Here is a 57671-nt window from a genome sequence, read left to right on the forward strand (position 1 = left end):
AGTTTTTCTAACCTGAAAGATGTAGCTATGAATAAAAGTTGCACCGCAAAATAAAGCGGGTAATATGCACATCCAACATGTTTTTAAGGAGCTACTATGCCGTTTATCGCCTTTCTTTTTGCTGTTTTTCTATTTATTTATGTGGAACTGAGCCTACTGGTTTGGGTAGGAAGTCACCTCGGCATTCTTATGCTCATTTTGTTACTGGTCGGCTCCTCATTACTGGGCATTACTCTCATTCGTGTTCGTGGTTGGTACAGCCTTACACGGATAAAACAGCAACTCACCCAAGGTCAACTGCCCACCGATGCGCTTTTTGGCTCACTACGCTGGCTTGTTGCCGGTATACTTTTTGTCATTCCCGGCTTTGTTACCGATATTTTCGCCTGCGTACTGTTAAGCCCACTCGGTCGTTACATAATCAACGCCTTCATTGGCAGTCGGTTTGTATTCTTTCGACAAAACATATTTAAAACCGACCGCACTTTTTACTCGTCCCAAGACAATAGCCAGAACGACAGCGAGATTTTTGAGGCGGAATTTGAAAAAGAAGCGGATGAAAATAAACGGTTAAAATAATTTTGCCTTTCCCTTGAAAGCGTAAAAATGATTCCCATATAGAAAAAGCTTTTTTATTAATTTAAGAAATAGAGGAAATTTCAGATGAATATTCGTCCATTACACGACAAAGTGATTTTAAAACGTGAAGAAGTGGAAACCAAATCTGCCGGCGGTATCGTATTGACCGGTTCTGCAGCCACCAAATCGACCCGCGCGAAAGTATTAGCGGTCGGCCCAGGCCGTTTATTAGAAAACGGTAGCATTCACCCAATGCACGTAAAAGTGGGCGACATCGTGATTTTCAGCGATAGCTATGGTGTGAAAACAGAAAAAATTGATGGTGAGGAAGTGCTCATCCTCTCCGAAGGCGATATTTTAGCGATCGTTGAATAAGCAAAAACGCGCTGAAAAACCACCGCACTTTAAACGAAATAGATCATGGTGGGAGCAATCTCACGCAACAAAATAAAAGGAAATTAAACATGGCAGCAAAAGACGTAAAATTCGGTAACGACGCACGCGTGAAAATGTTAAAAGGTGTAAACATTTTAGCTGACGCAGTAAAAGTCACTCTTGGTCCAAAAGGCCGTAACGTAGTATTAGACAAATCGTTCGGCGCACCAACCATTACCAAAGACGGTGTGTCTGTGGCACGCGAAATCGAATTAGAAGATAAATTTGAAAACATGGGCGCACAAATGGTGAAAGAAGTTGCTTCCAAAGCCAATGATGCCGCCGGTGACGGTACCACCACTGCAACGGTATTAGCGCAAGCCATCGTAAACGAAGGCTTAAAAGCCGTAGCAGCGGGCATGAACCCAATGGATTTAAAACGCGGTATCGACAAAGCTGTTACTGCCGTGGTTGCCGAACTTAAATCCCTTTCCAAACCTTGCGAAACCTCTAAAGAAATCGAACAGGTGGGCACCATTTCCGCAAACTCCGACAGCATTGTGGGTCAATTAATCGCACAAGCCATGGAAAAAGTAGGTAAAGAAGGCGTGATTACCGTAGAAGACGGCACCGGCTTAGAAGACGAATTGGATGTGGTTGAAGGGATGCAATTTGATCGCGGTTACCTTTCCCCGTACTTCATCAACAAACCGGAAACCGCGACCGTAGAATTAGATAACCCATTCATTTTATTAGTCGATAAAAAAATCTCTAATATTCGTGAATTATTACCAGTATTAGAAGGTGTGGCGAAAGCGGGTAAACCGTTATTAATCATTGCGGAAGACGTAGAAGGCGAAGCATTGGCAACATTGGTCGTAAACACCATGCGCGGCATCGTGAAAGTAGCTGCAGTGAAAGCACCGGGCTTCGGTGATCGTCGTAAAGCGATGTTACAAGACATTGCGATTTTAACTGCCGGCACGGTGATTTCTGAAGAAATCGGTATGGAGTTAGAAAAAGCCACTCTTGAAGATCTTGGTCAAGCGAAACGCGTTGTCATTAACAAAGACAACACCACTATCATCGACGGTATCGGCGATGAAGCGCAAATCCAAGGTCGTGTGGCGCAAATTCGTCAACAAATCGAAGAATCTACTTCCGACTACGACAAAGAAAAATTGCAAGAACGCGTGGCGAAACTCGCCGGTGGTGTTGCGGTAATTAAAGTCGGTGCCGCAACCGAAGTAGAAATGAAAGAGAAAAAAGCCCGCGTTGAAGATGCGCTACACGCAACCCGTGCAGCAGTGGAAGAAGGCGTGGTTGCCGGCGGTGGTGTGGCGTTAATTCGTGCGGCCAACAAAGTTGCTGATTTACGTGGCGACAACGAAGAACAAAACGTTGGTATTAAACTTGCCCTTCGCGCCATGGAAGCACCATTACGTCAAATCGTCGCAAACGCCGGTGAAGAAGCCTCTGTGGTCGCAAGTGCGGTGAAAAACGGCGAAGGAAACTTTGGTTATAACGCAGGTACTGAGCAATACGGCGATATGATTGCGATGGGTATTTTGGATCCGACTAAAGTGACCCGTTCGGCATTGCAATTCGCGGCCTCTGTCGCCGGTTTAATGATCACCACCGAGTGCATGGTGACCGAACTACCAAAAGATGACAAAGCTGACCTCGGTGCTGCCGGTATGGGTGGCATGGGAGGCATGGGCGGAATGATGTAATTCCTCCCTTGTCGAAAAAACAAAAGCCCTTGAGTTAATTCAAGGGCTTTTTTATCTCTGTCAAAACGCTATTTTTTATGACCGAACTTTTACACTAAATTTTCATGTTTTTCATAAGCAGAAAGCGTATTGTACATGAGCATTGCTACCGTCATTGGGCCAACGCCACCCGGCACCGGTGTAATATAAGCAGCACGCTCGGCAGCAACCTCAAACTCAACATCGCCAACCAACTTGCCATCAATACGGTTAATTCCGACATCAACGACAACTGCGCCTTCTTTAATCCATTCACCTTTAATAAATTTAGGTTTACCCACAGCAACCACTAAAATATCCGCTTGACGAATATGACTCGCTAAATCCTCGGTAAAACGGTGAGTTATTGTGACAGTACAGCCGGCAAGTAACAATTCTAATGCCATTGGACGACCAACAATATTGGATGCCCCAACAATGACAGCGTGTTTTCCATAAAAAGAAATACCGGTGGTTTCCAATAATTTCATCACACCATAAGGCGTACATGCACGCAACGTTGGAATGCGTTGACACAAGCGCCCGACATTATAAGGATGAAAGCCATCCACATCTTTTCCCGGTGAAATTTTTTCAATCACTTTGGTACTATCGATATGCTTTGGTAACGGTAACTGCACCAAAATACCATCGACCTCCGGATCTTGATTTAACTGCTCAATGAGATCTAATAATTCTGGTTCAGAGGTGGTTTCCGGTAAATCGTAAGATTTGGAAAAAATACCGATTTCAGCACAACTTTTACGCTTGCTTCCCACATAAACCTGAGAAGCCGGATCTGCACCAACAAGAATTACTGCCAGACCAGGAGCTCGTTTACCCAGCTCAATATACTGTGCAATTTTTTGTGTAATATTCAATTTAATTTGCTGGGATAACTGAGTACCTGAAATAATTTGAGCCGTCATTGAATTCTCCGCATAAGGTAAATATTTACGCACGCTATTTTGTCAGAAAAATCCGTTTTATGTAAACTGAATTGAAATAAATTTAGACGATTGGCAGTAAAACCATAAAAATTGATTGACTGAAAATGAAAGAAAACTATAATGCTACACATCTTTCGGCGAGTAGCGCAGCTTGGTAGCGCAACTGGTTTGGGACCAGTGGGTCGTAGGTTCAAATCCTATCTCGCCGACCACCTTTCTCTATTCTTTCATCATCCCATTTAAAATGCGCCCTTAGCTCAGCTGGATAGAGCAACGCCCTTCTAAGGCGTGGGTCAAAGGTTCGAATCCTTTAGGGCGTGCCATTTAATAAGCCAGACTAAATATTTTTTACTTCCAATCCAAGGAAAATAGAATGAAAAAATTAGCATTTGTATTGCTAACATCCTTAGCAACATCGAGCTTTGCTCATAACCTCCAATTCAATACAACTCTCCCTTATGTTTCCGTTCAAACTGACGGAGAAGTAATCATAAACAATGGAAGCATCAACTATAAAAACTGGGAATCGCCAGCACTTGCAGGAAAAGTACGAGTTCTTCAGCACATGGCAGGAAGAAGTAGCATTAAAGAAAAAAATGATGCCTTAATGGAAATGATCAAAGCTCAACACTTTGATGCTAGCAAATATCAAACAACAACGATTATTAATGCAGAAGATGCTATCTTCGGCACAGGTCCTTTCGTCAAAAGTAGTGCTGAAAAAGGCAAAAAAAATAATCCACACAGCCAAGTTATTTTGGATCAAACAGGTCTAGTTAAAAACGTCTGGGGATTACAGCCTAAAGAAAGCCTAATTGTAGTATTAGACAAATCTGGAAAAGTGAAATTTGCACATGAAGGGAAGTTATCTGAGCAACAGATGAATCAAGTCATCGAACTAATTAAAAACTTAGTTCAGTAGAAAGTAGTAAAAATAAAAAGTGAGAAGATAAGAAAATGAATGGCAGGGGCGGAGAGGCTCGAACTCCCAACACCCGGTTTTGGAGACCGGTGCTCTACCAATTGAACTACGCCCCTATTGGTACTTAACTTTGGAAAAGTTATAAAATTGGCGGAATGGACGGGACTCGAACCCGCGACCCCCTGCGTGACAGGCAGGTATTCTAACCAGCTGAACTACCACTCCGAGATTGGGATTAGCAGTGACCTACTCTTACATGGGGATGCCCCACACTACCATCGGCGTAACAGCATTTCACTTCTGAGTTCGGTATGGATTCAGGTGGATCTACTGCACTATGACTGCTAAAAAATTTTTATTACTTTAGTTAACTAATAATATTTAATTAACTAAAGTAATAAATTTGGCGGTGACCTACTCTCACATGGGGATGCCCCACACTACCATCGGCATTACGGCGTTTCACTTCTGAGTTCGGTATGGAGTCAGGTGGGCCCACCGCACTATCGCCGCCAATATTCTTTATGATTTCTATCTCTTCTTATTCGCGTCTTCTTAATCTAAAAACAAGCCTTCTCTCAACTCTCTCTTCTACGTCCATTCTCTTAACTGTTATCCTTCCAACTCGCTCATGTCCAGGGTAACCCCAAAAACACTTGAGCGTTGTATGGCTAAGCCTCTCGGGCAATTAGTATGCGTTAGCTCAATGTATCACTACACTTACACACCGCACCTATCTACGTCTTAGTCTTAAACAACCCTTACACACTTAATGTGTGGGAGAACTCATCTCTTGGCAAGTTTCGTGCTTAGATGCTTTCAGCACTTATCTCTTCCGCATGTAGCTACCCAGCAATGCCTCTGGCGAGACAACTGGAACACCAGTGATGCGTCCACTCCGGTCCTCTCGTACTAGGAGCAGCCCCAATCAATTCTCCAACGCCCACGGCAGATAGGGACCGAACTGTCTCACGACGTTCTAAACCCAGCTCGCGTACCACTTTAAATGGCGAACAGCCATACCCTTGGGACCTACTTCAGCCCCAGGATGTGATGAGCCGACATCGAGGTGCCAAACACCGCCGTCGATATGAACTCTTGGGCGGTATCAGCCTGTTATCCCCGGAGTACCTTTTATCCGTTGAGCGATGGCCCTTCCATGCAGAACCACCGGATCACTATGACCTACTTTCGTACCTGCTCGACTTGTCTGTCTCGCAGTTAAGCTTGCTTATACCATTGCACTAACCTCACGATGTCCGACCGTGATTAGCAAACCTTCGTGCTCCTCCGTTACTCTTTGGGAGGAGACCGCCCCAGTCAAACTACCCACCAGACACTGTCCGAGACCACGTTTCGTAATCTTCGTTAGAACATCAAACGTTAAAGGGTGGTATTTCAAGGACGACTCCATAATCACTGGCGTGACTACTTCAAAGTCTCCCACCTATCCTACACATCAAAATTCAATGTTCAGTGTCAAGCTATAGTAAAGGTTCACGGGGTCTTTCCGTCTAGCCGCGGGTACACCGCATCTTCACGGCGATTTCAATTTCACTGAGTCTCGGGTGGAGACAGCCTGGCCATCATTATGCCATTCGTGCAGGTCGGAACTTACCCGACAAGGAATTTCGCTACCTTAGGACCGTTATAGTTACGGCCGCCGTTTACTGGGGCTTCGATCAGGAGCTTCTCTTTCGATTACACCATCAATTAACCTTCCAGCACCGGGCAGGCATCACACCCTATACGTCCACTTTCGTGTTTGCAGAGTGCTGTGTTTTTAATAAACAGTTGCAGCCAGCTGGTATCTTCGACCGGTTCAACCTTCGCCCGCAAGGGACTACAATCTACGCCGGCGCACCTTCTCCCGAAGTTACGGTGCTATTTTGCCTAGTTCCTTCACCCGAGTTCTCTCAAGCGCCTGAGTATTCTCTACCTGACCACCTGTGTCGGTTTTCAGTACGGTTTAGATAAACCTGAAGCTTAGTGGCTTTTCCTGGAAGTGTGGTATCAGTTACTTCAGCTCCGTAGAGCCTCGTCATCATCTCTCAGTGTTAAGGAAGTCCGGATTTGCCTAAACTTCCCACCTACCAACTTAAACGTGCATATCCAACAGCACGCTAACCTAACCTACTCCGTCCCCACATCGCAGTTTATCCAAGTACGGGAATATTAACCCGTTTCCCATCGACTACGCTTTTCAGCCTCGCCTTAGGGGCCGACTCACCCTGCCCCGATTAACGTTGGACAGGAACCCTTGGTCTTCCGGCGAACGGGTTTTTCACCCGTTTTATCGTTACTTATGTCAGCATTCGCACTTGTGATACGTCCAACAGCCCTCTCGAACCATCTTCATCCGCTTACACAACGCTCCCCTACCCAACAGACTTACGTCTGATGCCGCAGCTTCGGTGCTATATTTGAGCCCCGTTACATCTTCCGCGCAGGCCGACTCGACTAGTGAGCTATTACGCTTTCTTTAAATGATGGCTGCTTCTAAGCCAACATCCTAGCTGTCTAAGCCTTCCCACTTCGTTTCCCACTTAATATAGACTTTGGGACCTTAGCTGGCGGTCTGGGTTGTTTCCCTCTCCACGACGGACGTTAGCACCCGCCGTGTGTCTCCTGAGTATCACTCTTTGGTATTCGTAGTTTGCATCGGGTTGGTAATCCGGGATGGACCCCTAGCCGAAACAGTGCTCTACCCCCAAAGGTGTCCGCTCAAGGCTCTACCTAAATAGATTTCGGGGAGAACCAGCTATCTCCCGGTTTGATTGGCCTTTCACCCCCAGCCACAAGTCATCCGCTAATTTTTCAACATTAGTCGGTTCGGTCCTCCAGTTAGTGTTACCCAACCTTCAACCTGCCCATGGCTAGATCACCGGGTTTCGGGTCTATACCTTGCAACTAGCCGCCCAGTTAAGACTCGGTTTCCCTTCGGCTCCCCTATTCGGTTAACCTCGCTACAAAATATAAGTCGCTGACCCATTATACAAAAGGTACGCAGTCACCCTTTCGGGCTCCCACTGCTTGTACGTACAAGGTTTCAGGTTCTATTTCACTCCCCTCACCGGGGTTCTTTTCGCCTTTCCTTCACAGTACTGGTTCACTATCGGTCAATCAGGAGTATTTAGCCTTGGAGGATGGTCCCCCCATCTTCAAACAGGATATCACGTGTCCCGCCCTACTTGTCGTTAGCTCAGTACCACAAAAGTATTTTCGAGTACGGGATTATCACCCTCTACGATTCGGCTTCCCAGCCAATTCCTCTAATACTTCCGCTATCACTAACAGGCTCCTTCGCTTTCGCTCGCCGCTACTCACAAAATCTCGGTTGATTTCTTTTCCTCGGGGTACTTAGATGTTTCAGTTCTCCCGGTTCGCCTCATTATCCTATGGATTCAGATAATGATAGTAGGTTCTTCACCCACTGGGTTTCCCCATTCGGACATCTTGGATTAAACGCCTCTTATCGACTCATCCAAGCTTTTCGCAGATTAGCACGTCCTTCTTCGCCTCTGATTGCCAAGGCATCCACCTTGTACGCTTTGTCACTTAACCATACAACCTCAAGTATTCTTACCTTATTATTTAAATAATATTAAACAACAACTTTCAAACACTTCAGCTACGATTAATAACAGTTAATTAAGAGCAATCGCCTTTTATCAATCACTCTCACTCAGACTTTCTTGAAAGTCTCGTTTTCAGCTTGTTTCCAGATTTTTAAAGAACAGATAAAACAATGTAAGTTAACTTACTTACCATCATCATAGTTAAATTCATTTTAACTAACACAACACAATATTTAATACCATCAAATAAAATGATAAAAAATATACTTCAATAAACTTAACTATGACGATATTGGTGGAGATAAGCGGGATCGAACCGCTGACCTCCTGCGTGCAAGGCAGGCGCTCTCCCAGCTGAGCTATATCCCCAATCACATCCCTTGGCTTTCACTCACACATAGTGGCTTGATATGTTTAAAATTAGTTAATGTAATAAAAACTAATCTACCAAACTCACCAGTCTAAGTGGTGGGTCTGAGTGGACTTGAACCACCGACCTCACCCTTATCAGGGGTGCGCTCTAACCACCTGAGCTACAGACCCAATAGGATTTTGTCTTCGATATTGTTGTTCTTTCCTTGTCTACAACCATCAAACAAACTGTGTGAACACTTAAAGTCGAGTCTATCTTTGGTAAGGAGGTGATCCAACCGCAGGTTCCCCTACGGTTACCTTGTTACGACTTCACCCCAGTCATGAATCATACCGTGGTAAACGCCCCCCCGAAGGTTAAGCTATCTACTTCTGGTACAACCCACTCCCATGGTGTGACGGGCGGTGTGTACAAGGCCCGGGAACGTATTCACCGCGACATTCTGATTCGCGATTACTAGCGATTCCGACTTCATGGAGTCGAGTTGCAGACTCCAATCCGGACTTAGACGTACTTTGTGAGATTCACTCCACCTCGCGGCTTCGTCGCCCTCTGTATACGCCATTGTAGCACGTGTGTAGCCCTACTCGTAAGGGCCATGATGACTTGACGTCATCCCCACCTTCCTCCGGTTTATCACCGGCAGTCTCCTTTGAGTTCCCGACCAAATCGCTGGCAACAAAGGATAAGGGTTGCGCTCGTTGCGGGACTTAACCCAACATTTCACAACACGAGCTGACGACAGCCATGCAGCACCTGTCTCATGGTTCCCGAAGGCACTCTCATATCTCTACAAGATTCCATGGATGTCAAGAGTAGGTAAGGTTCTTCGCGTTGCATCGAATTAAACCACATGCTCCACCGCTTGTGCGGGCCCCCGTCAATTCATTTGAGTTTTAACCTTGCGGCCGTACTCCCCAGGCGGTCGATTTATCACGTTAGCTTCGGGCACCAAGCTTAAAGCCCAATCCCCAAATCGACAGCGTTTACAGCGTGGACTACCAGGGTATCTAATCCTGTTTGCTCCCCACGCTTTCGCACATGAGCGTCAGTACATTCCCAAGGGGCTGCCTTCGCCTTCGGTATTCCTCCACATCTCTACGCATTTCACCGCTACACGTGGAATTCTACCCCTCCCTAAAGTACTCTAGACTCCCAGTCTGAAATGCAATTCCCAGGTTAAGCCCGGGGATTTCACACCTCACTTAAAAGTCCGCCTGCGTGCCCTTTACGCCCAGTTATTCCGATTAACGCTCGCACCCTCCGTATTACCGCGGCTGCTGGCACGGAGTTAGCCGGTGCTTCTTCTGTATTTAACGTCAATTTGTCGTGCTATTAACACAACAACCTTCCTCAATACCGAAAGAACTTTACAACCCGAAGGCCTTCTTCATTCACGCGGCATGGCTGCGTCAGGGTTGCCCCCATTGCGCAATATTCCCCACTGCTGCCTCCCGTAGGAGTCCGGGCCGTGTCTCAGTCCCGGTGTGGCTGGTCATCCTCTCAGACCAGCTAGAGATCGTCGGCTTGGTAGGCTATTACCCCACCAACTACCTAATCCCACTTGGGCTCATCCTATGGCATGCGGCCTTGCGGTCCCGCACTTTCGTCTCTCGACTCTACGCGGTATTAGCGACAGTTTCCCGTCGTTATCCCCCTCCATAAGCCAGATTCCCAAGCATTACTCACCCGTCCGCCACTCGTCAGCAAGAAAGCAAGCTTTCTCCTGTTACCGTTCGACTTGCATGTGTTAAGCCTGCCGCCAGCGTTCAATCTGAGCCATGATCAAACTCTTCAGTTCAAAAAGTTTAATCGCTCAATACTGCTAGCTAAGTAATCTATCTATAAATAAATAAACGTTTTTCGTAGCACTATTCAGTTCAATTTTAAAATCTTTAATGATAAAAACGAATCTTCAAGTGCCCACACAGTTTGTCTGATTGATTGTTAAAGAACAAAAAACGACGCGCGGTTTTATGCTTTACAACGGCGCGTCGTTGTGGGGGCGTATTATAGGCATTTATCACTCCCTTGCAACCCCTTTTTACGATTTTTTTACAAAATATTTTTTAACTGATTATTTTTTAGATCTTTTGAGTAGAAATTAATCTTGGCAGATCCGCAATGGAATCTAATACATAATCTGCTGCACTTTCCCCCTCAGGCGTAATCTCTTTGCCGGTTCGCACTAAAATATTCGTGTTAATCTTTGCCCCTTTCCCCGCAAGTAGATCATCAACTTTGTCACCAATCATAATCGATCTTGACGGATCAATTTTCAGTTCTTCAATCGCCTGCAATAACATCCCCGACTTCGGCTTACGGCAATCACAATCCTGTTTAAACTCCACAAGTTTTGCCTCTGGATGATGAGGACAGTAATAGATGCCATCCAAATCAACACCACGATCCGCCAACGACCAATCCATCCACTCCGTCAACTGCAAAAACTGTTCCTCGGTAAAAAGACCTCGTGCAATGCCAGACTGATTTGTCACCAGAACCAACAAGTACCCCATTTCTTTGAGTTTTTTTAACGCCTCAATGCTTCCTTCAATAAAATGAAAATGATCAATGTCATGCACGTAACCGTAATCAATATTCAACGTACCGTCTCGATCTAAAAAAACCGCTTTTTTCATCTTTGTTTATCCTGTCTATCTATGTATAGCTGTCGATTATCTTCTTTATTTCCATCTCGTGCAAACCTTCTGCCGTTTTATTCTATAGAGGAACAAATAATTATAAGAATGTCGCGGATAAATATTGACATAGCATTCTAGACGTCTAGAATACAAAAATTCTTTTCGATAAAAATTAAACAGCAAAAGGGCTTATATGATTAAGCTAGAGAATGTCAGCAAAATTTTTGACGTTTCAGGTAAAAAACTGACCGCACTTGATAACGTTTCTTTAGATATTCCGAAAGGGCATATCTGCGGCGTTATCGGCGCATCCGGTGCAGGTAAAAGCACCCTGATTCGTTGCGTCAACCTATTGGAAAAACCCACTGTGGGCTCTGTCATTATTGACGGTAAAGATCTCACTCAACTTAGCGATGCGGAACTTGTATTAGAACGCCGTAATATCGGCATGATTTTCCAACATTTCAATTTATTGAGCTCCCGTACCGTCTTCGGTAATGTCGCGCTACCTTTAGAGTTAGAAGCTACACCAAAAGAAAAAATCGAAGCAAAAGTCAACGAATTGCTTTCTTTGGTAGGCTTAAGCGATAAAAAAAATGTGTATCCATCTAATTTATCCGGTGGTCAAAAACAACGCGTCGCCATTGCACGTGCACTAGCAAGCAATCCTAAAGTGTTATTGTGCGACGAAGCCACCAGTGCGCTTGATCCGGCAACCACGCATTCCATCTTAAAATTATTAAAAGAAATCAACCGCACTTTAGGGATCACAATTCTCTTAATTACCCACGAAATGGATGTCGTGAAGCGGATTTGCGATTTGGTGGCCATTATTGACCATGGCAAACTGATAGAACAGGGCTCGGTAAGCGACATCTTCTCCAATCCGAAAACCGAACTGGCACAACAATTTATTCGTTCGACTTTTAGTGTCAATTTACCAGATGAATATTTAGATAACCTGTTGCAAACGCCGAAGCACGCCAAGTCTTACCCGATTATCAAATTCGAGTTTACCGGACGCTCCGTGGATGCCCCATTGTTATCCCAGGCCTCCAAAAAATTCGGCGTGGAATTAAGCATTTTAACCTCCCAAATTGAATATGCCGGCGGTGTAAAATTCGGCTTCACCGTGGCTGAAGTGGAAGGCGACGAAGACGCTATTACACAAACCAAAATTTATTTAATGGAAAATAACGTACGCGTTGAGGTATTAGGCTATGTGGAATGATTTTTTAACGCAACTTACGCCTCAAATGTGGCAAGCGGTGTGGGTTTCTACCTATGAAACCGTGTATATCAGCTTTGCATCGACCCTGTTAGCCGTGCTCATCGGTTTACCTTTTGGTGTGGTGACGTTCCTCACCGGCAAAGGCGAAATTCTTCAAAACGCACGGTTAAATCTCATTTTAAACATTGTGATTAACATCGGACGCTCCATTCCATTCATTATTTTGTTAATCATTTTGTTACCGTTTACCCGTTTCATTTTGAACACGACGCTTGGTACAACGGCGGCAATTATCCCATTAAGTATTTGCGCAATGCCGTTTGTGGCACGTTTGACTGCCAATGCCTTAGTAGAAGTGCCAAAAGGCTTAACGGAAGCCGCAAAAGCGATGGGCGCGACAAACTGGCAAATCATCCGCAAATTCTATTTGCCGGAAGCACTACCAACCTTAATTAACGGCATTACACTCACCTTAGTTACCTTAGTAGGCTATTCCGCCATGGCGGGCATTGTCGGCGGCGGCGGTTTAGGTAGCCTCGCCATTAACTACGGTGAATACCGCAATATGGTGTACGTTAAATGGGTCGCCACAATTATTATTGTCGTATTCGTCATGATTTCACAAAAACTTGGCGATGATTTAGCAAAACGCGTCGATCATCGTTAATTCACTTAGCATTAACATTAAAAGAGGATCTTTTATGAACTTAAAAAAATTACTCGGCGTAGCAACACTTGCCTCCGTATTTGCATTAACAGCGTGTAACGAAGAGAAAAAACCGGAAGCGACAGCAGAAGCTCCGGCAAAAATTAAAGTCGGCGTAATGGCTGGCCCTGAGCACGAAGTGGCTGAAATTGCCGCGAAAGTCGCGAAAGAAAAATATAACTTAGACGTAGAATACGTTTTATTTAACGACTATGCCTTACCAAATACGGCGGTTTCTAAAGGTGATTTAGATGCTAACGCTATGCAACACAAACCGTATTTAGACAAAGATTCCCAAGCGAAAGGCTTAAACAACCTCGTTATCGTGGGCAACACCTTTGTTTATCCGTTAGCGGGTTATTCCAAAAAAATCAAAAGCGTAAATGAGTTACAAGATGGCGCGGTGGTTGCTGTACCAAACGACCCAAGTAACTTGGCACGCGCGTTAATCTTGTTAGAAAAACAAGGCTTAATTAAATTAAAAGATGCCACAAACTTGTTCTCTACTTCCATGGATATCATTGAAAATCCAAAACATTTACAAGTGAAAGAAGTGGATACCTCCGTTGCAGCACGCGCATTAGACGATGTGGATTTAGCGGTTGTGAATAACAACTATGCCGGTCAAGTAGGCTTAAATGCACAAGATCACGGTGTGTTCGTAGAAGATAAAGATTCTCCATATGTGAACATTATCGTGGCACGTACTGACAACAAAGATAGCAAAGCAGTACAAGATTTCGTGAAAGCTTACCAAACACCGGAAGTGGAACAAGAAGCGAAAAAACACTTTAAAGACGGCGTAGTAAAAGGTTGGTAATTTGAAGCCCCTGTAAAAACACCGTAAAATGAGACCGCACTTTTAGGCCATAAAAAGCAAAGTGCGGTCTTTTTTTTTACACGTTTTTTACGATGAAATCAGGATAAAAAATCCTCACCATATTGACGAGGATTTTTTATGAGCGCTTTTAGACACCCTTTTTGCGCCTATAATAAGCTGTTTATTTTATTCAATCGAGAACACCATGTTAGATATTGTTTTATACGAACCGGAAATTCCGCAAAACACCGGAAATATCATTCGCTTATGCGCCAACACCGGCTTTCGGTTACATTTAATCGAGCCACTGGGTTTTACCTGGGATGACAAAAAATTACGTCGCTCTGGCTTGGATTACCACGAATTTGCCGACATCAAAAAGCACAAAACCTTTGAGGCATTTTTACAAAGCGAGCAACCCAAACGTTTGTTTGCCTTAACAACAAAAGGCACGCCTGCACATAGTGAAGTGAAATTTGAATTGGGCGACTATTTAATGTTCGGCCCGGAAACCCGCGGCATTCCAATGGACATTTTAAACAGCATGCCGGCGGAACAAAAAATCCGTATTCCCATGACAGCCAACAGCCGTAGCATGAACCTCTCCAACTCAGTGGCGGTCACCGTGTATGAAGCGTGGCGCCAGCTAGGGTATCAAGGTGCCGTCAATTTAAACCGATAACAAAAAGCCCATCGTCTGATGGGCTTCTTTTTTAAGTGCGGTCGTTTTTTCTCGCATTTTTACGGTAAATATCTAGCGCACGTTTAGTGCAGCTGCCATATTTTCCTGTAATTGTTCCAACATGGCATAACGTTTACGGTGCATAGACCGCTTATTGCTTGGAATATCATCCATATTTTTGGTTTCAAAATGCAGCGGTAATTCCCAATAGTCTTTTAACGTGCCGGCAGATTCCGCGAAAATCGCATCATAGTCCACCACATAACGTTTGCTTTGCACGAAACGGGACTTGTTTTGATATTTATGCGGAATTCCCCACAAGGCAGAATAACCTAACACATTGGTCAAGGCTTTCATGGCTTCTACCATCAAATAAGCCGGACGCAAACCATGGCATTTCTTGGTCAGCAATTTAACTATTTCTTTTGAACCTTCAAAATTCGGCCCTTGAATCACCGCAATTAAAAGCGCCTGTTGCACTTTGCCGAAGGTCAATAAATAAACCAATTCTTGGCTTGGAGAATGAACCAGTTCTAACGTCCAAAACCCTTCCATCGGCTGATAATCGGTGATAGTAAGCCTCATTTCAAAATCAGGAATCACTTCACCAAAAGAAATAACTTGTTGCCACAACGGCGGTAAACCAAGTGCGGTTAATTTTTCCGGTAAAAACGTCAGGTTGTCGCACATGGCGTCAAAACGTTGTTGCGTATTAAAGCGTTTATCCAAAAAACGATGCACCAACGGATAGCTAAAATTTGCCCGTTGATTAAGCAAGTCAACAAGCCAAGGTTTTTGGTTCACCACGCTTTCGAATTTTTTCACGGCCTGCCAGTGCAACCAAGAACGCAAGCGATAGCGGAAACGCTTCATACGGTAAGATTTCTGATTTCTATCCGGATATAACGCATGAGGATCCGGCCATTGATAAACATGTTGCTGTGTCATAATAAATTTATTTAGGTTCAAATAAGGAAAAATCGGGGCACATTTTCGCATAATCCCACCTTTTTTGCATTTTTTTATCGTTTTTTTACGGCCAATAAAGTATCCTAGCCGGCAATTTATCACCTTGGACACAAAGCACATCATGTCAGAAATTAAACTGAATTATCAAAAAACCCATTTTTTAACCAGTTCACCGAACCTAAAAAGTCTACCGGAAGACAGCGGTGTTGAAATCGCCTTTGCCGGTCGCTCTAATGCGGGGAAATCAACGGCATTGAATGCCTTAACGAATCAAAAAAACCTTGCTCGCACATCAAAAACCCCTGGCCGTACCCAACTCATCAATTTGTTTGAAGTGGAACCGCAATGCAAATTAGTGGATTTGCCGGGCTATGGCTATGCCGCCGTGCCGGAACAAATGAAATTGCAGTGGCAACAAGCCCTTGGCGAATATTTGCAAAAACGTGAGTGTCTTGCCGGAATTGTGATTTTGATGGACATTCGCCATCCGCTCAAAGATTTGGATCAGCAAATGATTGAATGGGCAGTGGCTTCCGAATTACCGGTGTTATTACTGCTCACGAAAGCGGATAAACTGAGCCAAAGCGAACGTAGTAAGCAAGTCAAAATGGTGCGTGAAGCGATTTTACCGTTCCAAGGCGATATTCAAGTAGAGGCTTTTTCTGCCTTGAAACGTACCGGGATTGATCGCTTAGCCGCCAAATTAGACGCCTGGTTTGCCCCGGTTTTCGCCTAAAAAAAGCCACTTCTGCGATCCTGATCGCAAAAAAGTGCGGTGTGAATTTCTTTCATTTCGCACTTTTTTTATGTTTGTCGCTCTGCCTTTTTCTTTTGCATGACGGAGCCCAACATGTCTTTAGCCATCGTTTACAGCCGCGCCTCCATGGGCGTTCAAGCACCACTGGTCACCATTGAAGTACATTTAAGCAACGGCAAACCGGGCTTTACCCTTGTCGGTTTGCCGGAAAAAACGGTGAAAGAAGCCCAAGACCGAGTCCGCAGCGCGTTGCTCAATGCCGAATTTCGCTACCCTGCTAAACGCATTACCGTCAACCTTGCCCCGGCAGACTTACCCAAAGAAGGCGGACGTTTTGATTTGCCTATTGCCATCGGCATGCTAGCCGCCTCCGGCTATATTGATGCAGAAAAATTAAAACAATTTGAATTTATCGGCGAACTTGCCCTGACCGGTCAACTGCGCGCCGTGCATGGTGTCATCCCTGCGATTCTGGCGGCGAAACAAGCTAAGCGGAAATGCATTATTGCACAAGGCAATGCCAATGAAGCCTCTCTGGTTTCAGAGCAAGAAACCTATTACGCCAATTCCTTATTAGATGTGGTGCAATTTCTCAATCAGCAGGGCGAATTGCCTCTTGCAGGCGACATCAAAACCCAAAGTGCGGTGGATTTTTTCCCTGAAAATCCCAAAGATCTAACAGACATCATCGGCCAACAACATGCCAAGCGCGCTTTAATGATTGCCGCGGCCGGGCAACATAATTTGTTATTTTTAGGCCCACCCGGCACAGGAAAGACCATGCTCGCCAGTCGCTTAACCGGATTACTGCCGGAAATGAGCGACCAAGAAGCCATTGAAACCGCCTCTGTGGCCAGTTTGGTACAAAATGAACTGAATTTTCACAACTGGAAACAACGTCCTTTCCGTGCGCCTCACCACAGTGCCTCCACACCGGCATTGGTGGGAGGCGGTTCGATTCCGAAACCCGGGGAAATTTCCCTCGCACACAATGGCGTGTTGTTTTTGGATGAACTGCCTGAATTCGAACGCAAGGTATTGGATGCACTCCGCCAGCCGTTAGAAAGCGGTGAAATCATCATTTCCCGTGCCAATGCCAAGATTCAATTTCCGGCAAGATTTCAGCTGATTGCCGCCATGAACCCAAGCCCCACAGGGCATTATCAAGGCACGCATAACCGCACCTCACCACAACAAATCATGCGCTACTTAAATCGCCTCTCCGGCCCCTTTTTAGATCGTTTCGATTTATCTATTGAGGTACCATTACTGCCGCAAGGTAGCCTGCAAAATAGTGGTGACCGTGGCGAATCCAGTGCCACCGTGAGAGAAAAAGTCTTACAAACACGCGCTATTCAGCTTCAACGTGCCGGCAAAATTAACGCCCATTTAACCAGCAAAGAAATTGAACGGGATTGCAAACTAGAGGAAAAAGATGCGCTATTTTTAGAAAATGCGCTAACCAAACTCGGGCTGTCTGTGCGGGCATACCACCGCATACTCAAGGTTTCCCGCACCATTGCGGATTTAGAAGGAGAAACGCAAATTCATCAGCGACACTTAGCAGAAGCATTAGGTTATCGGGCGATGGATAGGCTGTTGCAGAAGCTTTCTAAAGCATCTGTGTAACAGACCAGCAAGACTAAGGCACGCCACGCAACAATGGTACTGAGGTATAAGGTGGAATGGAGGTGGGCGCAGGCATTTCGCTAAAGAGAAGGATAAAAGGTTTCGGCGGTGCTACTTTTTCGTTTCGCCACAAACTACCCATAGAAACCAGCTGCACGTCCGCAGGCAAATTGGCGATGCCCGCTTGCAAGACGGCAATGGTATTTTTTCGCGGATGCCCGATGGCAATGGCGATGCCGTGTTTCTGTGCATATTGCACGGCGGCTTGAAATTGTCGTTGCACATCAGCAAACGTATCGCTGTCGTCTAAAAAGATATGCCGATCTAACGTGCGTACACCTTGTTCTTTTGCCATTTTACCCGCCACACTGCGACCAATAGTGCGGCTATCCAGGAAAGACAAATGACGCTCACGAAGTGCGGTCATTAATTTGGTCATTAACGGCCCATCTGCCGTGGCGGCGCTTCCCATATGATTGTTCATCCCAATGGCGTTGGAAACAATATTGTGAGCGGTTTGAACGCGGTGATTCACCTCCCCTTGTGACATGCCCAAATGCAAACCACCGTCTTCAATTTTCATTTTAGACTGCGTTTCCATGGGCATATGAATGAGAATATCACGCCCTTGTTGGAACGCCTGTTGATTACGCTGTTTGGCGTAAGGCGCAGCCGGAATAATCGCCACCGACACCGCTTTCGGCATCGCCAAAATCTGAGCATCTTCTTTCGCATGATAGCCTAAATCGTCAATCACTATGGCTAGTTTAGCAGAATAGGCAAAGGGTGCCGACAAAAGTGCGGTCGCCAACAACAACGTTTTTCTGATCGCCCAATTCATCGCAACCAACCTAACGGATTCACTGCCACACCTTTGCGACGAATCTCAAAATACAATCCGTTTTTCGATTGGCCGCCGCTATTGCCCACTTCACCGATTTTTTGGCCGGCTTTCACGAGCTGCCCTTCTTTCACCGCAACCGATTGGTTATAGCCATACAAACTCAAATCGCTATCGCCATGTTTCACGATCACCATTAAGCCGTAACCTTGCAGCCAGTTAGCAAGAATCACCCGCCCGTCAGCAATGGCTTTCACCGGTGTACCAGCGCCCGCCGCAATCACGATCCCCTTCCAACGCAACTCGCCCATTTGAGTTGAACCAAAACTGTTCACGACTTTGCCCGCCACCGGAAAACCATATTGTTTTTTCGGCGTGCCTAACCCTGCGGTGCTGTTCAACAGTTGCAGCTCCTGCGCTGTCGGTTGATAAGGCTTGTGATGTTTGGTTTCTTCCGCCTGTTTTTTCTGCGCCAAGGCTTCTCGTTCACGTTGTTCTTGCTGACGCGCCACCTGCTCCGCTCGTTGGATTTCTTGGCGCAACGCATTTTCGTTGGCTTTCAGCGCTTCTAATTTATTTTCATCACGCGTTAAGTTTTGATTCAGTTGGTTCAACGTGCTTTGCCGTTCCTTCTGTACTTTTTGCAATTCTTGCTGCTGTTTTTTCTGCCCGGCAAGTTGCGCTTGTTGTTCCTTTTGCTGTTCGGCAATCACATCTTTTTGTTTTGCCAACTGTATTTGTGTATTTTTTAATTCCTCAATAAGTTTCATGCGGGCTTGATTTAAATGCTCATAATACGCTTTCATGCGTTCTGCATTTTGCCCTTTATCGGACAGCATCCGCTCCGCCACCGATGGATTCGTGCCGGAACGATATGCAGAATCCAACTGCTTCGCCAGTTTTGCTTTTTGTTCTTTTTCTTGTTTTTGTAACTGTTTGATTTGTCTATCGGTATCGCCGATATTTTTGCGAATTTCTTTTAAATCCGATTCCGTTTGACGTAATTGCCCGATCACCGAATTAATCTGATTTTCTTGAGTTTTTAATGTGCTCTGTAGTTTCTGCTGTTCCCGCTTTTGCTGCTCAATTTTCTGTTTTTGTTGTTGAATTTGCTGATGAATTTTTGATAAATCCTCGTTAGGTGCAGCAAAAGAAAGGGGCGTGCAGAACAAAAGTGCGGTGAAAATCAGACGCATTTTTTGCCTGCTTAACATGTTTTTAGCCCGAAGTAGTGACTTATTCATTTGATACTGCATAACCATAATTATTCCTTTCTTGTAACGCCGCACAAATATACCACTAATTTGTACCAGACCTGATTTCTCCTGTTAAAAAAATGAATTATTTTTCATCATTGCAATCTGTTCCCGATAAAAAATATAGCCCATCTCACCAAAAGTGCGGTTAAAATCTCCCTCGTTTTTAACCGCACTTTCGTAAATTCCCGTTGACTTCTCTTCTCCCTCTTCCCCACAATATGCGCTTATTTGTTTCGTTTTAATACAAGGAAAGAAAATGGCGTTTAGCTCATTATTTACTTTATTGGATGATATTGCATCGTTATTGGACGATGTGTCTGTGATGACCAAAGTGGCTGCCAAGAAAACGGTCGGTGTGGTGGGGGATGATTTGGCGTTGAACGCCAATCAAGTGACCGGCGCCACTGCAGAACGGGAATTGCCGATTGTATGGGCAGTGGCAAAAGGTTCCTTGGTGAACAAAGTTATTTTAATTCCTATCGCGCTGTTATTAGCTGCCTTTTTACCGGCACTGATCGTGCCTTTATTGATGCTCGGCGGAGCCTATTTGTGCTTTGAAGGCGTGGAAAAAATCCTGCATAAATTTTTTGCTCATGAACACCATCACAAAAAAACTGCTTTCGATGAAAAAGCCAAAATTCGTGGTGCCGTGCGTACAGATTTCATTCTTTCTGCCGAAATCATTATTATCGCCTTAGGTGAACTTGCCGAATCGCCGATTTCCGTGCAAATCATCGCCCTTTCACTCATCGGAATTGGCATCACTGTTTTCGTTTACGGCATTGTGGCGCTTATCGTCAAAGCAGATGATTTCGGTTTATTTTTAATGCGAAAAGGCGGTATCGCAAGCCATGTCGGCAAAGGCGTTTTATTTTTAATGCCCAAATTCATGCGATCATTAAGCTTCATTGGCACCCTAGCGATGTTCTTGGTCGGTGGCGGGATTTTCGTACATAACGTTGAAGCCATTCACCACTTTTTAGAAAATCTTCACCTCGCTGAAGGCGTTTTAGGGCAAATCGCCACACTGGTTACCGGTTTGGCTGTAGGCGCAATTTGTTGTTTAGTGATATTGCCATTAATGAAATTCTTTGAGAAAAAAGCGGCATAAATCCACCGCACTTTCCAAAAGAAAACGGTATTCTTAAATAAGAATACCGTTTTTTATTTCTCGTTAGTCGGGCTGATTAGCAATCCTGCTTACCATACGCCTCTTGACGTAAAATCGTGCGAACTGCCGCATCGAATTCCGCCAACACATGATCGGCATTTTTCGGATCTGTACCACGTGCATCAAGATAGAATTTGATTTTCGGTTCAGTACCGGACGGACGCGCAATAAGGCGGCTGCCGTTTTCCAAGACGAAGACCAAAATGTCGCTTTGACGGTCGGTTTTGGTGTGGTCGATAAATTGTACCACATTGAAACCACCGATTTGGCTTGGCGGGTTGTTGCGAAGTGCGGTCATTAATTTGCCGATTTCAGACAAATCGCTCACACGAATAGAAATTTGTCCGCTCACATAAGCGCCAAATTCTTTGGTGAATTCCTCTGCATAATCTGCCAAGGTTTTGCCTTGTTTCTTCAAGCTACGCACTAAATCCAAGAATACGATAGCGGCTGAAATACCGTCTTTATCGCGTACTTTGTCCGGATCCACCAAATAACCCAACGCTTCTTCAAAACCGAATAACAAGCCTTGAACTTTACCGATATATTTGAAACCGGTAAGGGTTTCTTGGGATTCAAAACCATAACGTTTCGCAATCTCTGCCAAGGCAGGCGAGGACACGAGGGAACAAGCCAATACGCCTTTTTTACCTTGTGCTTGATATTGTTTCGCCAAATACCAACCTAAGAAGCAGCCCACCACGTTGCCGTGCAATGGTTTCCAGTTGCCTTCAGCATCCGGCACTGCCACCGCTAAACGGTCAGCATCCGGGTCATTCGCAATAATAAATTCGGCATTGTGTGCTTTTGCCACTTGAATCGCTAAATCTAACGCACCTTTTTCTTCCGGATTAGGGAAGTTCACGGTTGGGAAAGTGCCGTCCGGCCAGACTTGTTCAGCAACGATGTGCGGTTGTGGCAAGCCTGCTTTGGCTAATGTTTTGCTCAACACTTCATAGCCCACACCGTGCATGGCGGTGTAAACATAGTTAATGTCGGTTTGAGGTTCTTTCGCAAGCGCGGCTGTTTTCGCAATGTAAGCATCCACCACAGTGTCATCTAATACGATGTAATCTTGGCTACGCGGTAAATCTTTCACACTGCCGGCAGCGACTTTATCAATTAACGCCGCAATGTCTTTGTCTGCCGGAGAAACAATTTGTCCGCCGCCGTTGGCTTTGCCCAAATAAACTTTATAGCCGTTATCTTCCGGTGGGTTGTGGCTGGCTGTCACCATCACGCCTGCGGTGGTATCAAAATATTGAATAGCGTAAGCCAACACCGGGGTTGGTAAATTGCGTGGTAATAAATACGCTTTAATGCCCGCGCCCGCCATGATTTCAGCCGTGTCGCGTGCAAATACATCGGAGTTTTTACGGCCGTCATAACCAATCACGATGGAAGGCTGTTTGTCATACCCTTTTAAATACTCAGCCAACCCGCCGGCAGCTTGCGCCACCAACACACGATTCATCCCCATAGAACCGGCTTGCAGGCGACCACGTAAACCGGCGGTACCGAATTGTAAACGTCCGTCAAAACGGGCAGCAAGTTCAGCTTCCGCTTTTGCATCTCCACCTTTTGCCGCGCTTAAAAGTGCGGTTAATTCTGCGTGCGTTTCAGCGTCCGGATCTTGGTTTAACCAATTTTGTGCCATCTCGAAAAGTGCTGACATAGTGACTCCTTGTAACATGAATGATTAAAAAACTCCCCCTAGCCTATCTAAAAAGCGCTGTGATGGGAACGTTTATTTCCGATTAATTCCCTGTATTTTGATCTATTTCACAGATTCACCGAAGGCAATCGGTTGCCTCTTTTTTATGAAAATAGACACACGAAAAAACCTCGCGAAAGATGCCCTTTTGACGCAAAAGTGCGGTAGAAAATAAACGAGTTTTTCCTTTATAAAAAAGCGTTTTTTTGCTATAACTGAAGCAGTTTTTTTAATTAATCTAGGAGACTTATTATGGAATTAGTTTTTATTCGTCACGGCTTCAGTGAATGGAATGCAAAAAACTTATTTACCGGTTGGCGCGATGTCAATTTGACAGAGCGCGGCGTGGAAGAAGCCAAAACCGCAGGTCAAAAATTATTGAATGCCGGTTTTGAATTCGACATTGCTTTCACCTCCGTCCTCACTCGTGCGATCAAAACCTGTAATATCGTGTTGGAAGAATCTCACCAATTATGGATTCCACAAGTAAAAAACTGGCGTTTAAACGAACGTCACTATGGTGAACTACAAGGCTTAGACAAAAAAGCCACCGCCGAAAAATACGGTGATGAGCAAGTTCACATTTGGCGCCGTTCTTACGACACATTGCCACCATTATTAGATCCGAAAGACCCAAATTCTGCCCACAATGACCGTCGCTACGCACACTTACCGGCTGATGTCATTCCGGATGGCGAAAACTTAAAAGTGACCTTAGAGCGTGTACTTCCGTTCTGGGAAGACCAAATCGCACCGGCATTATTAAGCGGTAAACGCGTTTTAGTGGTTGCGCACGGTAACTCTTTGCGCGCACTTGCAAAACACATTGAAGGCATTTCTGATGCGGATATTATGGATTTAGAAATCCCAACCGGTCAGCCATTGGTGTACAAATTAGATGACAACTTGAAAGTGGTTGAAAAATCTTATTTGTAATCCCAAATAAAATTCACCATAAAAAAACAACCGCACTTTAGTCACTAAAGTGCGGTTTATTTTTGCGTTGTTTTTAAAAATTAAGCATTCAAGATATTCTCAATTTCTGCCATGCTTAAATGATATTCATGCGGGCACGCTTTCCAGGCATCGATCATGCGAGAATATTTGTCTCTCATTGGCGTTTGAGAATCGCAACCGTGTTCGCAACGCATAAACTCCTGATATTTTCCTTCCACGCTTGTGATAAAACGGAGATAGTTAAGGTATTTTTTCTCACGTACCGCGCAGTAACCGACAAACTGTAATCGGTGTTCGCTCAATTCGGATTTATCACTCAAATTGTTATAGGAAATTTGCAACGCTTTATACATTTCCAACGTATCCAATACCGTGTGGCATTCTTCTTCCGAAATTACTGAAAACTCATTGTCCAATTCACCCAATTCCAAGCTAAACCCACCTTTCACAATGGCTTCTAAACGTTGGTATTTTGCCGCATTGTTCGGATCCAATAGCGCCATTAATTTATATTGGTTAACTAAAATTAAACGTTGGGTAGATGACATTTCCATAACCGCTCTCCTATTAATCAATTTGGTTGAGAATATCGTTTGATAAAACCGGATCCGCTTTTTTCTCTTTATCGCCGTTGATGCGTTGTTCCAATCGTTGGAAATAAGCTTCACGGAAAGTGAGGTACGGGTCTTGTGCCTGATCTAATAGCGCTTCTTTATCCATCAATTTCGCACGCGTATCAATGCCTTGCAACCCGGCTTTTAAGAAGCCCCAAGGACCAAGCAAGGAAAGCATTGGATAAGTCGTATCCGCCAGATTACCAATGTCTTGGCGCGGTGTTGCGGCACCATATAACGGCAACATCACATAAGGGCCGGTTCCAACACCATAGCGCCCTAACGTATCACCAAAACGGTTATCATCTTGTTTTTTCAACGGATCGCTATAACTTGCCACATCAATTAAACCACCCAATCCGAAAATCGTGTTAATCCAGAAACGGTTAAAATGAATGAGTGCCTGCTTAAAATCACCTTGAATCAAACGGTTGGCAAAACTTGCCGGTTCATCAAGGTTATCCGCCACATTAATGACACCGGTACGCACCGGACTTGGCACATAGTTTTTCCAGCCCTTAGCTAACGGTTTCAACACATAAGGGTCAGCAACGTGATAGTTGAAATCCCACATTGTGCGGTTAAACCCTTCTAAGACGTCTTTACGTTCGCCGGTTTGCGGATCGATAGAAGAAGAACATCCGGTTAATAATACGGAGCCTAATAATAATGCGGCAAGGTATTTTTTTATTTGCATAATGACACTCAAGCTGATGAAAAGATGGGCTCATTGTAAACAACTTACCTTGCAACTACAAAAACTTTCTAAAAACCCACCGCACTTAAGAAAACAAAAGGCACGATGTTTATCGTGCCTTCATAACCAAGAAAAAATTACAGAATGAAACGGCTTAAATCTTCGTTCTCGATCACCTCACCCAAGGCTTCAGTGACATATGCGGCATCAATGTTCACGGTTTGACCATCCATGTCGCTGGCGTTGAAAGAAATTTTATCCATTAAGCGCTCCATTACCGTATGTAAACGGCGCGCACCGATATTTTCGGTCTTTTCGTTGACACGAAATGCCGCTTCGGCGATTTTCTTAATGGCGTCTTGAGTAAATTCAATATTCACCCCTTCCGTTGCCATTAAGGCTTTGTATTGCTCGGTTAAAGAGGCATTCGGCTCAGTCAGAATACGCTCGAAATCCTCGGCAGTGAGTGCAGAAAGTTCCACACGAATCGGCAAACGGCCTTGTAATTCCGGGATTAAATCTGACGGGCGTGCCACTTGGAACGCACCGGAAGCGATAAACAAAATGTGATCGGTTTTCACCATACCGTGTTTGGTGTTGACGGTTGAACCTTCCACTAACGGCAATAAATCACGTTGCACACCTTCGCGGGAAACATCCGCACCGCTGTATTCGCCTTTCTTACAAATTTTGTCGATTTCATCGATAAACACGATGCCGTTTTGCTCCACCGCATCAATGGCTTTTTGTTTCAACTCTTCCGGGTTCACCAGTTTCGCCGCTTCATCGTCAATTAAGGTTTTTAACGCATCCTTAATTTTCATTTTACGTTTTTTAGTTTGGCTACCGGAAAGATTCTCGAACATGGATTGTAATTGACTCGTCATGTCTTCCATGCCCGGAGGTGCCATAATTTCCACGCCCATAGATACACCTGCGACATCGATTTCCACTTCTTTATCGTCTAACTGACCTTCGCGTAGTTTCTTACGGAAAATCTGACGGGTGTTGCTTTGACTATCACGGTTTTCCACTTCACCCCATTGGTTCTTCGCCGCAGGCAATAAAGCATCTAAAATTCGCTCTTCTGCCGCTTCTTCTGCTTTAGCACGATTTTTGACGATTTCCTGTTGGCGCACCAATTTCATGGCGCTGTCGGTTAAATCGCGAATAATGGAATCCACTTCTTTGCCCACATAACCTACTTCGGTAAATTTAGTGGCTTCTACTTTAATGAACGGCGCATTGGCTAATTTTGCCAAACGGCGGGCAATTTCGGTTTTCCCCACGCCAGTCGGCCCAATCATAAGAATATTTTTCGGGGTCACTTCATGGCGCATTGGCTCTTGCAGCTGCATTCTGCGCCAACGGTTTCTTAGGGCAATTGCTACTGCGCGCTTGGCGTCGCTTTGACCGATAATATGTTGATCTAATTCAGAAACTATTTCACGAGGCGTCATTTCAGACATGGTTTATTCCTTATAAATTTTTAATTCGGCAATTCTTCAATAGTGAAATTGGTATTGGTAAACACACAAATTTCACCGGCAATTTTGAGAGATTTTTCTACAATTTCACGCGCCGATAATTCCGTATTTTCCACTAACGCACGGGCAGCAGATAAAGCGTAGTTGCCGCCGGAACCGATAGCAAGAATCTGATCTTCTTCCGGTTGTACCACATCACCGATACCGGTAATGATCAGGCTTTCTTTTTCATCCGCGACGATTAACATGGCTTCTAATTTACGCAGTGCGCGGTCGGTGCGCCAATCTTTCGCTAATTCCACCGCACTTTTCAATAAATGCCCTTGGTGCATTTCCAATTTACGCTCAAAAAGCTCAAACAATGTAAAGGCATCTGCCGTGCCGCCGGCAAAACCGGCCAACACTTTGCCATTATACAAACGACGCACTTTGCGCGCGTTACCTTTCATCACCGTATTGCCAAGGGAAACCTGTCCGTCACCGCCGACAACCACTTTGCCGTTGCGACGTACACTTACAATCGTAGTCATAATGCTATCCTTTAAAAATGGAAAATGTGGAGGTTATATTGAGGTAATTTAGGGGGAATTCAAGGGGGAAAACAATATTGGCTATTTATTCACCAATCACATGATAAAAATGTGATCACGGTCAGAATTTTGTATAGCAAACGATTGCTCGAAATTGCGTAATAGAACAAAAAAGGTAGGATTACCGCCGATATATTCACAATCTCATCAGGAGTCACAATGAAAAATCTTGTTAAACTTTCTCTTGTCGCCCTTTTAACCGCGGCAGCAATTCCCGCCATGGCGGCCAAAACCGAACCTTATACCAATCAAGGTACCAATGCCCGTGAAATGCTCGTGGAACAACCAATCCACTGGATTTCCGTTGAGCAACTGAAAAAAGAATTGGAAGGCAAAGCACCGATCAATGTAAGTTTTGATATTGACGATACCGTGCTATTCAGTAGCCCTTGTTTTTATCACGGACAACAAAAATATTCTCCGGGCAAACATGATTACTTAAAAAACCAAGATTTCTGGAATGAAGTAAATGCCGGTTGTGACCAATATTCCATTCCAAAACAAATTGCCATAGATTTAATTAATATGCACCAAGCCCGTGGCGACCAAATTTATTTCATCACCGGACGCACTGCCGGCGATAAAGATGGCGTTACCCCAGTATTACAAAAAGCCTTTAATATTAAAGACATGCACCCGGTTGAATTTATGGGCGGACGTGAGCTTACCACCAAATACAACAAAACCCCTGGCATTATCAAACACAAAGTCACCATTCACTACGGTGACAGTGACGATGACATTCTTGCTGCCAAAGAAGCCGGCGTTCGCGGCATCCGCCTCATGCGCGCCGCTAACTCCACTTACCAACCAATGCCAACCCTTGGTGGATATGGTGAAGAAGTGTTAATTAACTCAAGCTATTAATTTTTAAAAACACATAAAAAATTGACCGCACTTTGAAATGCTCAAAGTGCGGTCTGTTTTTTCAATGAATTTCAGCTTGGATTAGAAGCGAATTTCGACGGAGGCGGCGAAGTTTCTGCCCGGTTGATAATAACGCTCTAGGCCAGAGATAACTGCCATAGGTTGAATAACGCTAGATTGTAAAAATAAAAAATAAGAGGAAAAATAGATCTACTTGAGAATAATTTGCATTTGTATGATCTGGTACGACTTACTTATTATTGTCTAAAATCCGACTGATTAATTTCAGCCATTGCACCGCTAACTCCCGCTGCATAACGCTCGCATTAAACACCGGATCTTCGCCCAATACACCGCAAGGCAAATCAGGTGGAATTTCGCCTTGTTCATAAGCGGCATAATCCTCACGCCAGTCACCGTCAAAATAATAGCGCTCCAAAGCTTCCATTTTCGGCAGAAACGCCTGCCATTTTTCCAAAAATGCCTCGGCATCCGCTAAAAAATCATTGGCTTCGTTCAGAATGCCTTCCATTTCTGTGATTTGCTCTAAACGGGCTTTCGATAACATACGACCTCCAAAACATTCAAAAAAATGACCGCACTTTCATTTAAAGTGCGGTCCATTTACAGCGTGTTTTACAAATTACACATCATACGTGGTGGATGCGGTATTGCCGCCGCGCCCCGTCCAGTTGGTGTGGAAGAATTCGCCGCGTGGTTTGTCGGTGCGTTCGTAAGTGTGCGCGCCGAAGTAGTCACGTTGCGCTTGCAACAGATTTGCCGGCAGGCGGGCGGAAGTGTAACCGTCTAAGAAGGTAATCGCCGACGCCATACATGGCATTGGAATGCCCACTTCGATGGATTTTGCCACCACTTTGCGCCATTCGCCCATGGCGTTTTCCAAAATGCCTTTGAAGTAGCTGTCGGAACCTAAGAAGATTAAATCCGGGTTCGCTTCGTACGCATCGCGAATGTTGCCTAAGAAACGGCTACGGATAATACAGCCTTCGCGCCATAATAAGGCGGTGTTGCCGTAGTTGATGTTCCAGTTGAAGTTTTCAGACGCTTCACGAATCAACATAAAGCCTTGTGCGTAAGAAATGATTTTTGACGCCAACAGAGCTTTGCGCACCGCTTCAATCCATTCATTTTTATCGCCTTCCACTTTGCCAACGGTTTTGCCGAATAATTGGCTTGCGGCAACGCGTTGATCTTTAAAAGCAGATACGCAACGGGCGAACACGGACTCGGTGATTAAGGTCAATGGAATACCGAAATCAAGGGCATTGATCCCCGTCCATTTGCCCGTACCTTTTTGCCCTGCCGTATCTAAAATTTTATCCACTAAACGGTTACCGTCTTCATCTTTATAGCCAAGAATATCGGCGGTGATGTCGATTAAGTAGCTGTCTAATTCGGTGTTACGCCATGCTTTGAAAGTCGCTTCCAACTCATCATCAGACAAGCCCACGCCTTCTTTTAAGAATTGGTAGGCTTCGCAAATTAATTGCATATCGCCGTATTCAATGCCGTTATGCACCATTTTCACAAAATGACCTGCGCCATCTTTGCCCACCCAATCACAGCACGCTTCGCCTTTGTCGGTTTTGGCGGAAATTGCTTGTAATACCGGTTTTACGAATGGCCATGCTTCTTCGTTACCGCCCGGCATGATGGATGGTCCGTGGCGTGCGCCCTCTTCACCGCCGGAAACGCCGGTACCGATAAAGCGAATGCCTTTTTCACGCAACGCCGCCACACGACGGTTGGTGTCCGGATAGTTTGAGTTACCGCCATCAATAATGATGTCGCCTTCTTCTAAGTGCGGGAGTAATGCATCAATGAATTGATCCACCACCTCCCCCGCGCGCACCATTAACATCACTTTGCGCGGTTTTTCTAATTTGCTCGCTAAATCTTCCAAAGAATAAGCACCGATAATGTTCGTGCCTTTTGCCGCACCTTGTAAAAATTCATCCACTTTGGATGTGGTACGGTTATACGCCACCACTTTAAACCCGTGGTCGTTCATATTTAAAATGAGGTTCTGCCCCATCACGGCCAAGCCGATAACACCGATGTCGCCTTTTACTGACATTGTTTTCTCCTGTTTTTATATTAATCCATTGTCTTTGATTTTAAGATTTTTCTAAGTTCTTTTAACGCAATCACTGAATGCTCTCTTCTACTAGATGGATGAACAGTTCTATAACATAAAATATCCTCATCGTAATTACCTGAAAAATAAAACTGTTCTAAATATTTTTTATCTAAACCAGACACCGCACTTTTACCTGCTGGCTTTAAATCATCTTTAAAATAAGCTCTTCTAGCAATGATTGCTTGTCTATCAAGTCCAGATGCCAATATGATGATATTAGGTTGTAAAATTTCAATTTGAGCTTTTAATAAAGATTCTGATATTTTCTTTATATTTGCAAATACTGATTCACTATCTATTTTACCAGGGTTCGATTTTTTATAAGACACACAGAATATATTCGCCCATAAAATACTTGCATTAGGGTTTTCTTGAGATACTTTTCTAAAGAAATTAAAGAAACATTTTCCTTTTTTATTTACTGAGTCAGACCTTTCTAAATTGCGAATAACCCAAGATTTACTCAAACTCATTAATTGATAAACTGAGCTCTGATCATATTTTTCTAGATCCTTTCGCTTCTCTCCCCAACCTCTAGTTTCTCTCCCTACAATTAAAATTCGATGTTTTTTCTGTTTAAAGTCATCAGGCACAAATCCTAAATGAATTTTTGATAAATTAGAGTTACTTAATAAAGCATCAATTATTTCTTGGTTTTCTTTAAAAATATCTTGGTATCTTTTCACCAATAGCATCTCAATATCAAAATCTTTTGCCGCCGCTTTATCCAAATACCATTCCGTCACGCCTTTTCCCCCTCAACAACGCACGTTTCCCTACATATGCCTTTATCTACAAACACAGACTATGAAGCGTGCGCTATCATCAGTGATGCTGCTATCAAACTGATTACTTTTTGTTAATAAAATAATGTAATTTAATATTTTTTCTGCTTGCAGCTTTTTCTAAATCGGCTTTATCGCTTTCACTGTCACCCATCATATAGACACCGACATTTTTACCGACTTGCGTGACATGTTCCAATGCATAAAGTGCAGTGGCTTTATTAATCATTTGACTATTCCCTGCCACACCAATATTGGCATTATCAATAGATAAAGCTTGTACCATACTTGACGTTGATGGAGAACCTGATGTTTTAATCATTCCTACCACCATCGAATCCGAAAGTGGATTACTGGATGCAGGGATTTGCAACACCAAAGTGCGATCACTTTTCGGCATTTTCATCATAAGCTCATCAACATTGATACCTGAAGAACAAGCAACCAGCACGGTTGCTAAGGCAATTATTAAAAGTTTTTTCATCTTTTATCTCCATTGAAGGGGGACTTATCGCCCCTATGATAGCGCACGTTTCCCAACATGTGTCTTTATCTACAAGCACAGGCCATGAAGCGTGCGCTATCAGTAATCCATCTTCTGACTACACAAAAGTGCGGTCACTTTTCCAAACGTTTTTTAACTCTTTGTCCATGCACTCATGTGCTGTGTAAACCCAATGTGCGGATAATAATCCACCGCTTGCGGAGCAGATAACAGCACGATTTTGGCTTGTGGATGTAATGCCTGTTTGGTGTGTTCGATTAACTGCAAACCGATACCTTGTTTTTGATATTGCTCGTCCACCGCCAAATCAGACAAATAACAACAATATGCAAAATCCGTCACCGAACGGGCGACACCCACCAATAACTCACCATCCCAAGCTGTCACCAATAAATCGGCATGATGTAACATCGCCGCCACACGTTTTTCATCCTCTAACGGACGGCGTGCGCCTAAGGTACTTTTATTGAGTAGCTCAATAAATTGTTCTACTGAAATAGGAAAATTGGTTTTGTATTCGATCATGTCTTTAAGCCTACTATGCCTAATCGCAATCCGTTATAGCAACTTCGCCGCTGCTTTATCCAAATACCATTCCGTCACGCCGTTTTTTGCCTGAATTTTAGCTGCCGGGTAAGGCAGATTCTCCACCGGTGTGGTTTGAATTTCTTTGAGGATTTCCGCTTTGCCTTCGCCTGTCACCAAATAGGTAATGCGTTTGGCTTGTTCAATTAATTTGGCGGTTTTGGAAATGCGGAGCTGTCCGCTTTCAGGATGTTTGGCGATAACGGCAAGATTTTCATCCGCGAAATTGGTTTGATTCGGGAACAAAGAAGCTGTGTGCCCGTCTGCGCCCATGCCGAGGATAATCCAATCAAAAACGCCGCCAGAAATGACCGCACTTAATTCTTCTTCAAAGCGTTTAAGCTCTAAGTGCGGTTCGTTTTCACCACAAATTCGGTGAATGTTTGCTGCCGGAATGTTGATGTGATCAAACAAGAGTTTTTGTACTTCACCGTAATTACTTTCGGAATCAGATGGCGGCACCATGCGATCATCGCCCCACCAGAAATGGAGGTTTTTCCAGTTAATGGCATTCGCGTAAGGAGCTTGTGCCAAGGTTTTAAACAATAATTTCGGTGTAGAACCGCCGGACAAGGAAATGTGTACAGGGTGGTTTGCTTGACTATAAATCACAAATTCTTGGGCGATTTTTTCCACCGCATGTTGAGCAGTTGGAAAGGTAATATAGTTCATTGTTTTTCCGTAGAGTGACTAAATTAAACTTTTTTCTTCATCAAACCACTCGGTTTGCGCCATACTTTGCCTTCTTTGGCAATCAGTTTATCTGCGGCTATCGGGCCCCAACTGCCGGCTTCGTAGTCATACACGCGACCGCCTTGAGCTTTGTAATCCAAAATCGGTTGCACAAATTTCCAAGCGGCGTGTACGGCATCAGTACGGGCAAATAAGGTCGCATCGCCTTTCATGGCATCAAGCAATAAACGCTCGTATGCGGTCATTACGGTGGCGCCTGCTAAATCCGCATAGCGGAAATCCATGGAAACTTCTTTTGCTTCAAAGCCTGCGCCCGGTTTTTTCAAGCCAAAACGCATGGAAATCGCTTCATCCGGCTGAATACGGATAATCAATTTATTTTCCGGTGCATTTTGGCTAAACACCGGGTGCGGTGTGGTTTTGAAGTGAATCACGATTTCAGTGACACGCGCCGGTAAACGTTTGCCGGTGCGTACATAAAACGGCACGCCCGCCCAACGCCAATTTTCAATTTCACAACGCAATGCCATGTAAGTTTCCGTGCGGGAATCTGCCGGCACGCCTTTTTCTTCCAAATAGCCTTTCGCCATTTTGCCGTTAATTTCTGCGGCAGTGTATTGTCCAAGCACCAAATGATGTTCCATGTCTTCATGGGTTAATGGGCGTAAGCAGTGCAATACTTTCGCCACTTCATCACGCATGGAATCCGCATTGATAATCGCCGGTGGCTCCATTGCCACCATCGCCAACACTTGCAACAAATGGTTTTGGAACATATCGCGCATTGCACCGGAACCGTCGTAATAACCACCGCGATCTTCTACGCCAATAGATTCGGCACCGGTAATTTCCACATACTCAATAAAATTGCGGTTCCAAAGCGGCTCAAACCAACCATTAGAAAAACGCAATACAAGCAGGTTTTGTACGGTTTCTTTACCAAGATAATGGTCGATACGATAAATTTGGTGTTCCTCAAAGAAGCGGTGAATTTGAACGTCCAACGCTTCCGCCGTTTTGCGATCATAACCAAACGGTTTTTCCACAATGAGACGTTTCCAACCATTCTCTTCTTTGTTTAAACCATGTTCTGCCAAACATTCCGGAATCACGCCGTATAAACTCGGTGGGGTGGATAAATAATATAAGGTGTTGCCGTTGGTTTTATAGGTTTCATGCAAGGCATCAAGGCGCGGAATCAGTTTGGCATAATCCGCTTTGTCTGAGGTGTTAACGGCTTGGTAATATAAGTGGCGACAAAATTGTTCTAAACATTCGCCTTCCGCGCCTTCGTGTTCAATGAGCGTTTGACGCATTTTTTCACGGAAAGAATCGTCGTTTAATTCGGTGCGCGCCACACCCAAAACGGAGAAATCATCGCCCAACCGATCAATTTTATAAAGGTCATACAACGCCGGAATAAGTTTACGATAGGTTAAATCTCCGGACGCGCCGAAGATAACGATACAACAGTTTTCTGTTTTCATTTGGTTACCACATTAATGTTACGATTTAATAAATGCGTCGTATGATAAGGAAAATCATCCGGCATTTCTAATCACTCTGATAAATCGGAGCGAAAGATATTATCCCATGGAAAATCTCGCGTAACGCCCATTAAAAAGTTCGGATTCACGAAAGATTCCCGTTGATTGTAAGTCAGCGGTTGATAATTTAAGTCAAATACCACCCCGCCCATTTCCGCCAGCAAAATCTCTGCGGCGGCCGTGTCCCACTCACCGGTGCGACCTAAGCGAATATAACAATCGCATACACCGTCCGCCACCAATGTGCTTTTTAAGCTGCTGGAACCACAAATGTGAAATGCATAATCAAAATTCGGGCTTAAAATCGACCGCACTTTTTCCGCCGTTGCTGCAGAACCGACGGCAATGCGCAAAGGTCGGTCTAAAGTAATATCGCGGAACGCCAATTTACACGGTTTTCCCTCTTGCAGCTTATAGGCGCCGAATCCTTTCATGGCGTAATAGGTGTAGCCCAATATCGGTGCATGGATCACGCCCAACACCGGTTGATGATTTTTCACTAAGCTAATGAGCACGGAAAATTGATCGGTGCGATTAATAAATTGTTGCGTACCATCAAGAGGATCAATTAACCAATAAGACTCCCACGCCTGCCGCTCCGCAAGGGGAATATTGCAATTTTCTTCTGACAAAATGGGAATATGCGGTGTAAGTGCGGTCAGTTTTTCCGTTAAAAATTGACTGGAAAACAAATCCGCTTCCGTCACGGGTGTGTTGTCCGCTTTGATTTGAACAGATACCGAATGTTGATAAAAACGACGTAAATGTTCGCCCGCTTGCCGGGCGATATGAATCACATCCTGTAATAAATGCGTTGTGAGAATTGGCATAGTCTTCCCTCCTATGTTCTCAATCCAAGTCGCAATTTATCTCGTTTTCGGCAACAACAAAGGCAACACGAGAACCGAATACAGTGCCATACCAAAGCTGAGCAAAAATGCCATATCAATGCCGCCGCCATGCAACCACACGCCAAAGGTCATAGCAGGTTGGGTTAGCGTCATATAAATAAAACTCGCGATGTTTCCATAACAAAAGGCAATAGTCAGAGAAATTAACACGATCGCCACCACGTTATAACGCGTGTAGCGATAAATCTTTGCCCATAACGCAATCAACAGCGCCGGCACAGTTGCCACGATAAATGTGGCTAAGAAACTAAATAGCACGACATCCGCTATAGTAAATAATTCATCTGTGTTGTCATCAACGTAAATGCTCACGAGCGTGCCAATAATTTGAGCAAGCAAAGGAAATAAAACGAGTGCTTTTAGGTATGGAAATTTAGACGGCATAAGAATTCCTGAGTAAAAAAATAGGCTATCAAAAGACAGCCTATTGTAGAGGAATTTTAGCGTTTACGCAGATTTTTTTGCACGTAATACACGCAAGGTGAAAATGGTCACACCGGCGATAAATACGGCTAAACCAAGTACTTCACCAATCGTACCCCAGTTTTCCAAATTCAAGGCCAATGGCGCTTCAGAACCACCGGAGGTAACGGAGGCAGCAATAATAAAGGCTAATACAACGCCCATTAAGCTTTCACCTACAATCAAGCCTGCCGCGAACAAGGTACCAAAACGTTCTGCTCGTTTGTTCACGTCCTTGTCGCCGCTACGCGCTGCATATTTGGTGATGTGGCGATTAATTAACCACGCCAAGAATGCCCCTGTGACAACCGGCATATTAATAGAAGGTGGTAAGTAGATACCAATCCCCACAGCCAATACCGGTAACGCAAAGGCTTTGTTACTCATTTTTTTCAAGAAACTGTCAATAATAATTAACACCGCACCTAGACCCACGCCGGTTAAGATGTAAGTCCACTCTAATTTATTAGAGAAAATCCCTTGTGAAATGGTGGTCATTAACGTTGCTTGTGGAGCAGACAAGGCTTGTGAAGGATCCATGTCCGCACGCGGTAACGCACCGGTGAAACCGTAAGCGTGGTAAAGGATTTCCAATACCGGCGCAATCACTAATGCACCCACGAAACAACCGATAATTAACGCCACCTGTTGACGCCAAGGCGTCGCTTCGACTAATAAACCGGTTTTTAAATCTTGTAGGTTATCGTTAGAAATGGTCGCTGTTGTTAACACGATAGACGCGGTAAACAAGGTAAGTGCGGTCAAGAATTTCTGTCCATCCGCCGTTTCAAATAAACCGGAAGCATTGCCGATAGAAAACAATACTAAAGAAATCACGATCACGGAAATGATCCCGATACCGGAAATTGGACTAGAGGAAGAACCCACAAGCCCCGCCATGTAACCGGAGGCTGCCGCCACGAAGAAACCGATAAATACTGCCAAGAAAGTACAAACGACCACTAACAATAACGCCAATTCCGGAGAAATCGGTGCGGCAGCGATAAAGTGATGTAAGGAAACCACGATTAACGCCACAGCGGCAATTAAAATGTAAATCATGGTTTTTGGTGAAAGGTCGATATCAATACGATGTTCAGACGCACCTTGTGTGCCTTTCAACATACGGAAAGAATGCACCATACCTTGCACCATTGGTTTCATCAGAATCAATAACGTCCAAATAGCCGCAATCCCGATTGTTCCCACACCGATAAAACGTACTTTCGTTTTCCACATGCTCATGGCATAACTCACGATAGTTCCATCAGTTGGCATATCACCGGACATGGTAAAGAACGGTACCGCTAAGCCCCAAGCTAAGAAGGTACCCAACAATATCGCAATACCGCCCACGATACCGATTAAGTAACCGGCGCCTAATAAGGCTAGAGAAAAGCCCATCGGCAGTTGGAAGATAGCTTTGCCACCCGGGCCGGTAAACCACGCGCTGGCACCATCTGCCATCAAACGCAAACCGTTGGTTAAGAAAGCCACGACGCTGGCAAAAATACCACCATAAGCAATATCTTTCACGCCGCTGTCTGCATCAGAATTATTGCCGGCTTTTAAAATTTCTGCCGCTGCAACGCCTTCCGGATAAGGTAAATCGCTATTTACCACCATCGCGCGACGTAATGGAATCGTGAACAACACGCCCAATGTACCACCCGCAGCACAAATCAACATGGTTTGCCAGAACGGAAAGTCTTGCCAGTAGCCCATCATCAACAAGCCCGGCAACACGAAAATCACTGAAGAAAGCGTCCCCGCAGAAGATGCTTGAGTTTGCACCATGTTGTTTTCCAAGATACTGGAATCTTTAAAGAATTTCAGTACCGCCATGGAAATAACTGCCGCCGGAATCGACGACGCAAATGTCATCCCCACTTTTAGACCCAAATAAACGTTAGATGCGGTAAACAACACCGTAATCAACGCCCCAAGGAACATGCCTCGGAAGGTCAACTCTTTTAAGTTTGTAGATTGCATAACACATTACCTATCTTTTAAATAAAAAAACGTTGCCACCTTGACAAAAAAGCAGCGAATAATCAAGTTTCATTCAATTTATTTTGCTTAAATTGAATTTTATTTAAATATCAGCCATATTTTTAAACTATTTATAATCCTATAACCTATTCAATAGTAAAACAGCCCTCCACTCAACATCGCTATAATCTTAAATCCATCTGATTTAGTCTCAATTATAAAAAATAGCGAATCTCATCAAGTTATTTATTCTTCATATCCTATATAGTTCGCCGAGCCTATTCCATTTAGGTAAATAACCACTACATTTTGTATCATCCATTGAATGATGAAGTTCTATGAGGCTAAAAAATGAATGCATTAATTGAATTACTCGCGAAAATTGTTGCCCCGATGCAACGCCAATTTATTAACTTTATACGAATCGCCATTTGTATCGTTATGGTATGGATTGGCGGGCTAAAAGTATGTCAATATGAAGCAGATGGTATTGCCCATTTTGTCTCAAACAGTCCATTTTTAAGTTTCCTCTATAAAAACGGGCCGAATTTAGTGCAAAACGATAAAGGCGAATTAGTAAAAGAATATACCCTTTATAAAAATCCCGAAGGTAAAATGGTGGCGAAAAATATTGAATGGCACAAAGCTAACGGGACTTACACCGCATCTTATATTATCGGTGCAATCATTGTGACCATCGGCTTATTAACGTTAGCCGGAATCTGGTCTCCGACTTTCGGGCTACTCGGCGGTTTGCTGACGTTCGGTATGTCCATTGTCACCCTGTCGTTCCTCATCTTCACGCCGGAAACGTGGGTGCCTAATTTAGGGGGCGATTTGCCTACACCAAATTACGGCTTTCCATATTTATCCGGTGCGGGACGTTTGGTTATTAAAGATATTATTATGATGGCCGGGGGATTAGTTGCCGCTGCCGAATGTGCGAATCGCTACTTAAAATATAAAGCATCCGTCTAATTGAAACACCGATACGAAGCTTATCACTCTGTGATAGGCTTCTTCATTTGTTAATCAGGAGAAAAGTAGAACATGGACTATTTAGATCAGCTTGTCCGACAGTCAGGCATTGAGGGAGAAATCAATATCCTCTGTCGTTTTCAAGGTGACTGGCTAATCCATCATAAACAGGAACCGAATTTAATTGGCAGATTTCATATTGTGTCACGAGGGGAATGCCAAATTCGACTGAAAGACCAAACCTGCAGGCTCAAACCGGGCGATGTCATTTTTCTGCCCTACGGAGAAGAGCACGTTATTTATCACGGCACCGACACAGAAACACAAATTACCAAAACTACACAAGGTGTTTTTACATTACATCGCAATAGTTCAAGCGAATCTGCTGATTTTGAAATGTTTTGCGGTTATTTCCGTTATTTAAACGTTGCGCAAAGTTTACTGTTTAATCTACCGCAGTGGCACCTTGCCGGAAATAACGATTCCATCATGGCCTTACTGAAATTGCTACGCAAAGAAACAGAGGATAACCTCGGCAATGAAGTTGTCGTCAATGCGTTATGCAACATTCTTTTCACTTATTTAATCAGAGATTACCTTCAACACCATCAGGTCAATCAAGGCATCTTCGGCGCATTACAGGACAAGCGTTTAAGAAATGCCGTGAATGCCATCATAGCCAATCCCAAGGAAAGCTGGAGCATGGAGAGCTTAGCAGAAAGTTGCGCCATGTCGCGCGCCAATTTTATTCGTGCATTTAAACAAAAAACGGGCATTTTACCCGGTAAATTTCTCACTATAATGCGAATGAATATGGCAGGAATGTTACTAAAAAACACACAAAAACCGATTAGCGTGATTGCCTCGGAAGTGGGCTACCAATCAGACACCCACTTTACTAAAGTGTTTAAATCCTATTACGGCATTTCTCCGGGGAAATACCGATAAATACAACCACCAATTTATGGGTTAACAGGCTTTCCGTTGTAAATAATCCCGAAGTAAATAAAGTGCGGTCAGATTTTTCGCTTCATTGAATTCAGGATCATGCAATAACTCGTTAATGTTTGCCAACGGCACGCGTACCACTTGCAACGGTTCCGGCTCGTCGCCTTCCAGTTTGCTCGGATAAAAATTCTGCGCCAATAAAATGTGCATAGGATTATTCATGAAGCCAACGGATGAATTAATCGTGCGTAAATGCACCCAAGATGTTGCGCCTAAACCAATTTCTTCTTGCAACTCGCGATTGGCGCTTTGTTCCGGCGTTTCGCCTGCATCCATTCTGCCCTTCACAAATCCCAACTCATAGCGCTCTGTTCCCATGGCATATTCACGCACTAACAACATATCGTCGCCATCAATCGCCACCACCATCACCGAAGCGTACTTGCCGGGGCGAAAACGTTCATAAGTGCGGTGCGTTCCGTTGGCGAATTTCAAATCCACCGATTGAATTTCAAATATTGTTGATTTTGCTACAGTTTTTATATTGAGAATGGTTGGTTTTTGTAACATTGTTCTCTTCTTCCCTTGTTTTACAAACCACTGAAATAGCGATACCATACCCCACTATTTTTACAAAGAAAAGGGACCACAACAGGGATGGCGCAACAAAAATTTGACTGGCAAGCAATCGACACCGTGATTCTGGATTTAGACGGCACGCTAATCGATCTGTATTTCGATCACCGCTTCTGGAAAAAGGTGGTGCCGCAGGCATATGCCAACAAATTCAAGCTTTCTGTGGAACAAAGTCGCGAACTGATCCATCGTCGTTATCAACAGGTGGAATTCAGCATGCAGTGGTATTGCATTGATTTTTGGGCGAAAAATTTGGATTTGCCATTACGCGACTTACTACAAAAACAGCATAACTACATTAAAGTGCGGTCAGATGTTTATCCGTTTTTACAGGCTGCCCGCGAACGCCGTAAGAAATTGATTTTGCTCACCGACAGCCACCCGTTCAGTTTGGCAGAAAAATTAAAACACTGCGATTTAGCACAGCACTTTGATCTGTTGCTTTCTAGCCATCAGTTTAATGCGCCAAAAGTAGAGCAATCCCTGTGGCAACGCTTGCAACAATTCACGCCATTCGATCCGAGCCGAACCCTTTTTATTGACGACACAGAGCCGGTGTTAGATAGCGCTAAAAAATTTGGCATCGCCTACACCATCGGCGTGGAAAATCCAGACAGTACATTGGCGGACAAATCCTTTGAGCGTCATTTCTCCGTCAAAAACTACCGCACTTTACTGTAAGGACGCGGCAACATGGCAAAACATTCTCAAATGGAAGAAGAAAAAGAAGCAGTGCGTTTGGACAAATGGCTGTGGGCAGCGCGTTTTTACAAAACCCGCACACTCGCCAAAGAAATGATTGACGGAGGCAAAGTCCATTACAACGGGCAACGTAGCAAACCGAATAAAATCGTAGAAGTGGGTGCCACCCTAAAAATACGCCAAGGCAGTGACGAAAAAGAAATCGTTGTGTTGGCGCTTTCCACCCAACGGAGAGGCGCACCGGAAGCACAGCTGCTTTACCGAGAAACGGAACAAAGCATTGCCAATCGAGAAAAACTTGCCATGGCACGCAAAATGAACGCGCTGTCCATGCCGCACCCTGATCGCCGCCCAGACAAAAAAGAACGTCGCGATTTACTTAAATTCAAACATCAAAACCAAGCATAAGCGCCGCCTTGTAATCGAGGGAAACGCCCTTATATTTGGCGAACAACATTCAATTAGGAATAAAAAGATGACAACTTATACCCAAGACAACGACCAACTTTATCGCTACCTATTCAAAGACCGTGCGGTGCGCGGCGAATGGGTGCGATTAAATCAAACCTTTAACGACACCTTAAACACCCATCATTACCCGCAAGCCGTGCGCAATTTATTAGGCGAAATGATGGTTGCCACCAGTTTGCTGACCGCCACCTTAAAATTTAACGGTGATATCACCGTGCAAATTCAAGGCGACGGCCCATTAAAACTGGCATTAGTCAACGGCAACGATCAGCAACAAATCCGTGCGCTTGCCCGTTTGCAAGGCGATATTGATAACGGCATGACCCTGCACCAAATGATTGGTAAAGGCGTGTTGGTGATCACCATTGCGCCAAAAGAAGGCGAACGTTATCAAGGTATCGTGCCACTGGACAAGCCCACCATCAGCGAATGTTTGGAAGACTATTTCGTCCGTTCCGAACAACTCCAAACACAACTGATTATCCGCAGTGGTGAATATGACGGCAAACCGGTCGCCGCCGGTGTGTTATTGCAAATCGTCCCGGATGGTTCAGGCTCACCGAACGATTTCGAGCATTTAGCCACCTTAACCGCCACCATTAAAGACGACGAGATTTTTGGCTTAAGCGCAGAAGAATTGTTGTACCGCTTATACCACGAAGAAACCGTTGAACTCTTCGCACCGCAATCGGTGTCCTTCCACTGTGGCTGTTCGCAAGAACGTTCAGGCGCTGCCTTGTTATTAATTTCGGAAGAAGAAATTGACCATATTCTTGCTGAACACCAAGGCACCATCGATATGCAATGCGAATGCTGTGGCACGCATTATTTCTTCAATAAAGAAACGATTGAGAAATTAAAAGCAGGTTCGCAAGCTTAACCGCAAACCTATCTCATCTAAGGCGTACATTTTAAATGTGCGCCTTTTTCTTTTATTCCAATTACCACAGGCAAAAGTCTGCTCGGTTAAGTGCGGTGCTTTTTCCATTTGTTTTTTACAATAAATCCATGCTGATAATTATTACGTTAAGCCTTATCCAACAAGGCATTAACCCAATATGAACTAAATCAAGAAATACAAAAATAATCCTGCCTAGCTATTGTTCAAACTGCGTAAAACGGGTATAGTTTCGCACGTTTTTTATTTATTACTTTTATAGAATGACGAGGTTTTTATGGGCGGTATTAGCATTTGGCAATTAGCGATTTTAGTCTTAATTATCGTGTTACTGTTCGGTACGAAAAAATTACGTACTTTAGGTACTGATTTAGGTGAATCTGTAAAAGGCTTCAAAAAAGCCATGAACGAAGAAGCCAAACCGGCTGATGCAAGTTTCGACAAAGTGGAACAAAAACAAAGTGCACAACCGGAACAAGAAAAAAACAAAGAAAAAGAACAGGCATAATCCGTGTTTGATATTGGTTTTTCCGAGATTGTATTAGTTTGCATTGTGGGCTTAGTAGTACTAGGCCCACAACGTTTACCAGTGGCGATTCGTACCGTAATGGGTTGGGTGCGCACAATTCGCGGCCTGGCGGCGAACGTCCAAAATGAACTAAAACAAGAGCTGAAATTGCAGGAATTACAAGACAGCATCAAAAAAGCGGAAAGTTTAAACCTCAAGGCGTTGTCGCCGGAATTAGGCAAAACCGTGGAAGAACTTAAAGCTTCCGCTGACAAGCTACGCTCTGAGCTAGAACAAAAAGCCAATGAGACCAACACAACGCTTCAAGATCAAATCAATGAATTGAAGCAGGTGCAGACAGATAAAAGTGCGGTAGAAAATCTCACTGAATCGCTACAAACAGAAACGCCCGCATTGGAAACTGTCGCTTTAGAAACACCAAAAGAAGAAACAGCGGAAAATATAACCGTACTTTCTCCGGCAGAACAGGCAGAGCAAGAAGAAATTGAATTAGACGAGAAACTCGCCTACTACATCAATCAATATGATCCGGACAACCCGCTACCAGCTCACACGGAATCGGACACGTCAGACAAAGCCTCAGACAAAAGTTAACCGTGCTTTGCGGGGCAGCCTCACATCAGGATAACTTATGACCAGCGTTGATGATACTCAACCCCTTATCACTCACTTAGTAGAACTACGCAATCGCTTATTACGCAGCATTATTTTTGTTGCGGTGATATTTGTTGCGCTCGTTTACTTCTCCAATGAAATTTATAACTTTGTGGCGGCACCGTTAACCGCAAACTTGCCAAACGGTTCCAGCATGATTGCCACCAACATCGCCACACCGTTTTTCACGCCGATTAAACTGACCGGGGTTGTCGCTATTTTTATTTCCGTGCCATTTTTGCTATACCAAATTTGGGCTTTTGTGGCACCGGCATTATATCAGCATGAAAAACGCCTCATTTATCCACTGCTATTTTCTAGCACGCTGTTGTTTTATCTAGGCGTAGCCTTTGCTTACTATGTCGTCTTTCCATTAGTGTTTAGCTTTTTAACAAAAACAGCACCGGAAGGCGTCTCGATCGCCACGGACATCAGTAGCTACTTAGATTTTGTTCTTACTCTATTCCTGGCTTTCGGCATTTGTTTTGAAGTGCCTGTTGCTATCATTTTGCTGTGCTGGACAGGAGTCACCACGCCGGAAGATTTAAAAGCCAAACGCCCTTACATTATTGTGGGTGCGTTCTTTATCGGTATGCTTTTAACTCCGCCGGATGTATTCTCACAAACTCTGCTTGCCATTCCGATGTGTTTGTTATTTGAAGTGGGTATTCTTTTCTCCCGTTTCTACCGTCCGCGTGAAGAAAATGAAACCGCTCAAGAAGAAAACAACACATCTAATCACTAATTGAATTCGGGAGATAATATGACACAACAAATTTTTACCGGTTTTCCAACCCGCCGTTTACGCCGTATGCGTAAACAGGATTTTAGTCGCCGCTTGATGGCGGAACATAAACTGACTGTTGATGATCTGATTTATCCCGTATTTATCATTGAAGGCGAAAATCATCGTGAAGCTGTGCCTTCCATGCCAAACGTAGAACGCTTAACCATCGACCAACTGTTAATTGAAGCGGGTTTATTGGTGAAATACGGCGTGCCGGTGATTGCACTGTTTCCCGTGGTAGAACAGGCGAAAAAATCCTTAATGGCGGAAGAAGCCTATAATCCAAACGGCTTAGTACAACGCGCAGTGAAAGCACTGAAATCTGCCTACCCGGAACTTGGCGTGTTAACCGATGTGGCGCTTGACCCTTACACCCTACACGGACAAGACGGCATTATCGATGAAGAAGGCTATGTGCTGAACGACATCACCACCGATGTATTAATCAAACAAGCCCTTTCCCACGCGGAAGCCGGCGCAGACGTGGTGGCGCCAAGCGACATGATGGACGGTCGCATCGGCAGAATCCGCAACGCCTTGGAAGAAAAAGGCTTTATTAACACCCTCATCATGGCTTACTCCGCTAAATATGCCTCCAACTATTACGGCCCGTTCCGTGACGCTGTGGGCTCTTCCGGCAACTTAAAAGGCGGTGATAAAAAGACCTATCAATTAGATCCGGCCAACAGCAACGAAGGCTTACAAGAAGTGGCATTAGACTTGGAAGAAGGCGCCGATATGGTGATGGTGAAACCGGGTATGCCATATTTAGACTTAGTCTATCGCGTAAAACAACAATTCGGCGTACCAACCTTTGCCTACCAAGTTTCCGGTGAATACGCTATGCACATGGCGGCTATTCAAAACGGCTGGTTGAAAGAAAAAGAATGTATCATGGAATCTTTACTTTGCTTCAAACGTGCCGGCGCTGACGGCATTTTGACTTACTTCGCCAAACAAGTGGCAGAGTGGTTGTATTTGGAAGGAAAGAATAAATAATTTCTTGATAGAAGATCTAAAGAAAAAGCCGAATAATCCTATTCGGCTTTTTTTATACGGAAAGTGCGGTGGAAAAAACACATGATTTTATGACCGCACTTTTATCTTTTATTGCAACAACGAAATATCCGCCACTTGCAAGAATAAACCTTGCAACGTGTTCAAAATAGCTAGACGGTTTTGACGCAATTTCGCGTCTTCCGCATTCACCATCACATTGTCAAAGAAGTTATCCACCGGTTGACGCAAGCCGGCGAGTTTATCCAATACTGCCGTGTATTCGCCTTGTGCGATTAACGGCTGAACCTCTTTTGCCAAAGTTAACACGCTTTGGGCAAGCACTTGTTCTGCCGGCTCAACGCATAATGCCACATCAATTGCTCCGATGTCGCCTTCTGCTTTCGCCAAAATATTTGCTACACGTTTATTGGCGGCCGCTAAAGCTTCCGCAGAATCAAGGGTACGGAAATGTGAAACTGCACGCACGCGTGCATCAAAGTCTGCCGGACGAGTTGGGCGACGCGCCAATACCGCTTGAATCACATCCACCGCAATGCCTTCATCTTGATACCACGCACGGAAACGACCGAGCATGAAGTCCACCACATCGGAAACCACGTTTTGATTCGTGAGTTTATCACCGAAAAGTGCGGCTGATTTTTTCACTAAATCTTCTAAATCCAGTGGTAAGTTTTTCTCAACGATAATACGCAATGCACCTAATGCTGCACGACGTAATGCAAATGGGTCTGCGCTGCCTTTAGGCGCTTGTCCGATACCAAAGATACCCGTCAAAGTGTCAAATTTATCCGCCAAAGCAACCGCACTTGCCACTAAGGATTTCGGTAACTCATCTCCCGCAAAGCGTGGCATATACTGTTCATTTAACGCCACTGCGACCTCTTCATCTTCACCGTCATGACGGGCATAGTGCATCCCCATCACGCCTTGCGTATCGGTGAATTCAAACACCATGTTGGTCATCAAGTCACATTTTGACAGTAAGCCGGCACGTTTTGCTTTCGCTTCGTCTGCACCAATTTGTTTTGCAATTTCGCCTGCAAGTTGTTCGATACGATCAGTTTTATCTTTTAATGTGCCCAGTTGTTGTTGGAATAACACGGTTTCTAAGCGTGGTAAACGATCAACCAGTTTTTGTTTTAAGTCAGTTTTGAAGAAGAATTCCGCATCGGTTAGACGTGGACGAACCACTTTTTCGTTCCCTTCGATAATCGCGGTTGGATCTTCAGGGTTAATGTTAGAGACAAAAATAAAGTGCGGTAATAATTTGCCGTCTTTATCATAAATTGGGAAATATTTTTGGTCGCCTTTCATAGTGTAAACCAAGGCTTCCGCAGGCACGGCTAAGAAACGTTCTTCAAATTTAGCCGCTAAAACGTTTGGATATTCCACCAACGAAGTCACTTCTTCAAGCAAGGTTTCTTCAATGTCCGCTACGCCGCCAAGTGCGGTCGCTTTTGCTTGCGATTTTGCCAAAATTTCTGCTTTACGCTCATTGAAATCTGCCACCACAGCCCCTTTTTCACGCAATAATTGCGGATACTGGTCAGCATGTTGAATTTCAAATTCTTTCTCGCCTAAGAAACGGTGTCCACGAATGGTGCGCGCACTTGCCACACCTAAAATTTCGCCTTCAATTAACTCATCGCCTAACAGCATGGTCACCGTATGAACGGGACGAATAAATTGCACAGTTTTGTCTGCCCAACGCATTGGCTTTGGAATTGGCAATTTCGCCAACGCATTTGCCACAATGCCGTTAAGCAAGTTTTTAGTCGGCTGACCTTCAATTTTTGCACGATGAACAAGCCATTCACCTTTATCGGTCGCAATACGTTCTGCTTGCTCTACAGTAATGCCGCAACCACGCGCCCAGCCTTCTGCCGCTTTAGTTGGTTTGCCTTCTGCATCAAAGGCTGCAGACACTGCCGGCCCGCGTTTTTCGATTTCTTTGCTTGGCTGTTGTGTGGCTAAGTTCAACACTTTCACCGCCAAACGACGCGGCGCCGCAAACCATTCGATTTTGTCGAAGGTTAAACCTGCTTGGTTTAATTCCGCCTCAACGTTATCCGCAAAAGAAATTGCTAATGTTTTGAGAGCTTTTGGTGGCAGCTCTTCTGTGCCGATTTCTACTAGGAAGTTTTGGGTTGTCATTTTGTTTTCTCTGGTAAGGTGCACCTTGGCACCATTTTATTTTAATTTAATCTTTTTCAATAATAGCTTCACATTTCACTGGAAAATTAAGTGAATTTGCAATAAAACACGCGTGATGCGCATTTTCATGTAATGCCAATGCCTTAACAGCATCCGACTCACTTGAAATTCTTACACGAGGTTTTAATGTTGCTGAAATAAAACGTCCTGCTTGTTCAGAACTGCCTTCATCCATAATTGCTATTGCTTCATCACGGTATTCTTGCACAATAATGTTATTAACGGCACAAAAATGTAAATACCATAATTTATGACAGGCAGAAATGGAGGCTAATAACATATCTTCTGGGTTCCAACGTGTTTTATCACCACGAAAAGCAGGATCAGCAGAACCTAAAATATTAGGTTTATTCGGTGCCGAAGCAATAAAATCCCGCTCATACGCGGTATAAGAAGAAGTGCCTCTCCCTGAATTTCCAACCCATTCTACGGTAGTTTGATAAGTATGTTGCTTCATTATATTTTCCGTTATCTCTTATAGCGTATGTAAATTAAGAAATTCATGTACTATTTGATTATTTTCTTCGTTTTCACTTCTGCCAAAAACAAATAAATTTGCTCGACTACCGCTTCAATTTCATACATGACTTCATCATTGCTAAATCTCATCACCGTAAAACCAAGTGAATTTAATTGCGCATCTCGCAATGCATCTTTTTCCTGATAATCAGGTTCATAGTGCTGACTACCGTCCAATTCGATAATCAACTTTGCTTTTGCACAATAAAAATCAACGATATAACTTAAAAGTAGCTTTTGTCGATTAAATCGAAAACCTAATAATTGATCTCGATTGATGCGTTGCCATAGCTTTCTTTCCGCATCCGTTTGATCCACTCGCAATTTCTGCGAATTCTCTTTTAAGTATTTTTCATAGGGTTGCATGAAAGCTACTTCTTGCCGTTCTCAATCCCTTCACTCAACACCTGTTGAAACCGCTCATAATCACAAAAGCCCTTTTCATCTTTTTCACAGCCTTTAAGGGTTAATGCTGTTTGGTTTGGTGGTGTCGCTAAACTTAATGGCGTGATGTTAATCAGCTGTTCAGTGCTTTGATACACATAATCCAACTTAAATTTGAGCTTGCCACTGGGTTTGTGCTTCCACACTTCAAATAGCAACTTGCCACCGATTGGGATATTTTCCAATGAATCATCCAACTCATAAGGCTCAACGTCTAGTGCAGCAAGCAGAGCGACGATATTAGAATCATGTCCAACCAACAAACTAATTTTATTTTTACTATTTAGCTGTTGCTGGATAAATGCTAACAACGGATATGAGACATTTTGTGCCAACGCTTCGTTGTTTTTAAATAAAGTGCGGTAATATTCGTTTTTAATTTCATTAATTGCACGCCATTTTTCTTGGCTATCCACGCGGCCGTTTGCGATTTCTGAATCAGGCTTACCCACATAATGCGCAAGCAATAATGCACTGACAATTTTCTTCCCGGTGCTAATAGAACCCGTAATTTTGACCGACTTTCCGTCTTTAATACTGTATTCACCGACTTTCCCACCTAAATCACACTCGCCTTTTTGCAAACAGTTTGGTGAATTTTTATAATCGATGATTTCACTTAATAACGCATAATTTGGCGCTAATTTTTGCTGTAAAGCGGTTAAATCAACATTATTTTTTGCAGATTCAATCAAGGTTTTACTTGGATTATGCGCCTGTGTATTAAAAATCAGATCTTTTTCTGAACCAATTTTACCGTAATGTTGCAGTTGAACATTACAGCCTGCAAATGCGCCAGAAACAATCGCCTGACCTGTTGCAATTGTGCGTTGCACACCATTCGCATAAGCGAAAATGCCTTCGCCCGATGCACAACGTTCTGTTGTTAATAACCCTTTATCCGCAAGCCATTGCCCTAAATATTGCCCGAAATAGGTTTCTAGCACGGTACCTTTTGCCGTGAGATGACCGGATGGCACATCCCATTTCGCCCACGCATACGGAGAATATTTTGCCATTTCTTGCGGATCTTTTTCCACCGGCGAGCGTAATCCATGACGGCTGAAAATTAAGACTTTCTCAAGTTCATACTCTACACTCGGTGTATTTGTGCGATGTTCCTCGGCAAATACACCGCCCGCAAAGGCAGAACCAAGCAAAAGTGCGGTCAGAATTTGAGGTGTTTTTTTCATCTTTTTTACCTTTCTAAATAAGAATAACTCGATAACCGCACAATGCTATCATCTTTCGTGCTTATTTCTGTCGGGTTCGATTGATTTACCAGCGATACCCTACTTTCAAACCAAACTGATGTTGTTTATCCAACTGTTTGCCGCGAGATTGAGCAGCATAACCGCCAACCTGCCAACCGCTGAAATCAGCACTTAAGCCAATTTCTTGCTGCCAATAACGATCAAAACGTTGCATCAATGGCGCCTGATTTAACTGCACGGTGAGTTTGGAATCAGAAGCATCCACATAATTTACGCTAAGCGATGGACGAAGGGTTACGCCTTGCCATGGCATAAACGAATAATCCACCGTCACGCCCGCTTGGTAAACATTAAAATTCGCCGCCGGCACATGAATTTCTGATTGCTCGTATTGGTAATTTTTGCCGGAAATGTGGTAGCGATGAAGACTCATATTCGGTTTAACAGCAAGTTTGCCTAAATTGATTTGGTATCCCACCCCTGCGCCTAGAGCGACAATATGGCGTTGAATATCCGCATCTTGCAATTCACCGCGAATTTCACCCGCACTTGAACCATAGCTCATATCGGCAAAGACATTCAAGCCGTTAGCAAAATCATATTTGCCAAAAGCAGACAACATGGTCAGGCGATTTTTCCCACCGATATTGTCATCAAAGCTATTCTTCGCACGGGCATGAGAGAACAATAAACCGACGCGATAATTGTCATCAATATGTTGTGCGCCGAGCTGAGTTAAATAAGTGTTTTGCTTGTAGCCACGGAATTCATCTGCCTCATAACGACGAGAAGAACGAACCGTATTTGCCCACACATGTGATTGGCTCTCTCCAACAAGATGTTTATTTAATTCATCAATAATGAGCAAGGCGCCATTCACACTTGCAGACAACTCGGATAAGGCGCTATTTGAATAACGGCTGATCATCTCTTTTTGCGTTTGCCCATCTGCTTTGCGTTTTTGTTCGGCTTTACGTTTTTCTGCCTCGATTCGTGCAGCTTCCTCTGCTTTACGTTTATTTTCCGCAATTCGAGCTTCTTCCGCTTTACGCTTTTCTTCCGCGATTCGAAGCGCTTCCTCTAGCTTACGTTTCTCTTCAGCGGTTTTTGCCGCTTCTTCTGCCTTGCGTCTCTCCTCAGCAAGTCGTTTTTCTTCTGCTTTACGTTTCTCTTCGGCGATTCGTGCTTCTTCCGCTTTGCGCTTCTCTTCCTCTAAACGAGCCTGTTCTTCCAACTCCAGTTCTTTTTTCGGATTGTATAAACGGTAATCGTGATTATCATTTTTCAGCTCGTAGCGATATGTCCCCGCATCGACTTTGCCATTTACCAAAGAAACCTTAACGTTATCGGTTTGAGCAGCATTTGTCAGAGTCAATAAACTGAGCTGTTGCAAGGTTTGAGGCTCTACCCCGGTATTGCGTACGTTTAACACAAAATCACCTGTTGCCAAGCCATTCACTGTCACATGTGCGCCTTTATTTTCTTGCAAATGAGTAGGGTAACTAAACGTTCCCTTTCCGTTTAAATCACCTAACACCGTAAGTTTCTTAAATATTTGATCATTCGCTTGAGATGCAATATCCGCACCAAGGGTCACTTGCCCGTTATTGAGGCTTAAATTACCTATTGTTGTGCTGTTCGGTAACATCCAGTTTGCATTGTCTGATAAAGAAACCAACGTCTCTTTACTTCCCTGAATTTGATGATTAAAACGAGCGTTAATGAAGTTTAATTTTGCCTGATCAGAAAGCGTTGCATCGCCCGTCAAAGTCGCATTTTCAACCGTTGCTGAGGCTTGGTTATTAAGTGAAAGGGCACCGGTTTGGGTGGCTTTATGTGCCAAATGATATTGACTTTGCCCGTTTAACACCACATTCCCCATAACATCTGCAAGTCCTACAACCGATAATTTCGCACTGTCGCTCAGGACAAAATTACCATTGATTTTGCTGCGTTCAATGCTCGCAAAGACTTTATCGGATAAAGTTTGGTTGGCGCATTTCGTCAGCCCCGTCCAGTCAGAACGCGCACAAATGAAATTCGCCTGTTTGTCGGTCACACCTAATGTAGCATTGGCGTTGTTGCTTAATTGCCAATCGCCGTTTATCGCAGAAACGTTTCGAGAAACGACCGCACTTCCACCGTTAATAATGTATTTTTCCGCTTTAAAGGTACGGCTTAGCCAGTCATCGTCCATCACCACTTCGCCTTGAGGTCGTCCAATGAGCGCAGGTCTATTCAAGTGGTTGTAAGCATGAGGCGTTGGACGACCGCTAAAAACTAACGTGCCGTTTTCTTGTGTAATATTGCCTTTTAAATTGCTTCCGCCTGACAATAAAAAGACGCTGTCGGCGTTCGTAGGTTGATAAGCCACATTTAATCGACCATTGTGAAATGCCGCATTGGTTTCACCAAACCAACCGTTAAATGCGGTGGCTTTGGATTGATTAATGTTCTTTTCATTATTGATTTGTGCATTACCAAGAAGCGTGACAGTGGCTGCCGTGTCTTTGTTGTGGTTGACAATTTGTGCGCCTTCATCGGTATTTTGAATGCGATTAAAGGTAAGCGAATGACCGTTGAGATCTAAACGACCACCGCGGAAACCGAAATAAATATTGTTTGGATTGACTTGGTCGTCACTTTCTAATTTCACCGTTGGGCGGCCGCTCACAATACCTAGTTGATTAAAGGCTTGTTTTTTGCCTTGTTCATCCGCTTGTTGATTTAAAACGACAACACCATCCCCCACGCTGATATCACCAAGATTTTCGCCTTTGCCATTAACCAATAACGTGCCTTGCCCAATTTTAGACAAACGATCGCCTGCCGGATTTTTGACTTTCCATGTAACCGTACTGCCTTCCCCCACTGAAACGCCAGCACCTTTCCAGGTTTCATCAGTGGTAGGCTGCACCACAAAATCCCCTTCAAAGGTCAACCCACCGGCGCCCTGATCGATATTATTTTTCAGGGTTATCGTGCCACTTTGCATATTTCCAAAGTAAATGTTCTTACCGTGATGCTGTGCCGGCATATAAGGGTTTGGTCCGCCATATCCAAAAAATTCATCTCTACCGGAAGAAGGCAGGCTGTAATTGGCCAGTGGTGTGGTCGTGACAGCACGGCTACCTTTGGTTAAGGTGCCACTGCCATTGCCGTCTGTTGCCCAGTCATAAGAGGCTGCTGTAGCTTCAAATACCGTGACCAAATCTCTTGCAATGATTTCATCCAAATAATTCTTACGTGCAATTTGGTAGGTATTTTCTTTGCCTTGAAAAGGATGCCCACTACGCAATACGCCGTTTATCAGCCATTTCCCTGCGGTTTTATCATAAATGAACATCGGGGAACCGCTGTCACCCAAAGAGCCGGAAATTGGCAATACGCCATATTGGTTCGGATGACGCACATCACCACTTAAACTGACCTCACCATTGTTCGCCCAGCCTTGCATGAAAGTATTACCTGCGGTTCTGTAGTTATATGCGCCTGAAATCTCGTGATAATTGTCCTGATCATCACGCACAAATTGCCGACCGCTACCAATTCGCACTCGCATCGGATACTTTTCTAAATCGCTATAGGTGCTGCCCTGCATCTTTGGCACCATTTCTATCGGCGCTGCTTCTGTAACGAATTTAGCTAATCGAGGATTATGATAATCCGTCATGTAAGGGTGAGTAGGGTCGTTTTTATAATTATTTCGTTTAACGATGTTATAACCAAATCGGTGCTGATCGGGGTTATTACCCTCCATGCCAAAGTCAACACCGCTATAACCCACATTATGTGCCACGCTAACGATATATTGATCACCCACCAGCGCTGCCACACCATTACGGCTAACCACCGAAAAATCCATCATCGGCGCATTTTGCATCATGGTGCCGACAGACTCGCCTTTTTTATTCACCACCGCAATATTTTGTGCACCGGGGGTAAATTTGCCTTTATTCTCGGCAAAATCACGGAAATATTGATAATCCACGCCGGAATAGACATGTCCAGCAAAGGCCGCTGGGGTTACGTTTAACGCCACAAACAGCGCAATGAATTTAGGTTGAGAATGTATCTTTTTCATAAAATGGATTTAATAAAATTGAACGAGGTTTATCAAAATTTAGCGAGTTTAAGCATGGTGCTCATATCAAGCAAAAACGGTTTTTAATTGGGTTTGATCCAAGATAACGCGATCATCGTCCAACAATAACGCAGGGAAGCCGGCATAACCTTGTGCTTTCACCTCATCAAATGCAGGATGACGATCACGTAAACGCAACCATTGTTTCAAATTAGGAATAGAAGATAAAACTTCCACTTTCTCATATTCCACACCAAGGCGTTTTAATTCCGCCACAAACGGGGCTGTATCGGGACATTGCTCGGCATAATAAAGAATGGGTTTCATCACGGCCCCTTATTCTTTATTTGCCACAGCAAGTGCAGTCGGATTTAATGTCGGCTCACCGATTTTGGTTAAACGGTTACGATCGCGATGCTCAAACGGCTTGTCATAATTCGGGATAATCATCGTGGTAGTTTGATCGTAAGACCAAGTGCCATCCTCATGAATTTTCACCGTAATTTCATAGCTTTCTGTCGTGAAAGATTGTTCTAAAAACGGATTCGAGATAATGCCATTCGTTAAAGAGCCGCGCACGGCTTTTAGCGTAAACTCTTTCGCATCTGCCGCCGCATTACCGGTAGCAATAAGGCTTTGTCCACGTGGAATACTCAACGACAAGGAAATATTGCCTGTTGCCGGTTCCCATAACCAATAGCCTACTTGATCATGAAAGGTTTCCACTTCATCAGGCTGCACAATATGCGTGTGATAGCGCAAGCCATAAAACAATTGCGGCCCATTGGTTTGCGCATCAATCGGTTGTAATTCGTAATATTCGATATAAGGATCTTTCACTGCCCCTTCAGCTTTCGGGTTGATATCAAGCCCACGCTTGCCTTTCCAAATTCCCGCCATAGGCGCTAAAGGCCCTAAATTCGCTAGCGTGTTTTCGTCCGGTTCAGCTTCGGTGTAAATATCGTCGGGGTATTGAAAATCTTTCATGATGTTCTCCTTATATCACGGTGTTAACACATAAAGTGCGGTGACTTTTCGCTTTATTTTTTACAACCCGGGAAGCCTAAGGCTTCACGGCTGGCATAATAGGCTTCCGCCACGCCTTTAGTAAGGGCACGAATGCGTAAAATGTAGCGTTGACGCTCAGTAACGGAAATCGCTTTGCGCGCGTCTAACAAGTTGAAACTGTGTGCCGCTTTTAAAATGCGCTCGTAAGCCGGCAGTGGCAACGGGCGTTCTAATTCCAATAAGCTTTTCGCTTCTTTTTCATATTGATCGAAACAATGGAATAAGAAATCGGTGTCGGCATATTCAAAGTTGTAGGTGGATTGTTCCACTTCATTTTGATGGAATACGTCACCGTAAGTGGTTTTGCCAAGCGGGCCGTCAGACCAAACTAAGTCATACACGGAATCTACGCCTTGAATGTACATCGCCAAACGTTCTAAACCGTAAGTCACTTCGCCGGTAACCGGTTTACATTCTAAGCCGCCCACTTGTTGGAAATAGGTAAATTGGGTCACTTCCATGCCGTTTAACCATACTTCCCAGCCCAAACCCCATGCGCCTAAAGTGGGGTTTTCCCAGTTATCTTCTACAAAACGAATGTCGTTTTTGGTCGGGTCAAAACCAAGCATTTCAAGGGAACCTAAATACAACTCTTGGATATTGTCTGGGGACGGTTTAATCACCACTTGGAATTGGTAATAATGCTGTAAACGGTTTGGGTTTTCGCCATAGCGACCATCGGTCGGACGACGGGAAGGTTGCACATAAGCAAATGCCATCGGCTCAGGGCCTAACGCGCGTAATGCAGTCATCGGGTGAGAGGTCCCTGCGCCCACTTCCATATCAAAGGGTTGCACAATGGTACAGCCTTGGTTCGCCCAGTATTCTTGTAAGGCAAGAATCATGCCTTGGAAAGTTTTTACATTAAATTTTGTCATAATATGTTCTGTCTATTTAGGTAAAAGAAAATGTGTCCCATTATACTGAAAACACAAGGCGGGATAAAGGAAAGGCGGAAAAAAGTGCGGTGGAAAAACATGTCGATTTTTCACCGCACTTTAGCAAGCATCATGCCGTAGTTCTTACGGATTCGCGGCTTGCTTCGACAAAATTCCGTCAAGATTTGTTTCCAACCAATCCACCAACTCAAACATTTTATTGGACGCCTGCGAACCGAATTCCGTTAAGGTGTAATCCACTTGCGGCGGCACGGTATTGTAGGATTTGCGAATTAACATGCCGTCCGCTTCCAGTTCCTGCAAGGTTTTTGTCAACATACGCTCGCTCACGCCATCAATAGAGCGACGAAGTTCGCTAAAACGCTTGGTGCCGGAATGCAAACTCACCAATACTAACGCCCCCCAGCGACTGGTTAAATGCTGCAAAATTTGCCGAGAAGGACAGGTAGAAGCCAACACATTGCCACGCTCAAAAACTTTTTCCATTTTTAATTCCTTAAAAATCAATCAATTAAAAATTATTTTCAAAAAATCTCAAAACTTACGTTTATGTGAGTACTTCTCAAAAGTAAGTATTGAAAATATAATACGCTACATCAAGCGAACAATCAAATGTTCAAACGTCATTTCAATTTAACGAGAAGGAAAACATCATGACAACGAAAACTATCGCCATCACCGGTGCAACAGGTCAATTCGGTTCAATCGCCCTAAACTTATTAAAAGCAAAACACGCAAACGTGATCGCGCTTGTACGTAATCCAGCGAAGATTTCAGGCACAGAAGCCCGCCAATTTGATTATGCAAAACCAGAAGGACAAGTAGAGGTGTTACAAGGCGTGGATACGTTAATTTTAGTCTCAAGCAGTGAAGTGGGGCAGCGAATTCAACAACATAAAAATGTGATTGAAGCGGCAAAAAAAGCCGGTGTGAAACACATTATTTATACCAGTTTATTAGGCGCCACTAATGAAAATACCGTCAAATCTCTTGCTGGTGAACACGTTGAAACAGAAGCCGCCTTAAAAGCCTCCGGTATCACTTATACAATTTTACGCAATGGTTGGTACACCGAAAACTACACAGAGTCAGTTCCGGCCGCATTAGAAAACAATGCTTTCTACGGTTCGGCAAAAACAGGCAGAATTTCATCCGCACTTCGTGCAGAACTTGCGGAAGCTGCAGTCAATGTCGCACTGGGTGAAGGCCATGAAAACCAAACTTACGAACTCGCCGGATCAACCAGTTGGACATTAGCCGACCTTGCCGCAGAAATCAGCAAACAAACCGGCAAAGAGATTCCGTATGTAGATATTCCGGCAGAAGACTACGCTGCTGCGCTTGTACAAGCCGGTTTAGATGCCGGTTTTGCAGGCTTAATTGCACAATGGGATGTGGATGCGTCAAACGGTGCATTATTCTCAGAAGACAAAACCCTTGAGAAATTGCTTGGCCGCACAACAGCAGGTTTGGATGTGGCGGTGAAACAGGCGCTGTAATTGTTCATTTGATCTGTGTCCCTTAGATTGGCGCTCCTCAAAAACAATTGGCAAAAGAATAAAAAAGAGCGGTCGATATAAAAACATTTTTAAAACCGACCGCTCTTTTTATTTTTAAACACTCCCCGCCTTTTCAATCACCAAAATCCGTGCTTCGCCTTGCGGGTGCGCGACGTGTTCGGTGCCGATGCCGGCATAGAAAATATCGCCGGTTTCTAGCAACACTCTTTTGGCTTCGCCGCGTTCTTTGTAGTGCATTTCCACCACGCCGTCCATCACCGCAAAGACTTCCTCGCCATCAT

The 57671-nt window shown here is 44.2% G+C and carries 54 protein-coding genes, 6 tRNA genes and 4 rRNA genes (1 of these 64 running past the window's edge); 25 read left to right on the forward strand and 39 right to left on the reverse strand.

Going from position 1 to position 57671, the window contains the following annotated elements; all coding sequences use genetic code 11:
- Window positions 1–96: 96 nt before the first annotated feature.
- The 3 genes from AC30SH_RS08495 (at window position 97) to groL (ending at window position 2687) form a co-directional block, all read left to right on the forward strand.
- Complete coding sequence (locus tag AC30SH_RS08495; protein WP_489582366.1) at window positions 97–579, forward strand: FxsA family protein; 483 nt, start codon at window positions 97–99, stop codon at window positions 577–579.
- A gap of 84 nt (window positions 580–663) precedes the next feature.
- Complete coding sequence (locus tag AC30SH_RS08500; RefSeq protein WP_005715710.1) at window positions 664–954, forward strand: co-chaperone GroES; 291 nt, start codon at window positions 664–666, stop codon at window positions 952–954.
- Window positions 955–1043: 89 nt separating this feature from the next.
- Window positions 1044–2687 carry a chaperonin GroEL gene (gene groL, locus AC30SH_RS08505; RefSeq protein WP_489582367.1) on the forward strand — a complete coding sequence of 548 codons (1644 nt, stop codon included), beginning with the start codon at window positions 1044–1046 and terminating at the stop codon, window positions 2685–2687.
- 89 nt (window positions 2688–2776) lie between these two features.
- Here the strand turns inward: groL and folD are convergent, their stop codons facing one another.
- The gene (gene folD, locus AC30SH_RS08510) at window positions 2777–3634 is read right to left on the reverse strand and encodes a bifunctional methylenetetrahydrofolate dehydrogenase/methenyltetrahydrofolate cyclohydrolase FolD (protein ID WP_489582368.1); all 858 of its coding nucleotides are present in this window, start codon (window positions 3632–3634) and stop codon (window positions 2777–2779) included.
- A 156-nt stretch (window positions 3635–3790) separates the two neighbouring features.
- On the opposite strand from folD, the gene AC30SH_RS08515 reads away from it, so the two are divergent.
- The 3 genes from AC30SH_RS08515 (at window position 3791) to AC30SH_RS08525 (ending at window position 4577) form a co-directional block, all read left to right on the forward strand.
- Window positions 3791–3867: transfer RNA gene (locus AC30SH_RS08515), tRNA-Pro, on the forward strand.
- 34 nt (window positions 3868–3901) lie between these two features.
- Window positions 3902–3978: transfer RNA gene (locus tag AC30SH_RS08520), tRNA-Arg, on the forward strand.
- A gap of 50 nt (window positions 3979–4028) precedes the next feature.
- Window positions 4029–4577 carry a YtfJ family protein gene (locus AC30SH_RS08525; RefSeq protein WP_048750333.1) on the forward strand — a complete coding sequence of 183 codons (549 nt, stop codon included), beginning with the start codon at window positions 4029–4031 and terminating at the stop codon, window positions 4575–4577.
- A gap of 40 nt (window positions 4578–4617) precedes the next feature.
- Here the strand turns inward: AC30SH_RS08525 and AC30SH_RS08530 are convergent.
- From AC30SH_RS08530 to gmhB, 9 genes are all read right to left on the reverse strand, one after another.
- Window positions 4618–4693: transfer RNA gene (locus AC30SH_RS08530), tRNA-Trp, on the reverse strand.
- Between the two features lie 32 nt (window positions 4694–4725).
- Window positions 4726–4802, reverse strand: a tRNA-Asp gene (locus tag AC30SH_RS08535).
- Between the two features lie 8 nt (window positions 4803–4810).
- Window positions 4811–4926: ribosomal RNA gene (gene rrf, locus AC30SH_RS08540) — 5S ribosomal RNA — on the reverse strand.
- 52 nt (window positions 4927–4978) lie between these two features.
- Window positions 4979–5094: ribosomal RNA gene (gene rrf / locus AC30SH_RS08545) — 5S ribosomal RNA — on the reverse strand.
- 150 nt (window positions 5095–5244) lie between these two features.
- Window positions 5245–8141 (reverse strand): 23S ribosomal RNA (locus tag AC30SH_RS08550).
- Window positions 8142–8448: 307 nt separating this feature from the next.
- Window positions 8449–8524 (reverse strand) — tRNA-Ala (locus tag AC30SH_RS08555).
- 97 nt (window positions 8525–8621) lie between these two features.
- Window positions 8622–8698: transfer RNA gene (locus AC30SH_RS08560), tRNA-Ile, on the reverse strand.
- 91 nt (window positions 8699–8789) lie between these two features.
- Window positions 8790–10329: ribosomal RNA gene (locus AC30SH_RS08565) — 16S ribosomal RNA — on the reverse strand.
- Together the 16S, 23S and 5S rRNA genes with 4 tRNA genes alongside form the textbook arrangement of a ribosomal RNA operon.
- A 283-nt stretch (window positions 10330–10612) precedes the next feature.
- Entirely contained in the window at window positions 10613–11170 is a 558-nt protein-coding gene (gene gmhB / locus AC30SH_RS08570; protein WP_212510229.1) for a D-glycero-beta-D-manno-heptose 1,7-bisphosphate 7-phosphatase, read from the reverse strand.
- 196 nt (window positions 11171–11366) lie between these two features.
- Between gmhB and metN the strand changes: the two genes are divergently transcribed.
- The 4 genes from metN to trmL all read left to right on the forward strand — a co-directional run bounded on the left by metN (window position 11367) and on the right by trmL (window position 14612).
- Window positions 11367–12404 (forward strand): methionine ABC transporter ATP-binding protein MetN, encoded by a 1038-nt coding sequence (gene metN / locus AC30SH_RS08575; RefSeq protein WP_212510228.1) that lies wholly within the window; start codon window positions 11367–11369, stop codon window positions 12402–12404.
- The gene (locus AC30SH_RS08580; protein ID WP_109433400.1) at window positions 12394–13071 is read left to right on the forward strand and encodes a methionine ABC transporter permease; all 678 of its coding nucleotides are present in this window, start codon (window positions 12394–12396) and stop codon (window positions 13069–13071) included. The genes metN and AC30SH_RS08580 overlap by 11 nt, the downstream gene beginning before the upstream one ends.
- 34 nt (window positions 13072–13105) lie before the next feature.
- Complete coding sequence (locus AC30SH_RS08585) at window positions 13106–13930, forward strand: MetQ/NlpA family lipoprotein (protein ID WP_212510227.1); 825 nt, start codon at window positions 13106–13108, stop codon at window positions 13928–13930.
- Window positions 13931–14135: 205 nt separating this feature from the next.
- Window positions 14136–14612 carry a tRNA (uridine(34)/cytosine(34)/5-carboxymethylaminomethyluridine(34)-2'-O)-methyltransferase TrmL gene (gene trmL, locus AC30SH_RS08590; RefSeq protein ID WP_005704903.1) on the forward strand — a complete coding sequence of 159 codons (477 nt, stop codon included), beginning with the start codon at window positions 14136–14138 and terminating at the stop codon, window positions 14610–14612.
- A 72-nt stretch (window positions 14613–14684) separates the two neighbouring features.
- Here trmL and AC30SH_RS08595 read toward each other — a convergent pair whose 3' ends face one another.
- The gene (locus AC30SH_RS08595) at window positions 14685–15560 is read right to left on the reverse strand and encodes a VirK/YbjX family protein (protein ID WP_489582406.1); all 876 of its coding nucleotides are present in this window, start codon (window positions 15558–15560) and stop codon (window positions 14685–14687) included.
- Between the two features lie 142 nt (window positions 15561–15702).
- Between AC30SH_RS08595 and yihA the strand changes: the two genes are divergently transcribed.
- Entirely contained in the window at window positions 15703–16317 is a 615-nt protein-coding gene (gene yihA / locus AC30SH_RS08600) for a ribosome biogenesis GTP-binding protein YihA/YsxC (RefSeq protein WP_109859916.1), read from the forward strand.
- A gap of 114 nt (window positions 16318–16431) precedes the next feature.
- A complete protein-coding gene (locus AC30SH_RS08605) occupies window positions 16432–17967 on the forward strand; it encodes a YifB family Mg chelatase-like AAA ATPase (protein ID WP_212510226.1) in 1536 nt (511 codons plus the stop codon).
- Between the two features lie 13 nt (window positions 17968–17980).
- Here AC30SH_RS08605 and AC30SH_RS08610 read toward each other — a convergent pair whose 3' ends face one another.
- Window positions 17981–18808: a divergent polysaccharide deacetylase family protein gene (locus AC30SH_RS08610; protein ID WP_315028334.1), complete on the reverse strand. Its 828-nt coding sequence runs from the start codon at window positions 18806–18808 to the stop codon at window positions 17981–17983.
- A complete protein-coding gene (gene envC, locus AC30SH_RS08615) occupies window positions 18805–20052 on the reverse strand; it encodes a murein hydrolase activator EnvC (protein ID WP_390882815.1) in 1248 nt (415 codons plus the stop codon). Before envC ends, AC30SH_RS08610 begins: the two co-directional genes overlap by 4 nt.
- 271 nt (window positions 20053–20323) lie before the next feature.
- Here envC and AC30SH_RS08620 point away from each other — a divergent pair, with 271 nt between their 5' ends.
- Window positions 20324–21178 carry a DUF808 domain-containing protein gene (locus AC30SH_RS08620; protein WP_314886176.1) on the forward strand — a complete coding sequence of 285 codons (855 nt, stop codon included), beginning with the start codon at window positions 20324–20326 and terminating at the stop codon, window positions 21176–21178.
- Between the two features lie 76 nt (window positions 21179–21254).
- On the opposite strand, the gene AC30SH_RS08625 is transcribed toward AC30SH_RS08620, so the two are convergent.
- On the reverse strand, window positions 21255–22913 hold the full coding sequence (locus AC30SH_RS08625) for a phospho-sugar mutase (protein WP_314886175.1): 1659 nt from the start codon (window positions 22911–22913) through the stop codon (window positions 21255–21257).
- 291 nt (window positions 22914–23204) lie between these two features.
- Here AC30SH_RS08625 and AC30SH_RS08630 point away from each other — a divergent pair, with 291 nt between their 5' ends.
- On the forward strand, window positions 23205–23888 hold the full coding sequence (locus tag AC30SH_RS08630; RefSeq protein ID WP_048749730.1) for a 2,3-diphosphoglycerate-dependent phosphoglycerate mutase: 684 nt from the start codon (window positions 23205–23207) through the stop codon (window positions 23886–23888).
- An 80-nt stretch (window positions 23889–23968) separates the two neighbouring features.
- Here the strand turns inward: AC30SH_RS08630 and AC30SH_RS08635 are convergent, their stop codons facing one another.
- The 4 genes from AC30SH_RS08635 to hslV form a co-directional block, all read right to left on the reverse strand.
- Window positions 23969–24463 carry a YfbU family protein gene (locus tag AC30SH_RS08635; protein ID WP_314886173.1) on the reverse strand — a complete coding sequence of 165 codons (495 nt, stop codon included), beginning with the start codon at window positions 24461–24463 and terminating at the stop codon, window positions 23969–23971.
- A gap of 13 nt (window positions 24464–24476) precedes the next feature.
- The gene (locus tag AC30SH_RS08640; protein WP_489582369.1) at window positions 24477–25220 is read right to left on the reverse strand and encodes an MlaA family lipoprotein; all 744 of its coding nucleotides are present in this window, start codon (window positions 25218–25220) and stop codon (window positions 24477–24479) included.
- 137 nt (window positions 25221–25357) lie between these two features.
- Entirely contained in the window at window positions 25358–26689 is a 1332-nt protein-coding gene (hslU, locus tag AC30SH_RS08645) for an ATP-dependent protease ATPase subunit HslU (protein ID WP_005715625.1), read from the reverse strand.
- Between the two features lie 20 nt (window positions 26690–26709).
- A complete protein-coding gene (hslV, locus tag AC30SH_RS08650; RefSeq protein ID WP_005704683.1) occupies window positions 26710–27237 on the reverse strand; it encodes an ATP-dependent protease subunit HslV in 528 nt (175 codons plus the stop codon).
- Window positions 27238–27456: 219 nt separating this feature from the next.
- Here hslV and aphA point away from each other — a divergent pair, with 219 nt between their 5' ends.
- Window positions 27457–28164 (forward strand): acid phosphatase AphA, encoded by a 708-nt coding sequence (gene aphA / locus AC30SH_RS08655; protein ID WP_442542174.1) that lies wholly within the window; start codon window positions 27457–27459, stop codon window positions 28162–28164.
- A gap of 250 nt (window positions 28165–28414) precedes the next feature.
- Here aphA and AC30SH_RS08660 read toward each other — a convergent pair whose 3' ends face one another.
- The 10 genes from AC30SH_RS08660 to AC30SH_RS08705 all read right to left on the reverse strand — a co-directional run bounded on the left by AC30SH_RS08660 (window position 28415) and on the right by AC30SH_RS08705 (window position 37805).
- Complete coding sequence (locus tag AC30SH_RS08660; protein ID WP_489582370.1) at window positions 28415–28732, reverse strand: DUF4298 domain-containing protein; 318 nt, start codon at window positions 28730–28732, stop codon at window positions 28415–28417.
- A 75-nt stretch (window positions 28733–28807) separates the two neighbouring features.
- On the reverse strand, window positions 28808–30262 hold the full coding sequence (gene gnd, locus AC30SH_RS08665; RefSeq protein ID WP_230621842.1) for a decarboxylating NADP(+)-dependent phosphogluconate dehydrogenase: 1455 nt from the start codon (window positions 30260–30262) through the stop codon (window positions 28808–28810).
- 20 nt (window positions 30263–30282) lie between these two features.
- Window positions 30283–31071: a hypothetical protein gene (locus tag AC30SH_RS08670; RefSeq protein ID WP_489582371.1), complete on the reverse strand. Its 789-nt coding sequence runs from the start codon at window positions 31069–31071 to the stop codon at window positions 30283–30285.
- A 103-nt stretch (window positions 31072–31174) separates the two neighbouring features.
- The gene (locus tag AC30SH_RS08675; protein ID WP_489582372.1) at window positions 31175–31594 is read right to left on the reverse strand and encodes a hypothetical protein; all 420 of its coding nucleotides are present in this window, start codon (window positions 31592–31594) and stop codon (window positions 31175–31177) included.
- Window positions 31595–31747: 153 nt separating this feature from the next.
- Window positions 31748–32140: a GNAT family N-acetyltransferase gene (locus tag AC30SH_RS08680; protein ID WP_212510216.1), complete on the reverse strand. Its 393-nt coding sequence runs from the start codon at window positions 32138–32140 to the stop codon at window positions 31748–31750.
- Between the two features lie 33 nt (window positions 32141–32173).
- A complete protein-coding gene (pgl, locus tag AC30SH_RS08685) occupies window positions 32174–32872 on the reverse strand; it encodes a 6-phosphogluconolactonase (RefSeq protein WP_489582373.1) in 699 nt (232 codons plus the stop codon).
- A gap of 23 nt (window positions 32873–32895) precedes the next feature.
- Window positions 32896–34380: a glucose-6-phosphate dehydrogenase gene (zwf, locus tag AC30SH_RS08690; protein WP_489582374.1), complete on the reverse strand. Its 1485-nt coding sequence runs from the start codon at window positions 34378–34380 to the stop codon at window positions 32896–32898.
- 71 nt (window positions 34381–34451) lie between these two features.
- Window positions 34452–35270: a 3'(2'),5'-bisphosphate nucleotidase CysQ gene (gene cysQ / locus AC30SH_RS08695; protein WP_489582375.1), complete on the reverse strand. Its 819-nt coding sequence runs from the start codon at window positions 35268–35270 to the stop codon at window positions 34452–34454.
- A 36-nt stretch (window positions 35271–35306) separates the two neighbouring features.
- Entirely contained in the window at window positions 35307–35735 is a 429-nt protein-coding gene (locus tag AC30SH_RS08700; protein ID WP_489582376.1) for a hypothetical protein, read from the reverse strand.
- 63 nt (window positions 35736–35798) lie between these two features.
- Window positions 35799–37805, reverse strand: coding sequence for an OPT family oligopeptide transporter (locus AC30SH_RS08705; RefSeq protein WP_489582377.1), 2007 nt, complete (start codon window positions 37803–37805; stop codon window positions 35799–35801).
- Window positions 37806–38156: 351 nt separating this feature from the next.
- On the opposite strand from AC30SH_RS08705, the gene AC30SH_RS08710 reads away from it, so the two are divergent.
- The gene (locus tag AC30SH_RS08710) at window positions 38157–38783 is read left to right on the forward strand and encodes a YkgB family protein (protein WP_005715604.1); all 627 of its coding nucleotides are present in this window, start codon (window positions 38157–38159) and stop codon (window positions 38781–38783) included.
- A 72-nt stretch (window positions 38784–38855) separates the two neighbouring features.
- Window positions 38856–39731: a cupin domain-containing protein gene (locus AC30SH_RS08715; protein ID WP_489582378.1), complete on the forward strand. Its 876-nt coding sequence runs from the start codon at window positions 38856–38858 to the stop codon at window positions 39729–39731.
- Between the two features lie 21 nt (window positions 39732–39752).
- Here the strand turns inward: AC30SH_RS08715 and nudE are convergent, their stop codons facing one another.
- Window positions 39753–40349: an ADP compounds hydrolase NudE gene (nudE, locus tag AC30SH_RS08720; RefSeq protein WP_489582379.1), complete on the reverse strand. Its 597-nt coding sequence runs from the start codon at window positions 40347–40349 to the stop codon at window positions 39753–39755.
- Window positions 40350–40388: 39 nt separating this feature from the next.
- Between nudE and yrfG the strand changes: the two genes are divergently transcribed.
- The 7 genes from yrfG (at window position 40389) to hemB (ending at window position 45407) form a co-directional block, all read left to right on the forward strand.
- Window positions 40389–41048, forward strand: coding sequence for a GMP/IMP nucleotidase (gene yrfG / locus AC30SH_RS08725; protein ID WP_489582380.1), 660 nt, complete (start codon window positions 40389–40391; stop codon window positions 41046–41048).
- Between the two features lie 12 nt (window positions 41049–41060).
- Window positions 41061–41477 (forward strand): ribosome-associated heat shock protein Hsp15, encoded by a 417-nt coding sequence (gene hslR, locus AC30SH_RS08730; RefSeq protein ID WP_048749768.1) that lies wholly within the window; start codon window positions 41061–41063, stop codon window positions 41475–41477.
- A gap of 67 nt (window positions 41478–41544) precedes the next feature.
- Window positions 41545–42420 (forward strand): Hsp33 family molecular chaperone HslO, encoded by an 876-nt coding sequence (gene hslO, locus AC30SH_RS08735; protein ID WP_489582381.1) that lies wholly within the window; start codon window positions 41545–41547, stop codon window positions 42418–42420.
- Between the two features lie 295 nt (window positions 42421–42715).
- Window positions 42716–42946: a Sec-independent protein translocase subunit TatA gene (tatA, locus tag AC30SH_RS08740; RefSeq protein ID WP_005715595.1), complete on the forward strand. Its 231-nt coding sequence runs from the start codon at window positions 42716–42718 to the stop codon at window positions 42944–42946.
- Window positions 42947–42949: 3 nt separating this feature from the next.
- On the forward strand, window positions 42950–43561 hold the full coding sequence (gene tatB / locus AC30SH_RS08745) for a Sec-independent protein translocase protein TatB (RefSeq protein ID WP_489582382.1): 612 nt from the start codon (window positions 42950–42952) through the stop codon (window positions 43559–43561).
- 37 nt (window positions 43562–43598) lie between these two features.
- Window positions 43599–44366 (forward strand): twin-arginine translocase subunit TatC, encoded by a 768-nt coding sequence (tatC, locus tag AC30SH_RS08750; protein ID WP_308666500.1) that lies wholly within the window; start codon window positions 43599–43601, stop codon window positions 44364–44366.
- A gap of 18 nt (window positions 44367–44384) precedes the next feature.
- Entirely contained in the window at window positions 44385–45407 is a 1023-nt protein-coding gene (gene hemB / locus AC30SH_RS08755) for a porphobilinogen synthase (protein ID WP_314886145.1), read from the forward strand.
- A 108-nt stretch (window positions 45408–45515) separates the two neighbouring features.
- Here the strand turns inward: hemB and glyS are convergent, their stop codons facing one another.
- From glyS to AC30SH_RS08800, 9 genes are all read right to left on the reverse strand, one after another.
- The gene (gene glyS / locus AC30SH_RS08760; RefSeq protein ID WP_489582383.1) at window positions 45516–47582 is read right to left on the reverse strand and encodes a glycine--tRNA ligase subunit beta; all 2067 of its coding nucleotides are present in this window, start codon (window positions 47580–47582) and stop codon (window positions 45516–45518) included.
- Between the two features lie 46 nt (window positions 47583–47628).
- A complete protein-coding gene (locus AC30SH_RS08765; RefSeq protein ID WP_021616983.1) occupies window positions 47629–48099 on the reverse strand; it encodes an OsmC family protein in 471 nt (156 codons plus the stop codon).
- 50 nt (window positions 48100–48149) lie between these two features.
- Window positions 48150–48527, reverse strand: a complete 378-nt coding sequence (locus AC30SH_RS08770; RefSeq protein ID WP_489582384.1) for an endonuclease domain-containing protein — start codon at window positions 48525–48527, stop codon at window positions 48150–48152.
- 5 nt (window positions 48528–48532) lie between these two features.
- The gene (locus AC30SH_RS08775) at window positions 48533–49798 is read right to left on the reverse strand and encodes a histidine-type phosphatase (protein WP_489582385.1); all 1266 of its coding nucleotides are present in this window, start codon (window positions 49796–49798) and stop codon (window positions 48533–48535) included.
- 85 nt (window positions 49799–49883) lie between these two features.
- Window positions 49884–53903 (reverse strand): S6 family peptidase, encoded by a 4020-nt coding sequence (locus tag AC30SH_RS08780; protein WP_315028481.1) that lies wholly within the window; start codon window positions 53901–53903, stop codon window positions 49884–49886.
- A 66-nt stretch (window positions 53904–53969) separates the two neighbouring features.
- Window positions 53970–54230 carry a hypothetical protein gene (locus tag AC30SH_RS08785; protein ID WP_048749786.1) on the reverse strand — a complete coding sequence of 87 codons (261 nt, stop codon included), beginning with the start codon at window positions 54228–54230 and terminating at the stop codon, window positions 53970–53972.
- Between the two features lie 9 nt (window positions 54231–54239).
- Complete coding sequence (locus AC30SH_RS08790; protein ID WP_314312260.1) at window positions 54240–54890, reverse strand: FABP family protein; 651 nt, start codon at window positions 54888–54890, stop codon at window positions 54240–54242.
- 53 nt (window positions 54891–54943) lie between these two features.
- Complete coding sequence (gene glyQ / locus AC30SH_RS08795; protein WP_048749789.1) at window positions 54944–55852, reverse strand: glycine--tRNA ligase subunit alpha; 909 nt, start codon at window positions 55850–55852, stop codon at window positions 54944–54946.
- A 141-nt stretch (window positions 55853–55993) separates the two neighbouring features.
- On the reverse strand, window positions 55994–56356 hold the full coding sequence (locus tag AC30SH_RS08800) for a winged helix-turn-helix transcriptional regulator (protein WP_314312258.1): 363 nt from the start codon (window positions 56354–56356) through the stop codon (window positions 55994–55996).
- Window positions 56357–56523: 167 nt separating this feature from the next.
- Here AC30SH_RS08800 and AC30SH_RS08805 point away from each other — a divergent pair, with 167 nt between their 5' ends.
- Window positions 56524–57369 carry an SDR family oxidoreductase gene (locus AC30SH_RS08805; protein WP_314312256.1) on the forward strand — a complete coding sequence of 282 codons (846 nt, stop codon included), beginning with the start codon at window positions 56524–56526 and terminating at the stop codon, window positions 57367–57369.
- A gap of 114 nt (window positions 57370–57483) precedes the next feature.
- On the opposite strand, the gene AC30SH_RS08810 is transcribed toward AC30SH_RS08805, so the two are convergent.
- Window positions 57484–57671 carry the 3' portion of a cupin domain-containing protein gene (locus AC30SH_RS08810; RefSeq protein WP_212510195.1) on the reverse strand. The gene runs 130 nt beyond the window's last position, so only the last 188 of its 318 coding nucleotides appear in the window; its start codon lies off the right edge, out of view; the stop codon is at window positions 57484–57486.

It is taken from the genome of Aggregatibacter sp. HK296 (assembly GCF_980469475.1).

Coding starts and splice junctions, on each gene's coding strand:
- AC30SH_RS08495 (WP_489582366.1), top strand. CDS start 97: ATGCCGTTTATCGCCTTTCTTTTTGCTGTTTTTCTATTTATTTATGTG.
- AC30SH_RS08500 (WP_005715710.1), top strand. CDS start 664: ATGAATATTCGTCCATTACACGACAAAGTGATTTTAAAACGTGAAGAA.
- groL (WP_489582367.1), top strand. CDS start 1,044: ATGGCAGCAAAAGACGTAAAATTCGGTAACGACGCACGCGTGAAAATG.
- folD (WP_489582368.1), bottom strand. CDS start 3,634: ATGACGGCTCAAATTATTTCAGGTACTCAGTTATCCCAGCAAATTAAA.
- AC30SH_RS08525 (WP_048750333.1), top strand. CDS start 4,029: ATGAAAAAATTAGCATTTGTATTGCTAACATCCTTAGCAACATCGAGC.
- gmhB (WP_212510229.1), bottom strand. CDS start 11,170: ATGAAAAAAGCGGTTTTTTTAGATCGAGACGGTACGTTGAATATTGAT.
- metN (WP_212510228.1), top strand. CDS start 11,367: ATGATTAAGCTAGAGAATGTCAGCAAAATTTTTGACGTTTCAGGTAAA.
- AC30SH_RS08580 (WP_109433400.1), top strand. CDS start 12,394: ATGTGGAATGATTTTTTAACGCAACTTACGCCTCAAATGTGGCAAGCG.
- AC30SH_RS08585 (WP_212510227.1), top strand. CDS start 13,106: ATGAACTTAAAAAAATTACTCGGCGTAGCAACACTTGCCTCCGTATTT.
- trmL (WP_005704903.1), top strand. CDS start 14,136: ATGTTAGATATTGTTTTATACGAACCGGAAATTCCGCAAAACACCGGA.
- AC30SH_RS08595 (WP_489582406.1), bottom strand. CDS start 15,560: ATGACACAGCAACATGTTTATCAATGGCCGGATCCTCATGCGTTATAT.
- yihA (WP_109859916.1), top strand. CDS start 15,703: ATGTCAGAAATTAAACTGAATTATCAAAAAACCCATTTTTTAACCAGT.
- AC30SH_RS08605 (WP_212510226.1), top strand. CDS start 16,432: ATGTCTTTAGCCATCGTTTACAGCCGCGCCTCCATGGGCGTTCAAGCA.
- AC30SH_RS08610 (WP_315028334.1), bottom strand. CDS start 18,808: ATGAATTGGGCGATCAGAAAAACGTTGTTGTTGGCGACCGCACTTTTG.
- envC (WP_390882815.1), bottom strand. CDS start 20,052: ATGAATAAGTCACTACTTCGGGCTAAAAACATGTTAAGCAGGCAAAAA.
- AC30SH_RS08620 (WP_314886176.1), top strand. CDS start 20,324: ATGGCGTTTAGCTCATTATTTACTTTATTGGATGATATTGCATCGTTA.
- AC30SH_RS08625 (WP_314886175.1), bottom strand. CDS start 22,913: ATGTCAGCACTTTTCGAGATGGCACAAAATTGGTTAAACCAAGATCCG.
- AC30SH_RS08630 (WP_048749730.1), top strand. CDS start 23,205: ATGGAATTAGTTTTTATTCGTCACGGCTTCAGTGAATGGAATGCAAAA.
- AC30SH_RS08635 (WP_314886173.1), bottom strand. CDS start 24,463: ATGGAAATGTCATCTACCCAACGTTTAATTTTAGTTAACCAATATAAA.
- AC30SH_RS08640 (WP_489582369.1), bottom strand. CDS start 25,220: ATGCAAATAAAAAAATACCTTGCCGCATTATTATTAGGCTCCGTATTA.
- hslU (WP_005715625.1), bottom strand. CDS start 26,689: ATGTCTGAAATGACGCCTCGTGAAATAGTTTCTGAATTAGATCAACAT.
- hslV (WP_005704683.1), bottom strand. CDS start 27,237: ATGACTACGATTGTAAGTGTACGTCGCAACGGCAAAGTGGTTGTCGGC.
- aphA (WP_442542174.1), top strand. CDS start 27,457: ATGAAAAATCTTGTTAAACTTTCTCTTGTCGCCCTTTTAACCGCGGCA.
- AC30SH_RS08660 (WP_489582370.1), bottom strand. CDS start 28,732: ATGTTATCGAAAGCCCGTTTAGAGCAAATCACAGAAATGGAAGGCATT.
- gnd (WP_230621842.1), bottom strand. CDS start 30,262: ATGTCAGTAAAAGGCGACATCGGTGTTATCGGCTTGGCCGTGATGGGG.
- AC30SH_RS08675 (WP_489582372.1), bottom strand. CDS start 31,594: ATGAAAAAACTTTTAATAATTGCCTTAGCAACCGTGCTGGTTGCTTGT.
- AC30SH_RS08680 (WP_212510216.1), bottom strand. CDS start 32,140: ATGATCGAATACAAAACCAATTTTCCTATTTCAGTAGAACAATTTATT.
- pgl (WP_489582373.1), bottom strand. CDS start 32,872: ATGAACTATATTACCTTTCCAACTGCTCAACATGCGGTGGAAAAAATC.
- zwf (WP_489582374.1), bottom strand. CDS start 34,380: ATGAAAACAGAAAACTGTTGTATCGTTATCTTCGGCGCGTCCGGAGAT.
- cysQ (WP_489582375.1), bottom strand. CDS start 35,270: ATGCCAATTCTCACAACGCATTTATTACAGGATGTGATTCATATCGCC.
- AC30SH_RS08700 (WP_489582376.1), bottom strand. CDS start 35,735: ATGCCGTCTAAATTTCCATACCTAAAAGCACTCGTTTTATTTCCTTTG.
- AC30SH_RS08705 (WP_489582377.1), bottom strand. CDS start 37,805: ATGCAATCTACAAACTTAAAAGAGTTGACCTTCCGAGGCATGTTCCTT.
- AC30SH_RS08710 (WP_005715604.1), top strand. CDS start 38,157: ATGAATGCATTAATTGAATTACTCGCGAAAATTGTTGCCCCGATGCAA.
- AC30SH_RS08715 (WP_489582378.1), top strand. CDS start 38,856: ATGGACTATTTAGATCAGCTTGTCCGACAGTCAGGCATTGAGGGAGAA.
- nudE (WP_489582379.1), bottom strand. CDS start 40,349: ATGGTATCGCTATTTCAGTGGTTTGTAAAACAAGGGAAGAAGAGAACA.
- yrfG (WP_489582380.1), top strand. CDS start 40,389: ATGGCGCAACAAAAATTTGACTGGCAAGCAATCGACACCGTGATTCTG.
- hslR (WP_048749768.1), top strand. CDS start 41,061: ATGGCAAAACATTCTCAAATGGAAGAAGAAAAAGAAGCAGTGCGTTTG.
- hslO (WP_489582381.1), top strand. CDS start 41,545: ATGACAACTTATACCCAAGACAACGACCAACTTTATCGCTACCTATTC.
- tatA (WP_005715595.1), top strand. CDS start 42,716: ATGGGCGGTATTAGCATTTGGCAATTAGCGATTTTAGTCTTAATTATC.
- tatC (WP_308666500.1), top strand. CDS start 43,599: ATGACCAGCGTTGATGATACTCAACCCCTTATCACTCACTTAGTAGAA.
- hemB (WP_314886145.1), top strand. CDS start 44,385: ATGACACAACAAATTTTTACCGGTTTTCCAACCCGCCGTTTACGCCGT.
- glyS (WP_489582383.1), bottom strand. CDS start 47,582: ATGACAACCCAAAACTTCCTAGTAGAAATCGGCACAGAAGAGCTGCCA.
- AC30SH_RS08765 (WP_021616983.1), bottom strand. CDS start 48,099: ATGAAGCAACATACTTATCAAACTACCGTAGAATGGGTTGGAAATTCA.
- AC30SH_RS08770 (WP_489582384.1), bottom strand. CDS start 48,527: ATGCAACCCTATGAAAAATACTTAAAAGAGAATTCGCAGAAATTGCGA.
- AC30SH_RS08775 (WP_489582385.1), bottom strand. CDS start 49,798: ATGAAAAAAACACCTCAAATTCTGACCGCACTTTTGCTTGGTTCTGCC.
- AC30SH_RS08780 (WP_315028481.1), bottom strand. CDS start 53,903: ATGAAAAAGATACATTCTCAACCTAAATTCATTGCGCTGTTTGTGGCG.
- AC30SH_RS08785 (WP_048749786.1), bottom strand. CDS start 54,230: ATGAAACCCATTCTTTATTATGCCGAGCAATGTCCCGATACAGCCCCG.
- AC30SH_RS08790 (WP_314312260.1), bottom strand. CDS start 54,890: ATGAAAGATTTTCAATACCCCGACGATATTTACACCGAAGCTGAACCG.
- AC30SH_RS08800 (WP_314312258.1), bottom strand. CDS start 56,356: ATGGAAAAAGTTTTTGAGCGTGGCAATGTGTTGGCTTCTACCTGTCCT.
- AC30SH_RS08805 (WP_314312256.1), top strand. CDS start 56,524: ATGACAACGAAAACTATCGCCATCACCGGTGCAACAGGTCAATTCGGT.